Below are 57,671 nucleotides of genomic sequence, written 5' to 3'. Positions count from 1 at the left end.
CGTGGCCGATCCGTACGGAGCCGAGGGTCCAGAACGGATCTTGAACAGGATGTACACCAAGGCCAGCACGACGAGCACGTTCACGAGGCTGTCGCGTGCCGAGCCGAAGAGGCCGGTGTTCTCGGGGGGCAGGAACACGCGGATCGCGACGATCAGGGTCATCGACTGCGCGACTTGGATCGCCAACAGTCCAGCGAAGGTCTTCCACCACCAGCGGGCCACGCCCTCTGAAAGCACACGTGGCCCCGGGCGCGTGGTCACCGGGTACCGGTACGCGGCGTGAGGTGTGGCGACGCGTATTCGAGCCCACGACTTTCCGCCTTTGCGATGCACCGCATCTGACGCCGCGAGCTGATACTCAAAGATCACCCGGACAGGGCCGGGGTTCGGGAGAAGCCCCGTTCATGACTCCGTGCTGTTGGCCTCTCTCAGCACGCGCATCGCATTGGCGAGTTCTTTGGCTCGCTTCTCCCCCAGGGGCGCCAGAACGCGTTCCCTCAGGATGTCGGCACAGGCTGCGCGGGCACGTTCGGCAAGCCTGCGCCCCTTGGCGGTCAGGGTGACATAGGTCACCCTCCGATCGGTCTCGCACGGCTCACGTTTGATCAGCCCGGCCGCTACGAGCCGATCGGCGACTTTGGTGAACCCCCCACTGGACAGCGCTACCTCCCGGGCCAGCTGGGTCATCGGCTTCCGGCACCCTTGGGTGCGGACTAGGCGCAGGAGGATGTCGAAGGACGCGGGCGTAAGAGCGAAACGTTCGGCGATTTCATTCATGAGCTTGCCATTGGTCACAAGGTAGCCCTCGATGACCAACCCCCACCACGTCACTATCTCGTCGTCGTCCACCGCCGCGCGTGCGGCCTCCGGATCGTGCTGGACGTTGCTGGACATCCTCGCTCGCTCTCCGCTGACTGTGCCTTGCCGGGTTCAGCGTACCCAATGTCTCACGCGAGAGTATTTAGCTAGCGAAACCAAAACGTGGTCGTCGTTGCGTATGGGCACTTCCGGTCGCGACAGCCACTCGCGGGAGCGGCCGTGCACCAGCCGTCGGCTGCGCCATCACGCTGAGACCGGCCTCGATGCCTCGTCTCGCATGGGGCGCCGACACGTTGGGGCTGGGCACGATGCACACTTCCCTTTCGGATCATCCAGGGCACGAGAGAAGTGCGGATTGGGTTCTTCTGCAGCGAGTTGGGAGTGCCGGTCGCGTTGGGTATCCCGACGAAGGCCTTCCTGTGGTCTTTGTCGCAGGTGGTCGGTGCCGCCTCCCAGTCGCGGGCCTCGGACGTCGATCACGCTCGGCGTGCGGTTCAAGGGCTGCGATTACTTTGATGCCTGGGTGACCGGACAGGTCAGCGGCATCGTCCACGTGTACTCCCTGCTCCACCGCGACCAAGCATCTGAGATCGAGGTCCGCGAACGGCTGGGCAATTCGGGCCCTTGGGTGTAGGGCCGCACCAGGCGCGGCCCTGCGGCGGAGAGCGTTCGGGGTCAATGGGGTCAATGTCCGGGCACCCCGTGCGGCGCCAAGCACCCCTGGGGGCGGTCGGGCCTCCTCGTGGCATCCGTGTTCGGCGTCGGAATCCATGTCGGCAGGTACCTCTCACCTCGATCCATGATCGTCAAAAATTAAATCTCTTGTGTGGAAATATCTCGCTCGCAAGAGGTATTGATGATGTGCACAGGCCGGGTCGGAACCAACCGCCCGGCAGCGTCAAGGGAGGTCGTCATGTCAGCGGCCACCAATCGACTGTGGGGTCTGTTCGACAAGGCCCGGAACGCGTTCGGGCATCCCCCGGCCGAGCACCGTGCCACCGAACCCCCACATGCACATGAACACAGAGAGGAAGCCATCATGGTCAATATTTCTGAGGTCACCGCCGCTCCGAGCCCGGACCTGCTGACGCCGGACAACTCGGTGATGCTGTTCGTGGACCACCAGCCGCAGATGTTCTTCGGCACCGGAAGCGGCGACCGCGGCGCGATCATCAACGCCACCGTGGGTCTGGCCAAGGCCGCCAAGGCCTTCAACGTCCCCACCGTGCTGACCACGGTCGCCGCCGAGTCGTTCTCCGGCCCGCTGCTGCCGCAGCTCGCCGAGGTCTTCCCCGGCCAGGAGATCATCGACCGCACCACCATGAACGCGTGGGAGGACAGCGCGCTCGTAGAGGCCATCAAGGCCACGGGCCGCACGAAGATCATCCTGTCGGGTCTGTGGACCGAGGTGTGCCTGGTTCTCCCGGCGCTGTCCGCGCTCGGCCAGGGCTACGAGGTCTACGTCGTGACCGACGCCTCCGGCGGTGTCAGCCCGCTGGCCCACGAGCACGCCATCCAGCGCATGATCCAGGCCGGTGCTGTCCCGGTCACCTGGATCCAGGTCCTGCTCGAGCTGCAGCGTGACTGGGCCCGCGGCGAGACCTACGGCGCGGTCATGGAGATCGTCAAGGAGCACGGCGGCGCCTACGGCCTCGGCGTCGTCTACGCCCAGTCGGTCATCGGCGCCCACGCTGCCGGCTGACCCCTGTCTCACTGCCCCAACGGGTACAGCGGGGCGGCTGCCAGGCCTCCACCCAAGCAGGAGGAACCGCCGCCCCGCCCACCGATCGAACCGGGCAACCATTCCAAGGAGTCACCGTGAACAGTGGCGAACCAACAAGCCACAGCTCCCGGAACCGGCACGGCCGCAGTGATGTTCTGCCGGTTGTGCTGACCGTGCTGACTGTTGTAAGCGGCCTGATCGATGCCATCAGTTATCTAGGCCTCGGACACGTCTTCACCGCGAACATGACCGGCAACGTCGTCATCCTGGGCTTCGCCGCGGTCGGAGCCCCTGGCTTCTCCGTGGCCGGGTCCCTGGTGTCACTGGGGGCGTTCATGGCCGGAGCCGTAGGCGCCGGCCGCCTCGAACTCGCGATGCGTCAACGACCGCGCCACCACTGGGTCCGCACCGTCCTCGTCCTGGAGGCGCTGCTGCTGGCCATAGCCACCGTGATCGCCTTCACTGCTCCCGCAGGCAGGCTGTACGAGCTGATCGCGCTCATCGCGCTGGCCATGGGCATGCGCAACGGCACAGTGCGCAAGCTCGCGGTGCCGGACATGACTACCACGGTGCTGACCTTGACCATCACCGGCCTGGCCTTCGACTCCTCGCTCGCGGGGGGCACCAACCCGCGCGTCGGCCGCCGGATCACCGCTGTCCTGGCCATGCTGGCCGGCGCGCTGGCCGGCGCCTGGCTCGTCCTGCACCACGGCCTCGGATGGCCTCTCCTCGCCAGCACGACTGCCGTCGCCGCCACCGCACTTGCCGTGCGGCCCGCTCCCGCCGCGGAGCCGGACGCGGCCTGAACAAGCCGTAAGCCGACCGGCTCACCGGACGCCAACCGCCCGATCCTGCCCGGCCGGACCCGATTGCTGCCCATGAGCAGCAGAACTCGACATACAACGATGGAGGTGGGCTGGATGCCTACAATGCCTGTTGCTGGTCTGACACCCGAGGCCGTCGCCAGTGCGGCCGACGTGGTAGTGCGTAACGCCAAGGTCTACACCGGTGATCCGGGTCGACCGCAGGCGAGCGCGGTGGCGATCAAGGACGGCAGGGTCACCGTCGTCGGTGACGATGCCGAGATGGTACCCCTGGTCGGCGCGCATACCCGGGTCGTGGACGCGTTGGGCCGGCGCGTGGTGCCGGGCCTGAACGACTCCCATCTGCACGTCATCCGCGGCGGCCTGAACTACGTGCTGGAGCTGCGCTGGGACGGTGTGCCCACCCTGCGTCAGGGCCTGGCGATGCTGCGCGAGCAGGCCGCCCGCACGCCCAAGGGCCAGTGGGTCCGCGTGGTCGGCGGCTGGTCGGCGGACCAGTTCGCCGAGCGGCGTCTGCCCACCGTCGCGGAACTGAACGCCGCCGCCCCCGACACCCCTGTCTTCGTCCTGCACCTGTACCAGTCGGCCATCATGAACCGGGCCGCCCTGCAGGCGGCGGGCTTCACCAAGGACACCCCCGACCCCCGCGGCGGGCAGATAGTCCGCGGTCACGACGGCGAACCCACCGGCATGCTGCTGGCCGCCCCCAGCGCCCTGATCCTGTACTCCACCCTCGCCAAAGCTCCGACTCTGCAGGGTGAGGACCTCAAGACCTCCACCCGCCACTACCTGCGCGAACTCAACCGGTTCGGCCTCACCTCCGCCATCGACGCGGCCGGCGGCTTCCAGAACTTTCCCGACAACTACGGCACCGTCATCGACCTGGCCAAGGCCGGCCAACTCTCGCTGCGCATCGCCTATCACCTGTTCCCGCAGACCGCTGGACAGGAGATCGCCGACCTGCAGCGATGGATCGAGATGGTGCGCCCCGGCGACGGCGACGAGTGGCTGCGGCTCAATGGCGCGGGCGAGAACCTGATCTGGTCGGCCGCGGACTTCGAGAACTTCTCCGAACCCCGCCCGCAGCTGGGCGAGTACGAGGCCGAGTTCGAAAAGGCCGTACGGCTGCTGATGGAGAACGGCTGGGGCTTCCGCCTGCACGCCACCTACGACGAGACCATCCGCCGCAATCTGTCGGTCTTCGAGAAGCTGGCCGCCGAAGGCCTGTTCCCGGCCGACACACGGTGGCTGTTCGACCACGCCGAGACCGTCTCGCGCGAGAGCCTGGACCGGATTGCGGCACTGGGCGGCGCGATGTCGGTACAGAACCGGATGTCCTTCCAGGGTGAGGCGTTCGTACGCCGCTACGGCGCAGGCGCCGCCGCAGAAGCCCCTCCGATCCGCGCCATGCTCGACCGGGGCCTGACGGTCGGCGCCGGCACGGACGCCACCCGGGTGTCCTCCTACAACCCGTGGGTGGCGCTGCACTGGCTGGTGGCCGGCCGCACCGTCGGCGACCTGACGCTCTACCCGCCGCAGAACCGGGTCAGCCGGGAGACCGCGCTGGCGATGTACACCCAAAACGGAGCACGGCTGACCGGCGAGGAGAACGTCAAGGGCATCCTGGCGCCAGGCTTCTTCGGCGACCTGGCGATCCTGTCCGACGACTTCTTCTCCGTCCCCGAGCAGGACATTCCGCACATCGAGTCGCTGCTGACCGTGGTCGGCGGACGGATCGTGTACGCCACGGGCGAGTACGAGGGCTTGGACGAGCCGATCCCGACGATCAGCCCATTGTGGAGCCCGGTGGCGCACTTCGGCGGCTACCAGGCCACCGTCAAGCCCAGCATCTCCGGCGCCCGTCAGGCCGAACTCCTCGGTCAGGCCGTCGCAGAATCCGAGCAGCACCGTCAGTGGCGTGTGCAGCGAGGCTTCACCCCCGAAGCCAGCCCGGAGATCTTCGACGCCTGCTTCGTCCTCTGACCCACCCCACCCACCCGTTCATATCGTTAGAAGTCAGGAGGCTCGCCGTGGATGCCGGACTGCTCATCCTTCGACTGGCCATCGGCCTGCTGATCGCAGGGCACGGAGTCCAGAAAGTCAGCTTCCGCCTCAACGGCGGCGGGATTGCAGGCAGCATCGAGGAGTTCCGTCACGACGGTTTCCGCGGTGGGCGCCTGACCGCACTGGCCGCCGGCGGCGGCCAGATCGTCGGCGGCCTGCTGCTGGCCGCCGGGGCGCTTACCCCGCTAGCGGCTGTCACCGCCATCGGCGTGATGACCGTCGCGATCACCGTCAAGTGGCACAACGGCCTGTGGGTCCAGAACGACGGCTACGAATACCCCCTCGTCCTCGTGGTCACCCCCGCAGCCCTCACCCTGACCGGACCGGGCCGCTGGTCCGTCGACCACGCCATGGGCCTCACCCCCTGGGCCTGGTGGTGGGCCCTCGCCGCCACCGCCCTCGGGATCGCCAGCGGACTCCTCACCCGAGCACTCCTCGCACAACCCGCCGACCAGCGGCAGTAACGCGACATGGCCGGCCCGAGAAGCGTAAATACCATCCGGCCAGGGTGGTTGTGGCCGCACACCGATCCGGCCGCTGAGCTCGGCCTCGATCAGCGCCTGCAGCATCCGCACGGCGTAACGGCGTACGGTCTTGCGGTCCAGCCCGGTGCGGTCGCTGATCGCGGAGATCCTCATGCCATTCTCGTTCCAGCGGGCACGGACCTGCTGCTGAGCGCGCGTTTCCTCGGGTGGCGCGGCGGTACTGTCCGGCTCAGATTCGGGTTGCTTGAGGCAGGTGCGGTGGCGTCTGAGGTCTTCTCTACGGCGGTGGCGAGGTTGTGGAGCAGATGCCAGCGGTCCGCCATTCGTGGGATCCCGGACATCGCGCGGTTGGCGCCGTCGGCGAATGCGCCACCTCGGTCCCGGCAGACCATCTTCACGTGCCGATGATCTTGGAGCCAGGCGGCGAAGGTGTTCGCGGTGTGATCGGGCAGCACATCTACGGGGCCGGCGGAAAGCCATGTCCAGCAGGATGGCGCCGAATCTCCGGCCGCGGCGGAACGCGAACTCATCCACCCCCAGGACCTCCGTCCGGAATCGGCGGGACGTAAAGGCGGTGGATCAGCCGTAACGGCGTTGACCTGCTGACCGGGGCCGCCAGGTGGGCGGCAAGGCGTTCGCCGGCCCGGCCGCCGAGCGCCAAGGCGACTTGCTCCAGCAGGCGTTGCAGGCCGATAGGCAGCCGTCCGTACCGGAAGGTCAGCCGCTCGTCTTGGTCATCGCCGTCCGCGCCGCACTGGTGTGCTGCGCCCGGACGCTGACACTCGGACTGGGGGCGGGCCGACCCGTTCGCCCCTGTTGCACGGCGCAGCCCGTCAGCTGCCGACAGGATGCGGCCGGTGCGGCGTGCTTCGGGTCGCCTCGATGCACCCCCAGGGCAGGGCGGCGAGGACTCCATGAAACAGCCCACCGGCAAGTATGAGTTCGCGCGAATGTGCCAGGCGATCACAGCGCGACCGGCCCTTCATGGCAGCGAGTTCCGTCGCGGCGCCAGGCGGACGGTCGGCCCGGTGACGTACGCGCAGACGATGACGACGAGGGACGCGCAGCCAAGGGGAGGTGATCCAACGGTGCTGCCGATGAACATGGACGCCGCGCATACCCTGCGACCTCCGGGTCCCCGCAGTCCTAACAGACGCAAACTCTGGCTGTACCCACCCTCCTCATGGTTCAATATTCAATTACATGTTGGGTTTATCGAGTGGGGTCGCGGCATGACAGAACTCGGCGCGGCCGACGCGGACTCTGCGACAGTCCGGCGTGCGGGGGCTCGGGCCAGAGCAGCTCTGTCTACCGGCGCAGGAGGAAACACCTCCTACCGGGCAGAGTTCGCTTTGGCCCCACTCGTCTGGCTGGTCCCTCGCCTCAGTGGGCCAGGCGCCCCAACGCCATCGCGAAGCTGGCTTGCTGTACCGGAACCGAAGGTCACCCGCAAGGGCCGGGACGCGCAGCCGGGCGTCCGCAGTGGGGCTCCGACTCTGCATGTCGGTCAGGATGCGCCTGCGCCTGGCCATCGAGTGCACGCGTTGCATGCGCAAGGATCCTGCACGATCAGCGCACCTGCTGCACAAATGACGCATCCGTTGCCGGGACAGCAAGGAAAGCTTCGACTGGTTGGCTTTGCTGAGCGAATGGGTCGCTATTGCGGGCCGTTGGCGCCGAGCGTCGCAGCGTCACCAAATTCAGGGAGCCCCTGTGGAGAGAATCGAACCGACCATATTTGACGCGCAGCAGTCTCTGCGTTCTTTCAACAGTGCGGCGCGCTGGCTCAGCGAGCGGGTCGGGCAGGAATTTCGACGCGAGAGCGGCATGTGGCAGATCCACTACGAGATGCTTTCTTGGCTGTCGGAAGCTCCTGAGGGGCAACTGGGCTTGACCAAGCTGGCTCGGCGGATGGGGATATCAACAAGCCGACTATCCCACCTGGTGGACCGCGCACAGGAGCACGGCTGGGTGGAGCGTGCACCGGATCCTGTCGACCTTCGTATCGTCCTCGCCAGGCTGACCGACGCAGGAAAAGATGCCCTGCGCGCGGCAACTCCCCTCCAACTCGCATGTGTGCGCTCTCGCCTCATCGAGCGTCTCACCCCTGCCCAGGTGGAGCAGCTGCGCGAGATCAGTGAGGCACTGATCGGCCGGTCGGCCAACAGCACGAAGGCGGACAGTGCAGAGTCGGGACACGCGGGCATTTCGTTGCTTCCCTTTGCCGCACCCCAGTGAGCCTCTTTCATCCTGTGCCGTGGGGGTGAAATGGGCTGGTCAGATGTGGTGATGTGGCGAAGCCCCTCGTCGTTGGTGTGGTGATCTCACTCAACACGCCGACGGCCGGGGGGCTTCGTTGGGACTTCGTCATCGTCGACGGCACGCTCATCCCTACCGACCGTATCGCCGCGGACCAGCCGTACTACTCGCAGAAGCACAAGCAGCACGGCATGAATGTCCAGGTCGTCGCACGCCCGGACGGCACCCCGCTGTGGTTCTCCCGCGCGACACCGGGCCGCACGCACGACCTGACCGCGGCCCACGCGCACGGCATCGTCCAAGCCTGCCTCACCCGGCAGATCCTGGTCCTGGCCGACCGGGCCTACCAGGGTGCCGGCGCCACCTTCCGCACCCCCTACTACCACCACAACGAACAGCCCAAGCACTACCAGCAGTTCAACCGTGACCATGCCCGGCTGCGAGCTCCGGGAGAACGCGCCTTCGCACAGCTGAAGTCCTGGCGGCTGTTACGGCGAGCCCAATGTTCAACCCGGCGTATCGGCACCATCGTCCGAGCCATCCACACACTCATGACCTGCGACCATTCAGGATGAAAGAGGTTCACTGAGACCACCACACCCTCCCGAACGTGTGCCACGGCCGCCCTGCCGCGCACACCATCCGTGAACTCCTCGCCCGCGCAACCGACCTGGACTCGGCACACATGGTGAATGTCCACCTCACAGCAATGCCAACGGCACCCACGACGCATGCGCCACCGTCGGCCGACTCCAGGACCCACGCGCCCGACGACCCGGCCGAGTCCGACAAGCCCTCCTCCGGCACACGCCCAGGCAACCCGTGGTCCCCCGCTGTCGGCTGACACATGGTCAACCCCCGTATCGACCCGCAGTGGAACATCCGTGCACCCCCGCCGACGGAGCCGGTCCGTGTCTGACGGGGGTATCCGACGGGCCGATGCGTTACGCGCCCAACAGGGGCAGCGGAGCGAAGGTGTGTCCCTCCCAGAGTCGACGGGCGGCCTCCTCCGGGTACGCGGCGACCGCCGGTTCGGTGTCGAGGACTCGGACGAGACGCTGCTCGGGGTCGTACGCGGGCCAGCCCGGGTCTCCCGTGGCGGCGAAGGCCGTCCAGGCGGACCGGAACCGGGCGGAGAGGGCCTCGGTCTCCGGCGACGGAACGGGCCCGGTGAGCATGGCACCGAGGCCTCCGTAGACGCCGAAGGTCAGCGGCACGTCCAGACCGTGACAGGCTCCGAGAGCCCCGCCGCCGGCGGGGGCCGGGAACGTCAGCTCGTACACGTGCGCCCGGCCTCCGCCCGCCACCTGAGCCTCCGCCAGGTGCAGCGACGGCATCCGGAACAGCCAGTCGGACTGCACCAGTTCGAACAGGTACTCCGCCGAGGCGTCCGGGAACGCGGCACGATAGGCCCGCTCGCTCTCCGGCACCGGCCCGAACAGGCCCAGCGCCAGCGACGCCAATCCCTCGTCCACCTGGCCGATGAGACCACCGAGCATGAGGAAGAGGCGGAATTCGTCCCGGTTGTGACCGACGATCAGCTCCACGTCCTGTGCGGCTCCACCGGCGAGAGCCTGCCACGGTGCGGCAGGCAGGACTTCGCCGTCGACCACGGGCGAGAACGGGGTCGGGGTGAGAGCGACCGCTCCCCAGCGCTCCACGTAGCCCCTCATCCGGGAACCGAGTGCGGCTCCCGCCTCGGGCAGTTTGCGCGGGTCCACACCGGACAGGTCCTCGACCGTCGGCCGCAGCCCCAGCCCGCCGGCCAGCTCCTCGGCAATGTCCGCGGCCAGCGCGCCGGAGAAGAACGTGCCTGGGACGCTCTGGGCGATCGCCCGCCGGAACAGACCCCGGGCTCGCGGCATGACCATCAGCGCGGCGATGGACCCCGCACCGGCCGACTCGCCGAAAACGGTGACCTGGTCGGGGTCACCACCGAAGGCGGCGATGTTCTCGCGCACCCACTCCAGTGCCGCCACCTGGTCGAGCAGCCCGCGGTTCGCGGGAGCACCCTCGATCAGGGCGAACCCCTCGATGCCGACTCGGTAGTTGAGGGTCACCACGACCACCTGACCGTCACGGGAGAGACGGCTGCCGTCGTAGGCCGGGTCGTCGGCGGAGCCGAACTTGTACGCGCCGCCATAGATCCACACCATGACCGGCCGTCGTGCGCCCGGATCCGCTTCCGGCGTCCACACATTGACCGTCAGCCAGTCGTCACCGGCCGGCACGCCACCGGGCGGAGCCGCCTCGGGGCCCATCGTTTCCTGGGGAGGCGGCGGCCCGAACGCGAACGCCTCTCGCACACCGTCCCATCCGCCCACCGGTCGCGGCTCGGCGAAGCGCGCCTCGCCCATCGGCGGCAGCGCGTACGGGATGCCGCGGAAGACGTCCAGGTCACCCTCACGACGGCCACGGACCGCGCCCGCAGCGGTCGCGACCTCACAGAACTGGTTCTCGCTCATACCGGCCCATCCTGCATCGACATTATTGAACTATCAAACATCCATGAGCGGGAATGCACCGGAAGCGTGGCGCAGCACCATTGACACTCACCCCGTCCGACCCGAGACTCATGGCCAGCCCATAGTGAAGCATGTTTCACCAGGCGAACAGCTCTCCTGTTTCAGAGCGCCCCACATCTCCAAGGACGAAGATGAACTCCTCCCCCGCGCCGACCGCGTCCTGCCCCCCACGGCACACGTTCCGCACGGTCTTCCCGGTCCTGGCCCTGTGCTGGCTGGCCGTGTTCTTCGACGGCATGGACGTCAACATCTACGGCGCCGTCATGCCGCACATGCTCGACGACCCCTCGCTCGGGCTGACCCCCGCCACCGCCGGCACCATCGGCAGCTGGACCACGTTCGGCATGCTCATCGGCGCGCTCACCGCCGGAAACCTCACCGACTGGCTGGGCCGGCGGATGATGCTGGTGGCGAGCGTGTCGCTGTTCTCCGCCGGCTCGGCGATCTGCGCCGTGGCCCCGGGCATCGGGCTGTTCGGAGCGGGCCGGTTCGTCGCCGGTCTCGGCCTCGGCGGGCTCATGCCGCTGTGCCTGGCGATGGTGATGGAGTTCGCGCCGCCTCGCAAGGTCGCCCTCACCACCGGCCTGCTCATGACGTCGTACCACTTCGGAGGCATGGCGGCCACCGGCCTCGGCCTGAGCCTGGCTCCGGCGGCCGGCTGGCGCTGGGTGTTCTGGGCGGGTGTGCTCCCCGCCGTGATCGCCGTACCGCTGCTGCTCAAGCTGCTGCCCGAGTCGCCCGGTGTCCTGCTGGCGCGCGGCGAGCGTGAGAAGGCGGATGCGGTCGCGGATCGGTACGGTCTCGTCCGCCCCACCCCGGTCGAGGCTCCTGCCTCCGGTGCGGCCGGTCGCCTCGCCGCCGTGCGCGCACTGTTCCACCCGCGGTCGCGCTGGGCGACCCCGCTGCTGTGGCTCGCGTCTTTCAGCGGACTGCTGCTGGTGTACGGCGTGAGCACCTGGCTGCCGCAGATGATGCGCGCCGAAGGCTACGGCCTGAACTCCTCCGTCAGCTTCCTCATGGTCATCAACGCGGGCGGCATCGTCGGCCTGCTCATCGCCGGCCGCACCGCCGACAAGTTCGGCGCGGTGCGCGTGTCTGCGATCTGGTTCGTCCTGACCGCCGCCGGAGCCCTGCTGCTCAAGTCCCACCTGCCGCTCGGCGTCACCTACGTCGTGGTCGCCATCACCGGGGTGTGGCTGTTCAGCGCCCAGGTCATGGTCTACGCGGCCACCGACACCGTCTACCGCGACAGCGAGCGGGCGGCGGGGCTCGGCTGGGTCACCGGAGTCGGCCGCACCGGTGCGGTCGTCGGCCCCTGGCTGATCGGCCACCTGGCCACCAGCGGCAACCAGAGCTGGGGGTTCACCACCTTCGCCCTGGCCGGACTCGTGGGCGCCGTCGCCATCTCCCTGGTGCCGCTCGCCCAGCGGATCACCCGGAGCAACAGCCCCACCCCTGCACCCCTCGCGGCGGCCACGGCCGACGCCGCGGACAGCTGACGCACCGTTCCCCCTCTCAGGCACGCACTCACTCCAACCCCCACACGAAATGGAGTCAGCATGTTCCTGCGTACCCGGTCCCCCCTGGGACGTCTCCCCCGCGCCCTGGCGGTGGCAACCGCGGCCCTGGCTCTGATCACCACCGCCGGGGCGGCCGCCCCTTCCCCCGCACGGGCGGCCGCCACTGACGTGGAGGTCACCAAGGACCTCGCCTACGCCCCGGCCCAACCGCCCGGCACCCAGGGCCATCTGCTGGACCTCTACATCCCCCGCTCCGACCGACCGCTCCCGCTGGTGATCTTCACCAGCGGTTCGGGCTGGCTCGCCGACAGCGGACGGCAGGGTGCCGACAAGGTCGCCGCTCAGCTCAACCCGCACGGATACGCCGTCGCGGGGGTGGCGATCCGCTCCAGCGGACAGGCGCAGTTCCCGGCCCAGTTGTACGACATCAAGGGCGCCATCCGCTGGCTGCGCGCGAACGCGGGGACCTATCACCTCGACCCGACCAGGTTCGTGATCATGGGCGACTCGTCCGGTGGCTGGACCACGGCGATGGCCGCCGTCACCGGAGACATCCCGGCGCTGGAAGGCGATGTCGGACCGCAGGGCCCGTCCAGCTCCGTCCAGGCGGCCGTCCCCTTCTACCCGCCGACCGACTTCCTGCAGATGGACGCGCACATGCCGGACAACTGCCGTGAGTTCAACTCGGCGTTCGGCCTGACGGACTGCCATTCCGACGCCCGGTCCCCGGAATCCCGGTTGCTCGGCTGTACCATCACCGCCTGCCCCGGTACAGTCGCCGCCGCGAACCCGCTCAGCTACATAGGCAAGCGGCACACTCCGCCGTTCCTCATCCTTCACGGAAAGCGGGACTCCATCGTCCCGTACCACCAGAGCAGCATCCTGTACGACAAGCTCGCGGCCTCGGGCGACGACGCACGTCTGCTCTCCTTCCCCGCGGCCGGACACGGCACGGACTTCGCGATGCTCAGCGACGACGCCACCCGGGAGGGCGCCTACGAGCAGACCGCCAAGGGCGGACGGACCACGCCACCGCGTCCCGTCACACCGACCTGGCAGACCGTCATCACGTTTCTGGAGCAGAGCACCGCGGCCAAGTCCCACTGAAGCAACCAGAGTTCAGAGCACCAGACACCCGCACAGAACCGGGAGACATGGATGCGTCACTACTGGAAGCGATTACTGGCGGCCGGTGCCGTCACCTCACTGGTCGTGGTGGGAGGGCCGGTGGCCAGTCAGCCGGCGGCCCTCGCCGCGGCGAACACCACGGCGTGGCAGAACGGCGGGTTCGTCGTCGACACCCCCAACGTGGTCCGCCGGTCGAACATCGTGCTCGCGCGCGCGAACACCGCCGCGAGCGAGTTCGTCCCCCTGGGCAACGGCACGCTCGGCGTCGCCGCCTGGGCGGCGAACGGTTTCACCGCCCAGCTCAACCGCAACGACACCTTCCCCAACCGCAGATCGCCCGGCTGGGTCACCGTCCCCGGCCTCAGCAGACTCACCTCCGCCTCCGACTTCACCAGCCGACTGGACCTGTACGACGGGACGCTGTACCAATCCGGCGGCGGTATGACCTTGCGGGCGTACGTGCGGGCGGACACCTCGCAGCTCGTCGTCGACGTCACCGGCGCCGACCCGAGCAGCACGCAGACGGCGCAGGTGCAGCTGTGGAGCAGCCGTTCCCCCAGTGCGCAGGCCTCCGGCTCGGTGGCAACGTTATCGGAGGCATGGACCGACAGCGGTGTGTCCGGCGCCTCCGGACGGACCTTCGGGACGCTGGCCGGGATCAGCGCGGGCGGACGGGACGTCACCGCTTCCACGCCCGACTCCCGTACCGGGCAGGTGAGTTTCCGGCCCAACAGCGACGGGGCGTTCCGCGTCGTCGTGGCGTCCCCGGCCTGGACCGGCGGCGACGCGGTCAGCACCACGACAACCCTGCTCAGCAGCGATCTGACCCGTCCCTCCGCGGACCTCGCCGCAGGTCATCTCGCCTGGTGGCACGCCTACTGGAACTCGGTGGGCCTCATCAAGATCTCGTCCGCCGACGGCTCCGGCGAGTACTTCGAGAACATGCGCACCCTCTACCTGTACAACATCGCGGCCTCCAACCGCGGCGCCCTGCCCGGCAGCCAGGCCGGCGAGGCGAACCTGTTCAACCCGAGCCAGGACAGCCAGCCCTGGTACCCCGCGGGCTACTGGTTCTGGAACCTGCGCATGTACGTCCAGGCCAACATCTCGGCCGGCGCCTTCTCCCTCAACACCCCGGTCTTCGACCTCTACCGCACCAACATCGACGACATCGCCGCCTGGACCAGGGCCCACTTCCCCGGCAGGCAGGGGCTGTGCGTGCCGGAGACGATGCGGTTCAACGGCAACGGCTACTACGCCCCGGGGCAGGCGGAGAGCAACGCCTCCTGTGACTCGCTCATCACCCCGTCCTACAACTCCCAGACGGTCACCACGGGCGCCGAGATCGGCATGTGGATCTGGCAGACGTATCTGACGACCGACGACAGGTCCTTCCTGACGCGGTACTACCCGCTGATGAAGGGCGCCGCGCAGTTCCTGCTGTCGCACGCCACGACCGGGTCGGACGGTCTGCTGCACACCACCTCCAACGCGCACGAGACGCAGTGGGCGGTCAACGACCCGACGACGGACGTGACGGCGATGCGGGCCCTGTTCCCGGTCGTGGTGTCGGCGGCTCAGACGCTGGGCCTCGATGCCGACCTGGTCTCGGCTCTGCTCACCGCCATCCCGAAGATCCGTCCACTGCCCAGGACGGACACCGCGACCAAGACCCAAGTGCTCGGCCCGTCCTCCGACGCCTCCGGCACGAACTTGATCGCCCTGTCCGCCCAGCCGACAGCCACCCAGCACAACGCCGAGAACCTGGGGCTCGAACCGGTCTGGCCGTACGGGCTGATCGGGGACAGCGGCAACGACACCGACCTGGGCAAGAGGACCTTCACATACCGCAGTTACGTCACGCGGAGCGACTGGAGCTTCGACGCGCTGCAGGCCGCCCGGCTCGGTCTGGGAGACGAGATGCGCACCGCGATGACGGCCAACGTCGCCAAGTACCAGGTCTTCCCCAACGGCCTGGCCAGCTGGAACGCCCAGCCGCAGACACCGTATCTGGAGCAACAGGGCGTCAACGCGGCCGCGATCAGCGAGGGACTCGTGCAGAACTACGACGGGCTCCTTCGCATCGCGCCGGGCTGGCCCAGTTCCTGGGATGCCGACGGGACGGTGTACATCCAGCACAAGGGCAAGGCTCATGTGCAGATCCGCGGCGGGACGCTGGTGACGGTGGCGGTGCGGGCCGGCGCGAGCGGCGACATCACCGTACGCAATCCGTGGCCCGGCCAGAACGTCATGGTGGTCAACGGCTCCGGGGGGGACGGTGCTCTCCGGCCAGAACGGCGCCACGCTCACGATTCCCGCCACGTCCGGGACGTCGTACCTGATCCAGCGGCCCTCGGCCCCCACCACGTCTCTCCCCTTCGCCGCAGTGAGCGGAAGCCCCGCCACCACGCCGAAGAGCCTGGGCAGCAGGGTCATCGGCCTGTCCCCCTGAGATTCCATTTCACGGTCCTTCAATTATCACCCCTCGCCAAAATCTCCTCATTTCTCCATCACCACAGCGATCAGCTTTGGGTAAGATTAAAGCAATCGCCGTCGAGGTGATTCCTGCAGGCTTCCCAAACCTGCCGGCGAGAAAGAGAAAAGGACCTCTGAATGAAGCGTCAGGTCGTGAAACCCATCAAGAGAATCTGCATGGCAGGACTTCTCGCCATAGCCGCTCTCGCGCTCACGGGACCGACGGCGTCCGCCGCGGGGTGCGTGTACGACCCGGCGAACGGCGGGCGTTGCTCGATAGTCGAGCCTCCTGCCTAGACAGTGACTCCCGGCCTGCGACGAGAACCGATCTCGTCGCAGGCCGGGAGCCCTGCCGGAAATGCGCGAATTCATGAAAGAAATTGGGGCGAGAGTACGGATCGTGGCATTCCAGCGACAATCAGCACCGATTCGCGACATCGAGGATCGGATCGGCGGCCGTTTCGGAGAACCGATCAAGCCGCGCTTCTCCCCGTCAGCCCTGCACCGTCCTGAACAACCTGCCGGTCTCCTCGCCCGGGTCCTTCGGGACCGTGTATCCGGTCTCGTCCCTGATCTCGTCGAAGTGGTCCCGCACGTCCTCCATCGACAGGGCCGGATTGAAATAGCCGTCCGTTCTACCGACGAAGAACCGCGCGACGTGGCCGGCTCCCACCGTGTACATCTCGCCGGAGACGGGGCAGTCCTCGTGTGCCAGGTAGGCCACGACCGGGGCGACCAGCGCCGGATCGAGCCGGTCGACGAAGGACCTCATGCGTTCCACGGTCATGGCCTGCTCGGCACGATCAGGCTCTGACTCGGGAGCCTTCCCCTGCGCTCCGGTTCGCGTCAGGGACTGGGTGAGCATACGGGTGAGGGCGATCGGGGCCACAGCATTGGCCTTGATGCCGTGTGCGGCCCCTTCGGCGGCCAGGACGCGGGTGAGGCCGATCAGACCCGTCTTGGCGGCGCCGTAGTTGCTCTTGTCCGCCGTGCCCAGCACTCCGGCCGCCGAGATGGTGTTGATCACGCGGCCGTAGCCCTGTTCACGCATCAGGTTCCAGGCCGGCCTGGTGACGAAGAAGGCGCCCTTCAGGTGTACGTCGAGGACGGGATCGAGCAGGTCGGCCGTCATGTCGTGGAAGGGTGCGTCCCGCAGGATGCCGGCGTTGTTGACGACGATGTCCACGGTGCCGTAGGCGTCCTGGGCGGTACGGACGACGGCCTTTCCGCCCTCGGGTGTCGCCACGCTGTGCGTGTCCGCCGTCGCCTCACCTCCCAGATCGCGTATCTCCCGGGCAACGCTCTCGGCGGGGCCCTCGTCAGCGCCTTCGCCCGCCGTCGACCCGCCGGTGTCGTTGACCACGACCCGTGCTCCGCGCGACGCCAGCAGCAGGGCGTACTCCCGGCCCAGTCCGCCGCCCGCGCCGGTGACGACCGCGACCCTGCCGTCGAATCCGAGGTCGGTCATGCGTGGTCCCAGGTGACCGGCATCCGCTCCGGACCGCGCGTGGAGACGCCCGACTTCCACACGACGTCGTCGGCGGAGTCGGCGAACCGCAGACCCGGCAACCGTGTCAGCAGGGTGTGGAGGGTGACCTGGAGTTCCATCCGGGCCAGCGGGGCGCCGAGGCAGTGGTGGGCGCCGTGCCCGAACCCGATGTGGGGGGCTTCCTTGCGCGTCAGATCGAGTTGGTCGGGATCGGTGTAGACGGACTCGTCCCGGTTGGCCGAGGACCTGTCGACCACCACGGGCTCGCCCGCGCGCACGATCACGCCGCCCAACTCGACGTCCTCCAGGGCGTAGCGCGGCTGCGAGCTGCCCGCTCCGGCGGGGATGTAGCGCACCAGTTCCTCCACGGCCCGGGGCACCAAGTCCAGGTCGCCGCGCAGGACCGCGAGCTGGTCGGGGTTGGTGAGCAGCAGGTAGACGAAGTTGGGGATCTGCGTGGCGGTGGTCTCGTGGCCGGCGACGAGGATCGTCTCCGCCATCGTCAGCAGTTCCTCCTCGGAGAGGCGGTCCTCGGCGTCGCGGGCGGCGACGAGGGCGGACAACAGGTCGTCCTGCGGTTCCTTGCGGCGCTCGGCGGTGAGGGCGGAGACGTACTCCCTCAGCTGTGCGCGGGACTCGCCAACCTGCTCCCGGGTGAACTTGCTGGTGGACAGGTAGGCGTCCGCCCATCGCCGGAAGTCGGCCCGGTCCTCGAAGGGCACGCCGAGCAGTTCGCACATCACGGCGATCGGCAACGGCAGCCCGAAGTCCTGCACCAGTTCCGCGGGCGGCCCCTTGACGATCATCGCTTCGACGAGTCCGTCCGCGATCTGCTGGACGCGCGGCCTCAGTTGATCGATGCGCCGCATCGTGAACGCCTTCGCCACCAGCCTGCGCAGCCGGCTGTGCTCGGGCGGGTCTAGGCTGATCATCGCTCCGGCGCCCGCCGGATAGGGGCGTGAGCGGGGCTGGTCGCGGCCGACGGCGGCGGCGCGGCTGAAGCGCGGGTCGCCGAGGACGACCTTCACGTCTTCGTAGCGGGTGGCCAGCCAGGCCGGCTCGCCGTAGGGCAGCTGGACGCGACACATGGGCTCTTCGCGCCGCAGCGCCGTGTACAGCGGGTCGAAGTCCAGCTTCTCGGTGGCGAACGGATAGGACCGGGTGTCTGTGACGGTCATGCGTGCCTCTCGGTACGGTCGCGGTTCACCAGGTGACGGGCAGTTCGTGGACGCCGTAGATGCTCATGTCGCCGCGGAACCTCAGCTCCTCGAAGGGAACCGCGAGTCGCAGGTCCGGAAGCCTGCGCAGGAGGGCGGGCAGCGCGATCTCCAGTTCCGCGCGGGCCAGGATCTGGCCGATGCACTGGTGGGTGCCGTGGCCGAAGGCGACGTGTCCGCGGCAATCGCGGCCGATGTCGAAGGCGTCGGGGTCGGGGAAGAACTCAGGGTCCCGGTTGCCGGCGGGCAGGTTGATGACCAGGCCTTCACCGGCCTTGATCAGCTGTCCGCCGATGGTGACATCCTCGACGGCGATGCGGCCCACCAGGCTGTGCACGATCGTCAGGTGGCGCAGCAGTTCCTCCACCGCGCCCGCGACCACCTTCGGGTCGTCGGTGTCCCGGATCCGCGCGAGGTCGTCGGGATGGCGGAGAAGGAACAGGGTGCTCAGGGCGATCATGTTGGCCGTGGTCTCGTGGCCGGCGTTGAGCATGAGGTACCCGTTCATCGCCACCGTGTCGCGGTCGATGTCGCCCTTCGCGACGTGCTCGCTCAGCAGGCGGCTGATGAGGTCGTCGCCGGGCTCCGCTTCCTTGCGTGCGACCAGTTCCCGCAGGTAACCGAAGAGGGCCGCACTCGCGGCGGTCCGCTCCTCCTGCGGGCGGTGCAAGCTCATCGTGACAGCCGTGTGCCGCTGGAAGAGCTCGTGGTCCGCGTACGGCACTCCGAGCAACAGGGAGATCACAAGGGACGGCACGGGCAGCGCGAAGTCACGCACGATGTCGGCCGGTTGACCCTTGTCGATCATCTGGTCGAGGAAGTCGTCCACCATCTCCTGGATGCGCGGACGCATGGCCTGTACCCGCTTGACGGTGAAGTCCTTGGTCAGCATGCGGCGCAGCCGGGCGTGCTCCGGGTCGTCCATCCGCGGGAAGATCGGCGGGGCACCCTCACCGCGCTCCTCCCCCTGGAGCCGCCCGACGATGTCCGCGCTGACGCGGGGATCGGTCATGGCGGTCTTGATGTCCTCCAGCCGGCTCACCACCCAGACCGTGTGGCCGCCCCACACCACCTTGCGCAGCCCCTCCGCCTCGCGCCACTGCGCGTATTCGGACGGCGGGTCGAAAGGACAGCGGGCTGAACGCTCACCGGGGAAGACGGGAAGTCCAGCCGCTCCGTTGGCGTCGGTCACCGTGCTCATCCATGCTCCTGGGTCGATGGGGAGGGGGTAACGCTGTTCCGGATCTCCATCCGCAGCCCGGCCAGCCAACTGCGTTCCGCGTCGATGCACGCGATCCCGTGGTCGAGCGCGAGGCGGCTCCAGCGCTCCATCCGCACGGACGCCAGCGCGGCGACACGGTCGCGGCTGAGGGCAATCACCCCGTCGCGGGCGTCGAGTACGCGCAGTTGTTCCTCGGTGCTCAGCCAGGCGAAGTTCACCAGCCGCGCATGGAACTCGCGCGACTGGTCCGCTCCGCCTTCGGGGAGCTCGGCCAGCATGTCGTGCAGAACCTCGCGCCCGACGTCGGTGATCGAGTAGACGTGCCGCGGCGGCTTGGCCTCCTGCTCCTGCGAACTGCGCAGCACCGCCCCGCCGTCGACGAACTGACGCAGCCGGGGATAGAGGGAGTTGTTGGACAGCGTGTGTCCCGTCGCCGCCTCCACCTCCCTGCGCAGCTCGTAACCGTGTCGTGGCCCGCGGGCCAGCTCGGCCAAAAGGAGGATGTCGATCCACATAGCGGTTACCGTAACCTAGGTCTTCATAACCTAGCAATCAACACTCGCCCGACTCCGCCGAGAACGAGGACGAAAACCATGCGTGTGGAAGTGGAACTCGACGAGCCCAAATGCGTCGCCGCCGGCCAGTGCGTCCTGGCCGCTCCGGACGTGTTCGACCAGCGCGACGAGGACGGAGTGGCCGTCCTGCTCGACGACCGGCCCGACCCGGCCCTCCTCGACGGCGTGAAGGAAGCCGCGGCTCTCTGCCCCGCGGCGGCGATCCGTCTGGTCGAGCGGTGAGGCGGATCGTTGTCGTCGGCGCCTCGGCCGCGGGCCTCGCGGCGGCCGAGACGCTGCGCCGGGAGGGTTACGACGGGACGCTGACCCTCATCGGCGACGAACTGCTCCTGCCGTACGACCGGCCTCCCCTGTCCAAACAGTTCCTGACCGGACAATGGGAATCCGGGCAACTGGCGCTGCGTGGCACCGCCGACATGCACGCACTCGGCCTCGATCTGCGCCTCGGTACCACCGCGACCGGGCTGGACACCACAGCTCGGGCGGTGCGCCTAGCGAACGGTGCGACAGTGCCCTACGACGGACTGGTCATCGCCACGGGTGTCCGCCCCCGTCGACTGCCGAGCGAGAACACTCACGTGCTGCGGACACTGAACGACGCCCTGTCCCTGAGGGAACGGCTCGGGCACGGACGCCGCCTCCTCGTCGTCGGCGCCGGGTTCCTTGGTGCCGAGGTCGCGGCCACGGCTACGGCGCTCGGCTCCTCCGTCACCCTCTTCGAACCCGCGGCGGTTCCGCTGGCCCAAGTGGTGGGTACGGAGGTCGGCCAGGTCTTCGCCCGAGCCCATCGCGAGCACGGCGTGAACCTGCGCACCGGGGTGACGGTGTCGCGGGTGACCGAGGTAGGTGTGTTCCTCTCCGACGGCGAGTTCATCGAGGGCGACGAGGTCCTGGTAGCCGTGGGGTCGCAGCCCAACACCGAGTGGCTGGCCGGCAGCGGGCTCACCGTGGAGGACGGAGTGGCGTGCGACGCGTACTGCCAGGCCGCGTCCGGCATCTACGCGGCCGGGGACGTGGCCCGCTGGTACAACCCGCTGTTCGCCACCTCCATGCGGATCGAGCACCGCACCAACGCGGCCGAGCAGGGCATGGCCGCCGCCCGCAACCTGCTCGCCGCACCCGAGGCGCGCAAGGAGTTCGCACCGGTGCCGTATTTCTGGTCGGACCAGTACGACATGAAGATCCAGGCGCACGGATACCTGCGCGGCCATGACGAAGTCGCCCTGGTGGAGGGCGACTTGGGTGAGCGCCGCTTCGTGGTGGCCTACCGCAGCGGCGACCGTCTGACCGGCGTCCTGGGCGTGGGCGTCACGCCGAAGGTCCTGCGTGGCTGGCGGCAGGCACTGACCGCGGGCACCCCGTGGCACGAGGTCGCGGCGAACGGGACGGGCACGCCGGCCGCCGTCGAGAGCACCGCGACCGGGACGCCGCGGTGAGTCACGGCAGGAACCTGCTCACCTCCGCGCGACCGCCGATCCCGGTCGTCCACGACGTACGAGCGCCATCGGCTCTTCCGCTCCCCTCCCCCACGCCCCGGAGGCCCGACCCATGTCCTTCCCACCACCCCTGACATCCGAGTCCTCGGACGGCTGGCGTGCGAACGTCCTGGTGGCGGTCCTCGCCTTCACCGGAGTCACCGTCGCACTGGTTCAGACGCTCATCATCCCGATCATCCCCCACCTTCCCGAGTACCTGGACGCCCCCGCCTCCGACGCCGCCTGGGCGCTCACCGCCACCCTGCTGTGCGGCGCCGTCGCCACCCCTGTGATGGGCCGGCTCGGCGACATGTACGGCAAGCGCCGCATGCTGCTGATCGGCGTCGCCATGATGGTGGCGGGATCCGTGATCTGCGCGCTCAGCGAGTCCCTCGCCCCGATGATCGCCGGACGAGCCCTGCAGGGCCTGTCGAACGGGGTCATCCCGCTCGGGGTGAGCATCCTGCGGGACGAGGTGCCCACCGAGCGCCTCCCCGTGTCCACGGCCGTGATGCTCGGCTCCCTCGGCGTCGGCGGTGCTCTGGGCCTGCCCGCGGCCGCGCTGATCGCCGACACGTTCGACTGGCACGTACTGTTCTGGACCTCGGCCGCCCTGGGCGCGCTCGCGCTCCTTCTCGTCCTGCTGTTCGTGTCCGAGTCGAAGGTGCGCCCCGGTGGGCGCGTCGACCTCACGGGCGCCGTGGGCATGGGCATCGGTCTGGCCTGTCTGCTGCTCGCGATCTCCAAGGGCACCGACTGGGGCTGGGGCGACGGCACCACTCTCGGCCTCCTCGCCGTGGCCCTGGTCGTCCTCCCGCTGTGGGGCTGGTTCGAGTTGCGCACCCCCCAGCCCATGGTGGACCTGCGCACCAGCGCACACCCCCGGGTCCTGTTCACCCACCTCGCCGGACTGGCCTTCGGGTTCGCCCTGTTCGCGCTCAACCTGGTCCTGCCCCAAGTACTCCAGTTACCCAAGGCCACGGGCCACGGGCTGGGCGAGTCCCTCACCTCGGCGGGGCTGGCGATGGCCCCGCAGGGTCTGGTCATGATGGCCGTCGCCCCGCTCTCGGCCCGTGTCACCAGGACCCGGGGGCCGAAGACGACCCTGATGATCGGCGCCGTGGTCGTGGGAGTGGGCTACCTCCTCATCATGGTGATGATGTCCGCCACATGGACACTGATCATGGCCTCCTGCGTGGTCGCCATGGGAGTCGGTTTCGGCTATGCCGCGCTGCCGACCCTCGTCATGGAATCCGTTCCCGTATCGGCAACCGCCGCGGCCAACAGCCTCAACGCCCTGATGCGATCCATCGGGACCACCACCTCGAGCGCCCTGGCCGGGGTGCTCCTCGCCCATATGACGATCGATTTCCACGGCGTGGAGGTTCCCTCGGAGAACGGCCTGCGCGCCGTGCTGGCGATCGGCGTCGGTGCCGCTGCCGTCGCTCTGGCCGTCGCCTCCTTCATCCCCCGGCACCTGCCCGATGCCGAGGTGTCACCGGGCGGACGCGATGGTCGAGAAGGTCGGTACGCGGACTATGACCGACGGCGACTGATCCGTGGCGGATCGATGACCGGCGGGCATTGGTCGCCGGCGCCGGAGTCGTACACGGTTCCGGGGCGGGGCACCGCTCCGGCCCGATCCGCCGTCCCACAGGCATCTCGGTCTTCCGGCACGAACCCGCGCGCCCGCTGGGGACGGCGGGCCGACCATCGCACGCGCTGCCCGAAGCACGCGGCCCACCCTCGGCTCTGAGCGTGTGGCGGTGAAACCCCGGTTGAGCAGTCGGTCGGCCCGATCCCGGACGTCGTCCTACGGCGGGAGTCACGCCTCCCCCTCGCACACGCCGTAGCCTGCGGCGCGACTCTGACCGACGTCCGCGTACCGAACGGACGGCCGACCGACCGGCATTGGCGCGTGGCCCTGCCTGGCCGCGGCCTCGAATGGTTCCTGCAGGAACCGCTGTGCGAGGACACTGATCGACTTGACTCCGTCCCCCGTGCGCAGTGGCTCCATCAGGCGGAGCAAGTCAGACCGGGACAAAGCCATCACGTCACCTCTCGTTTCAACGAGCCTCACTGTTCGGAGAGTTGCGCGAGAGCCGCCCTATGAGCAGGGGCTGTGCCTGAGCAGCTCTGCGTCGGCGAGAGGGACACTCCTTTCCGGCGCACCTCGTTTGGTCGGAAGCGGCGGCGGGCCCGCCCTTTCGTCGACCGACCGTGTCCCGCCGCGGGATACGGAAGCGACCACCTCCCAGGTCGCGCCCGCACCAGCCCCGCCCCGGTCCACGCGACGCGGAGCTCAACAGGGACAACCAGTCACTGCGCGACCTTGTCCCGGGTGTCGGCCGACAAGAAGGGGCCCGGGGCCCAAGGCCGATCCGGCGACCGGCCCCGGAGCCCCGGAGCGCTCTCCGGCCTGCTCACGCGACACGACACGATCCGGCCGCCATCAAGGGCCGGCATCGTGACGGCCCGCGGTCGGCTACTTGGCGACGTACGCGTCGGCCTCGCACTTCTTGACCCACTTCTCCTGGCTCGACGTCGGCAAACGACCACCGGTCAGGGCGAAGTAGCCGGGAGAGTCCCACGAGGGTTCCGCGGCGATGCCGTGGGACTGCATGCAGCTGATCCACTGCCGGTACTTGTCCTTCCAGTTGGGATCCTCCTTGGCAACACGGTCAGGCAGAGTTTGGGGCTGTTTGGACGCGCATGCCTTCAGCGCGGCGTTGTACAGCTTGTCGTTTCCGCCCTTGTACCCCTTCCAGCTGCCGTCCTCGTTCTTGATCATGTAGTTCGCCAGGTCATGCTGGGCCTGGCAGTCCAGGTACACCTGCCACAGCCGCCATTCCTCCTCCTTCGTCGTGTCGGGCCGTATGAGGGGCCGTTCGACCTGCACCGCTGACGGAGAGGGCGCGCTGCTGGGCGTGGCCACACTCGCGACGCCGGTGTCCGCGGCGTCCTCGGCGGGCTCGGATCCTCCGCCGCAGGCCGTGAGCAGCCCCAGTGAGGCCAGAGCGGTGGCCGTGGTGAGACAGCGGACGAAACGCGCCGGGCGGGGCGCGACGAATGTACGCATGGGAACGATCATCTCCTCTGATGTGCCGGTGTGTTCAGGTGGTGGACAGCGCCGCCGTCGGGGACAGCCTGGAAGCCCGGACGGCCGGGTACACGCCCGCGATGACGCCGATGAGTACGGCGCCGCCCAGCCCGCCGGTCACGGCGTTGAGCGGGATCACCGGCGGCCAGTCCTTGTAGGCGGCGTAGCCCAGGGTCGCGAGGACCCCGACGGTGATCCCGGTGAGACCACCGAGGCCGGACAGCGCGATCGATTCGGTGAGGAACTGGCCGCGGATCTGCCCCCGGTTGGCGCCCAGCGCGCGGCGCAGTCCGATCTCGCGGCGGCGTTCGAGCACGGAGATCACCATGGTGTTGGCGACGCCGATGCCGCCGACCAGCAACGCGAGGCCGGCCAGGCCGACGAACAGCCCCGAGAACGTGGCCTCGGCGGACCGCTTCGCGGCCAGGGCGTCCGACGGCCGGCTGACCAGCACCATGCTCGGGGACTGCGGGCTGATGGTGGCGGGAAGCACCGCGTCCACGTCCTCGATCGCCGCCTCATCCGCCTGTATGAACAGCTGTGTCGGCCTGCGGTCGAATCCGAGCTGGCTGTGCGCGGCCTCCCAGCCGACCAGGACGGACCGGTCGATGTCCGGAGTCAGCGGTGTGGTGCGCAGGATCCCGATGACGCTGAACCACCGGTCGCCGATCAACAGGAGGGGCGGCGGTTCGCCGGGGCGCAGGTCGGGGTAGCCCAGGCGGGCCGCCGCGACCGAGCCGAGGACGGCGGTGGGGAACCGGTCGGTGGCCGCGGTCAGGTACCGGCCCGAGCGGATCTTCGCGTTGATCACGTCGAGCAGGTTCGGCCGGGCGGCCAGTACCGTCAGGCCGGACAGGTCGAGCTCACCGATCCGGTCGGAACGCCGGACCACCCTATGGGTGTTGGCCACCGCGGTCACGGCCCGCACCGGACCGACACGGGCGACCATCGCGACCGACTCGGGCGGGAACGAGGCCGGCTCCCCCGGCTCGGCGGCATGCGCGTCCGCCATCGCCTGGAGCCGGTCGGTCCCCAGCGCGGTCAGTTCGGCGTTGAGCGCCCGCTGGCTGGAGGCCGGTATCCCGGTGACCACGATCATCGTGGCGATGCCGATGGAGATGCCGAGCGCGGACAGCGCCGCCCGCATCCGCCGGGTTCGGATGCCGACCAGGCCGAGGCGGAGCAGGTCGGACGGCGAGAGCCGGACAGGCCGGTGCCACGGCGTCGCGGACCCGTGCCGTGCACCCCTCGGCCGGTGCCACAGGGCTGCCCTCATGTCGCGACCCTGTGGCCTGCGCCCCTGTCCGCAGCGGAGTTGTCGGCGACGATGAGCCCGTCCTGGATCTCCACTTGTCGCGGCAGCCGGGCGGCGATGTCGCGGTCGTGGGTGATGATCGCGATGGTGGTTCCCTCCTCGTTGAGCCGGGTGAGCAGTTCGAGCACGGCGCGCCCGTTCGCGGTGTCCAGCGCACCGGTGGGCTCGTCGGCGAGGACCAGCGCGGGTTCGTGGACGAGAGCCCGTGCGATGGCCACCCGCTGCCGTTCGCCGCCGGAGAGCTGGTGCGGCTGGTGGTCGGCGCGGTGGGCCAGGCCGACCCGTTGCAGCGCCGCGACGGCGAGGGGGCCCCGGCGGTTCCTCGGCACTCCGGCGTAGAGCAGGCCGGTGGCCACGTTCTCGGTGGCGGTCAGGCCGTCGGAGAGGTGGAACTGCTGGAAGACGAAGCCGAGCCAGCGCCCGCGCAGCGCGGACAGCTGCCGGTCCGGCAGGGTGGTGACGTCGTGACCGGCGATCACGACGCTGCCGCTGGTCGGCCGGTCCAGGGTGCCCATGACGTGCAGCAGGGTGGACTTGCCCGAACCCGACGGTCCGACGATGGCCAGGAGTTCGCCGTCCCGGATGTCCAGGGACACCCCGGCGAGTGCCTTGACCCCGCCGGGATACTCGACCACCGCGTCCCGGACCGACAGCACTGCCGTCATGATGCGGTCACCACTCGGACGCCCTCGGTGATCCCGGCACCGCTGACCTCGACCATCCCTCTGGAGAACAGGCCGGTTTCCACGGCGACGAACCGGCCGTCGGTGAGCTGCAGCCCGTAGCCGCCTCCGCGCAGTCCGAGCAGTGCGGTGATCGGTACCGCGAGCACCCCGGTGTGGGTCTCGGAGGCGAACGCGACCGAGACCTGCGCCGAGTCGAATTTCTTCACCTTCCCGGGGTCGGTGAACGTGACCGTGATGGTCACCTTCTGTGCCGTGCCGTCGTCCTGGTCGTCCGTTGTCTCGACCGCGGTGCCGATACGGGTCACCTTGCCGGCGGCCGTGGTGTCATCCGGGAGCCGTACCGTCACCGGGGCTCCGCGCTTGACGGCGCCGACCTGGGTGGCGTCCACCTGGACGGTCACGGCCTTGGCGGTGGTGGTGACGCGCAGCAGGGACCCGGCGACAGGGTCGCCGACCTGGACGGTGGCGCCTTCCACCCGGACCGCTCCGCCGAGCACCGCCACGTCGCCGGTCTCGATCACACCGGTGACGGGCACGCCTCGGGCAGCCTGCCAGCGCTTGATCGCGCTGATCAGGTCAGCGGTGAGCACGCCGTCGCCGGACCGCACCTGTACATGGCTGGTCGTGGGAGCCGACTGCGAGGATGCGGATGCCGACGGGGACGGGCTGGACGAGGACGCGGCCTGTTTGCCCTCGCCGGATGTGCTCGCGTCAGCGTCCGACCTCGGCGTGTCGGTCGTCGAAGCCGTGACGGTGACAGTCTGCCCTGGCGCGGGCTGGCTGCCGATGTCGTAGCCGAGAGCCCGCAGGTTGTCGGCGATCACGCGGACATCGCGGCCCACCGTGTTCGGGGTCGCGAGCCGCCGGTACAGCGGGACGCTGCCGTAGAAGACCGGCACGGGCAGGTCGTCGACGCGGTACAGCGGCTTGCCCCGGGAGACCGTGCTGCCGCTCGGCGCCAGCCACGTCACCGTGCCTTCGCCGGTCCCCTTGACCGTACGCGGGGTGCCGTAGCCGAGCGTGCCGTCGAGGGACTGGGTGTCGGTCAGGTCGGTACGGACCACCTTGACCGTCCGCGCCGATGGCTCGGACGTGGACCGCGCCGTACCCGCACCGGAGTCCCATGGCACCGCCATGGCGACGCCCGCTCCCGCCAGCGACACCACGCCCACGGCGAGTGCGACCCGGACGCGTCGTCGGCGCCCCCGCGGGACCGCGCCGGCCGCGGTGGGTACGGGTTCCGGGTCACCGCCGGTCATCGGCGGGACTCCGAGGCGGGGCGGGGCAGGTCGACGACGAGAGGTGCGGGGCGCCGCGGGGCGCGCCGGCCAGCAGTCGGCACGGCGCGGGCTGCGGCGGCGTGCCGGGTGACTCGGATCATGGGTGATGACTCCCGATCGATACGGGCCGCCGGGAGCGGGACGCACCCGGCGGCCGGAGGAGGAAGAGGCACTCCTCTGCGAACGGAGCCGACGATGCCGGACCGGAATCAGAGCGGTTTCAGGGAGATGTATCGAGATTGTCAGCAGGGCGGGCCCCGCTGGACGCCCGACCTATAGTCACCGTCATGAGCGCACGGATCCTGGTTGCCGAGGACGACGTCAGACAGGCTCAGGTACTGCGCATGTATCTGGAGTCGGAGGGGCACAGCGCGGTGGTCGTGCACGACGGACGGGCGGCGATCGACGCCGCGCGCCGGCTGCGGCCCGACCTGTTGGTGCTGGACGTGATGCTGCCGAAGGTCGACGGCCTCGACGTGTGCCGGATCCTGCGCGGCGAGTCGGCCGTACCGGTGTTGATGCTGACCGCGCGGTCCGACGAGAACGACCTGCTGCTCGGCCTCGATCTCGGCGCCGACGACTACATGACCAAGCCCTACAGCCCGCGCGAGCTGATGGCCAGGATCCGTACGCTGCTGCGGCGGGTGGAGCGTGTGGAACCGGCGGACGACGGCGTGCTGCGGGTGGGTCCCCTCACGGTGGACCCCCTCCGGCACGAGGTGCTGGACGCCTCCGGCCGCGAGGTCACGTGCACGCGCGGGGAGTTCACGGTCCTGGCGACCATGGCCGCCGAACCCGGGCGGGTCTTCACCCGCAGGCAGCTCCTCGAACGCACCCGTGGCTGGGACACCGCCCCGACGGACCGCACGATCGACATGTACGTGATGAACCTGCGCAAGAAACTCGAGCCCGACCCGCGCCGCCCCGCGTACCTGGTCACCGTCCACGGGGTCGGCTACAAGCTGACCCCGGGACCCGCCGCCGTGGAGGACCGGAGTGAGCGGCGTGACCCGCGCTAGAGTCCCGCTGCGCGGCAGCCTGTTCACCCGCCTGCTCACCGCCTCGCTGCTGGTCGCCGTCTGCGCGGTGGCGGCCACGACCTGGCTCGCCGTCACGACCACGACGCGGGCGATCCGCACACAGCAGGGGGAGTCCCTGGAGGACGACACCGGCATCTACGACGCCCTGATCGGCTACGCGGCGACGCACTCCGACTGGGTCGGAGTGCAGGAGCTGGTCGGCGACCTCGCGGCGCGATCCGGGAGGGCGGTCACGGTGACCACGACCACACAGGCACGCACCCGCATCGCTGGTTCCGAGAAGGCCGTCGAACTGCCGTACCGGCCGACCGCACAGGTCGACCCGCTGCGGCTCGACCCGGTCCTGTCCGATGCCGGCACGATCGATCCGCGCGCCGTGGGCCCATACCTCCTGGAGGCGAAGGACCGCAAGCAGCTGCGGCGAACGGCCGACACGATCGCCCGGTGCCTGCGCGCGAGGGGAATCGACGCCGAGATCACCACGCTGCCCAGCGGACGCCCCGAGATCCGGCCGGCCCGCCCCGCCCCCGACCCCGAGGGGAGAAAGTCATGCGATCCCGTCACTCTGGCGATACCCCTGCCGTCGGAGAGGCTGGCGTTGTCGCAGGTGAGCGACCTCGCCTCGAAGTGCATGAAGCAGCAGGGCAGAGCGGGGCTCGACGTCCTTGCGGACTTCTCCTGGAGCTACACCTACGCGACCGGTCCCGAGAACTCCGACCGTGCGGCCCAGGAGTGCGTCAACGACGCCCGGCGCCAGCAGCTCCGGGCCTACGTCTCGCCCCCTGTGCTGCTGTTCGTCGGTGACCGCAGCAGTCCGGAGAGCTCGGGCCTGCGGCTGTCCGCGGGGAACATCCTGCGGATCGTCGGTGCGGCGGCTCTCGTCCTCGCCGTCGCCGCCACCGTGACCACGCTCGTGGGCAGACGGCTGGTCCGTCCGCTGCGCGCCCTGATCCAGGCGGCCCAGCACCCCGTCAGCGAGGCCGTACGGGTCCCGGTGACAGCCAACGACGAGATCGGCCTGCTCTCCGCGGCGTTCAACGACCTCGCCGAGCGCAGACAGGAACTCGAACAGCAACGCAGGGCGATGGTCAACGACGTGGCGCACGAGCTGCGCACCCCTCTGACCAACATCCGCAGCTGGCTGGAGGCGGCCCAGGACGGGCTCACCCCGGCCGACCCTGAGCTGCTCGCACTCCTCCTGGACGAGGCGGTACTGCTGCAGCACGTCATCGACGATCTGCGTGATCTCGCGGCAGCCGATGCCGGGAACCTCGTGCTGCACCGTGAGTCGCTGCACATCGGTGAGCTGCTCGAACAGGTGACGGCGGCCCACCGCGGCACCGCCGACCTGGCCGGCGTCGGGCTGCGGATCGAGGCCGCCGGGACGGTCGAGGCACATGCCGACCGGGTGCGGCTGCGTCAGGTGATCAGCAACCTCGTGTCCAACGCGGTCAGGCACACGCCGGACGGTGGCTCCGTCGTTCTGCGGTCCCGCGTGGAGGGCGACTACCTGGTCGTGGAGGTCGCCGACTCCGGGACCGGAATCGATCCGGCTGACCTGGACCATGTCTTCGACCGTTTCTGGCGGGCGGACAAGTCACGCAACCGGGAGACCGGCGGAAGCGGCCTCGGGCTGGCCATCGTCCGCAAGCTGACAGAGGCGCACGACGGGTCCGTCTCGGTGGCCAGCGCTCCGGGCCGCGGCTCGGTGTTCACCGTCCGGCTGCCACAACCGTGACGGGACTGTGGGCGTGGATCGCCGGGTAACGACGAGCCGGCCGAGGTGAACCGTGCTCCGGATCCTGTCCGGAGAGTGGACGGCTGGACACATTCCTCGGAGGTGAGTTTCAGCAGGCCCCTGCACCCCACACGGCCGCCACGGGAATCAACACCGTCTCCGGATCGAAATGCCCGGCGGTCCTGGTCAGTTGACCGACCAGGACGACCGTGATCGCTGTCCCTGCCGTCCCACGTGCCGCTCAGGGGCGGCGGAACGATGACGACGAGGACCATCCACAACAAGAGCATGGCCGTGATCCAGATGTGCCGGGCGAGAGGACCGAGCCTGTTCCAGGCCGCCGGACCCACCGCGTGTGCCACGGCCAGCAGCCCGCTGACGGTACGGCGAAGTACACGGCAGGCCCCTGGACGGATTGACTCACACGGCACGGACAGGCGCCGGAGTCCAACCGGCGCCTGTGTGGCTCATGTGAGGAGCGAGGCTGCCGGTCCCGCCGGGGAGTGGGGACCGGCGGCCTCGCCGACCGTCACGCCCCGGGGTGCAGGCCGAGCGAGCCCGGCGTCGGGGCGCCCTGGACCTCGCCGAAGTACAGGGCGAAGGTCTGCTTCCAGCGTTCGACCGCGGCGCGGTCGGCCATGAAGGGGGGAAAGCCGTCGATGTTCGCGTTCGGGTACTCCCAGATGGGCTTCAGACCTGCAGGGAGAACGCTGTCGGTGCGCACCGACCAGCCGTTGAAGGACGCCTGCTGCGTGGCGGAGGACACCGCCCAGTTGAGGTAGAGCTTGGCGGCCGCCAGGTTCTTGGCCTGCTTGAGGATCGCGGCGGGCTGACCCCAGGCCATAAACGGGTGGCCGTCCGGGACGACGAACCTCGCGGGAGACGACGACGGTGCGGCCAGTGAGCCCGCCGTACCGATACCGATCGTCTTCTCCCCGGAGAAGACCGCGTCCCCCGGCGAGTTGGCGCCCCGGGCGAACCGCACGTCCTGGGCGGCGAGCTTCGCCATCCAGTCCCAGCCGTACTTCTGCGCGTACAGCGTGTAGAGGTAGAGGACCGCGTCGTCGTCGTGCGGGTACGACGACGCGATCTTCCCCTGCCACTTCGAGTCGATGAGGTCGAGCGGGGTGCGCGGAGCATCCGAACCGGCCGCGGCGACGCCGTACATGAAGCTGAACGCGACCGCCTGGATGCCGACCCATGCGCCCTGCGGATCCTTGAAGGCGTCGTACACCTTGGAGAACCCGGCCGGCTTGTAAGTGAGCAGGCGGCCCTGCTTCTTCCAGCGGTCGTAGTCCTGCAGGGTCTGCAGCTGTACGACGTCGGGGACGAGCGTGTCGGTCGCGAACTGGTTGTCGACGCGGACGTCGTGGTACTTGCTGTAGTCGACGATCAGCGTCAGATCGATGTCCGGGAAGCGCTTGAGGAAGCCCGCCTTGGTGCCGTCCTGCTGGTCGGGCGTGTCGCCGCCGGCATAGATGACGAGCTTGCCGCCCTCGGCGAGAGCGGCCTGGTACAGCTCGTCGAGCGTCCTGGTCTCCTCTGGCCCGCCGGTCCGCCGGGAGGCGGTGGAAGAGGCGGAGGCCGGGACCGCGGTGGCACCGAGCGCACCGAGCCCGAGGGCCGCACCGGCCCCGGTGGCGAGGACACGTCGTCTGCTGAGGAAGTTCGACATGTTGGGGGCCTCTCTGATCGGGGATGGTGTCGCGGGGCCCGGCGCCAGGGCCGTGATCATTCTGTTTGCGCCGATCGGGTCTTCGCGTCGCCTGTCCGGAGCGGTGTGCGTGCTGGAGGTGGACACCGCGTTCAACCGAACGGTTGAACGCCCCTGAGGCCACCGTCATGGCTTCTCCCGCCGGCCACTTCCAGGCCACGCGGTCCAGGACCGGCGCAGGCCCTCGATGCGGGCGGCCCCACCCGGGACAAGGCGCCGCCGACCGCCGCATCGCACCGGGATGCCGCGTTCCGGCGCATCGGCGCGATGCCGTCCATGTGGCTCGCGAGCCGCGACCCGGAGTGCATGAAGGCCCCCGGCGCCACGGCACCGCCATCCGCATCTGCCTGCAGGAGGATCCCGAAGCCACCGGCGGCTCGGAGGCGGCGGTCCGTCAGTGCCGCACAACACATCCTCGTTTTTGAGGAGTCAGCACGACCAGGCCGAGCACCGGGGATCCGGGCGCGACCCTCACGTAGGCTCCGTCGGCTCCACCAAAAGGAGGATGCCAGTCCATATGGCGGTTACAGTAACCTACGTTTTCGTGACCTAGTGACGCTCGGGTAAACACAAGCGACCTTCGGACGAGTCGGCGCGACTTGCCCCACGAACAAGAACCCGGAAGACCGAACACCGCGCCGGACGATCACGCATGGGCTGTCCGCAGGGTGTCGAGCCGGGACAGATCCGGCGTAATCCGCCGCACCTCCCGGGATGCGGGGCCCCGCAGATCTCCACGTCCAGTTCCGCCGGTGCCGTCCCGCTGCGCTCACTGCCCTCTGGCCGGAGGAAGCCCCGCATGACAACCCGTATCGCTCTGGATCCACTTGTCCGCGACCTCGAGGGGGAAAGCGCGAAGCTGCGGAAGGCCGGCCCACTCGCTGCCGTGGAGTTGCCCGGCGGCGTCCCCGTATGGGCGGTGACCTATCACGCCGAGGCCCGGGCGCTGCTCACGGACCCGCGACTGGTGAAGGACATCAAGGCCTGGGGTGCCTGGCAGCGCGGCGAGATCCCCTCCGACTGGCCGCTCATCGCTCTGGCCAACCCGTGCCGCTCGATGCTGACCGTGGACGGTGCGGACCACCGGCGGCTGCGGACTCTGACCGCGCAGGCGCTGACTCCTCGCCGGGTGGAAAAGCTGCGCGAGCGCATCACGCAGCTCGCGGAGAGCCTGCTGGACCAGTTACCCACGAACGGCTCCGGCGTAGTCGACCTGAAGGCGGAGTTCGCCTACCCGCTGCCCATGTACGTGATCGCCGACCTGCTGGGCATCGAGGAAGGCCGACTCCCCCGACTGAAGGTCCTCTTCGAGAAGTTCTTCTCCCTGGAGACACCTCCGCAGGAGTTCGTCTCGACCCTCACCGAACTGACCCGGATCATGGTGGAGACGGTGGCGGCCAAACGGGAATCACCGGGCGACGACCTGACGTCCGCCCTGCTCCAGGCGCCAGAGGGGGGCGACCGGCTCACCGACGAGGAAATCCTTTCCACTCTCAAGGTGATGGTGGCGGCCGGCCACGAGACGACGGTCTCCCTGATCATCAACTCCGTCGTGAACCTCTCCACCCACCCCGAACAACGGTCGCTGGTCCTGTCAGGGGAAGCGCAGTGGTCCTCGGTGATCGAGGAGACCCTCCGCTACTCGCCACCCAGCTCCCACGTCCTCATCCGCTTCGCCACGGAGGACGTGCCGGTGGGCGGGGGAATGATCCCTGCGGGCGACGCACTGATCGTTTCGTACGGCGCGATCGGCCGCGACGAGATGGCACACGGTCCGACGGCGGGGGCATTCGACATCGCCCGCACAACGAAGAACCGGCACATCTCCTTCGGCCACGGTCCGCACGTCTGCCCCGGCGCGGCCCTCTCCCGCCTGGAGGCGGGAGTTGCACTCCCGGCCCTGTACAGCCGCTTCCCCGACCTCGCTCTGGCCGTCCCCTCTCGGGAACTCCGCAACAGGCCCGTGGTGACGCAGAACGATCTCCACGAGCTGCCGGTGCGCCTGAGGTAGCTCATCCGGTTCCTCGACTCCGGCCCGAGCGACGCGTTGAACGCGGGCGACGCGACGCCCAGACCTCACCGAGCCATGCGGATCACAGAACGGCCCATACCTGGCGCACTCTTGGCCGCGCGCCGATCTCCGAAATCCACCAAGAGGAGGATTCCGATCCGGATGCGACACGGTTACAGTGACCTAGGTTTCCGTAACCTAAGACACCGTAACCCTTGATGCCCCATGCCTCCCATCAGGAGTATCGATGAGCATTCCGAGCGGAACTCACGACGGTATCGACCTCCCCTCCTTCCCCGGCGGACGCTCGTCCGCCTGCCCGTTCGCCCCCCCGGCCGAGTACACGCAGTGGCGTCTGGACGAGGGGTTATCGCGCGTGCAGACGTCGCACGGCAAGACCGCCTGGGCGGTGAGCCGGTACGAGGACGTCAAAGTGGCGCTGGGCGATCCTCGGATCAGCGCGGACGTCCGTCGGTACCCCGTACTGATGGTCAGCGCCGAGGACCTGCGCATGCCGCCGGTGTTCCCACGTCAGGACGACCCCGAGCACGCCCGTACCCGCCGCATGCTGACCGGCGAGTTCACCGTCAAGCGCATGGAGGCGATGCGGCCGCAGTTGCGGCACATGGTCGACCGCATCCTCGATGAGATGATCGGCGAGGGACGACAGCCGACCGACCTCGTACGCGCCTACGCTCTGCCCGTTCCCTCGATGGCGATCTCGTTGATGCTCGGGGTGCCGTACGAGAACCACGAGTTCTTCCAGGAGCATTCCTCCGCCCTCGCCTGTGTCGACACACCCGAGGACCAAAGGAGGGCCGCACGGCGAGAGCTTTTCGACTTCATCGTCGACCTGGTGAAACACAAGGAGAGCGAACCCGGCGACGACCTCATCAGCCGACTGCTGGCCAACCGGGTCGGCACCGGCGAACTCACCCACGCCGAAGTGGCCATGATCGCCCAGATCCTGCTGCACGCCGGGCACGAGACCACGGCCAACATGATCGGGCTGGGGACGTTGGCCCTGCTTCGCCATCCCGACCAGGCCGCCCGTATCCGCGACACCGACGACCCCGGCGTGATCGCGGGCGCCGTCGAAGAACTCCTGCGCTATCTGACCATCGCCCAGGACATGGTGTGGCGGGTGGCGACCGAGGACCTCACCATCGGGGGCCAACTCGTGCGCGCGGGAGACCTGTTGACCATCAACCTTCCCGCCGCCAACCGGGATCCCTTCTTCCAGGACCCCGACAACCTGGACATCGACCGCAACTCCCGCGGTCACCTCGCCTTCGGCCACGGCATCCACCAGTGCCTCGGTCAGTCCCTGGCCCGTGTCGAACTCCAGGAGGCCCTGCCGGCACTGCTGCGCGCGCTGCCGAACCTCCGCCTGGCGGTACCGCTGGAGGAGGTGAGGTACCGGCACGACATGGCCACCTTCGGAGTCCACGAACTGCCCGTCACCTGGTGACCCCGACGCCGGATGCATCCCAGCACGACTGTTGCCCACCATCGCCCATTCCGTACGGCCGTCGCAGACGGCTCCCCCACACGGAGGCCTGATCCATGTCCCCCACGCACCCCACGCCCGCGGCCGCCGGGAAACCCGCCCACTTACGCGTGAACATCCTGGTGGCGGTTCTCGCCTTCGCCGGGATCACGGACGCCCTGACCCAGGCGTTGGTCTTCCCGATCGTCCCTCACCTCCCGCGGTACCTGAACGCCTCGGCGTCGGACACCGCCTGGACCGTCACCGTCATCCTGCTGTGCGGCGCCGTCGCCACACCGGTGATGGGACGGCTCGGCGACATGTACGGCAAGCGCCGCATGCTCCTGATCAACATGGGACTGCTGGTGGTGGGCTCGGTGATCTGCGCCCTGAGCGACTCACTCGCCCCGATGATCCTCGGCCGTGCGCTCCAGGGCCTGGCGAACGGAATCATCCCCCTCGGCATCAGCATCCTTCGTGAGGAGACGCCCGCCGCTCGGCTCCCCATGGCGACCGCTGTCATGCTCGGCTCCCTCGGGGTGGGCGCCGCCATAGGCCTGCCCACCGCCGCGCTCATCGCCGACAAGGTCGACTGGCACCTGCTGTTCTGGATCGGCGGTGCCCTGGCCGCCGTCGCCACCCTCCTCGTCGCCCGCTTCGTACCCGAATCGAAGGTGCGCGCCGGGGGACGTGTCGACATCACCGGCGCCCTCGGCATGACAGCGGGCCTGGTCTGCCTGCTCCTGGCCATCTCCAAGGGCGAGGACTGGGGCTGGAGCAGCGGCACCACCCTCGCCCTGTTCGCGGTGGCCGCCATCGTCGTACCGCTGTGGGGCTGGTACGAACTGCGCACCCCGCACCCCATGGTGAACCTGCGCACCGCGGCACACCCCCAAGTGCTGTTCGCCAACCTCGCCGCGGTGGCGATCGGATTCACCCTCCTGGCGATGCAGCTGGTTCTGCCGCAGGTTCTCCAGTTGCCGGAGGCCACCGGCTACGGGCTCGGCACCACTCTGGTGGTGACGGGTCTGGTGCTGGCCCCCCAGGGGCTGATGCTCATGGCGGCCTCCCCTCTCTCAGCTCGCGTGACCAGGGCCAGGGGACCGAGGTTCACCCTCATGCTCGGCTCGACGATCATCGCCCTCGGCTACCTCTTCTGCATGGTGATGATGTCCGAGGTCTGGCAGCTCATCCTGGCCTCCTGCATCGTCAGTGTCGGCACCGGACTCGCCTACTCCGCACTGCCCATGATCATCATGGACGCGGTCCCCCTGTCCGAGACGGCGGCCGCCACGAGCCTCAACGCGCTGATGCGGGCCATCGGCAACACGGTCGCCAGTGCGGTGGCGGGCTCGGTCGTCGCCCACATGACCATCGACTTCCATGGTGTGGAACTGCCCTCCGAGAACGCGCTGCGGATGGTGCTGGCGATAGGGGTCGCCGCCGCGGCGGTGGCCTTCGCCGTGGCGATCCGCATCCCCCGCCCGAGGCCGGGGGATGCTGTCCCGGCCTCCCGTCACATCGTGGAGACGGCCGCGAGAGGGCCGGTTTCCGACGTCTGAGGGACGAGAGGGCGGCCTGATCGGTCCAAGGCCAGGTGTCCGCTCGCGCGGCGACACGTCCCGAACGACACGGCGACGTCGTCGCGCGAGCGGACACCTGGCCTCCACGAATCGATCAGCGCAGTACTGATGCCCTGTCAAAGGTGGCTCGGTACCGTCGACAGGACCACGAACCCACCAGCGTGGAGGTCACACCGGTGCCGGTCGGACGGACAGCCGACAGGTCAGGGCCGGGACACCCGCCGGGTCGGTCAAGAACAGGAGTCAGACCGTCGCGGGCGGGCCTGCCACGAGTCCTCGACCGATCCCGTGGGCAACTCGACTCCCCCACGCAAAAGGCGAGTTACGAGCTCGATCGACGTATGTCGACAGCCGCGCCCGGCCTGCTGCACGAGCCTGCTGAGGGCGAGGCCGGTGCCTCACAGCCAGTTCGGTGCGGGTGCTGGGAGTCGACGTGTCCGTCCCGTCTTGGGCCCAGGTGGGGCCGCTGCGGGCTCCACCCCGGCAATCGGCCACCAGGTCAAGTGGAAACGTGAATCCCGGTATCGGTCTTCTCGTCATGTGCGGGAGGGTCGGCGGTGTGCAGTCGGCTGAGTGCCTCGCCCTCCACATCGACGTGGGGCAGGATTCTGTCCAGCCAGCGCGGGAGCCACGAGACCTTGTCGCCGAGCAGGGCGAGGACGGCGGGCACGAAGGCCAGGCGGACGACGAAGGCGTCGAACAGGACGGCGACCGCGAGGCCGAATCCGATCATCTTGACCATGGACTCGTCCGCGGTGATGAACCCGGCGAAGACGGCGATCATGATGAGCGCGGCCGCGACCACGATGCGGGCGCTGTACTGGAAGCCGGTGGTGATCGCGGGACCTGATGCCTGCCCGTGGACGTAGGCCTCACGGATGCGTGAGACCAGGAAGACCTCGTAGTCCATGGCGAGGCCGAAGACGATGCCGACCAGGAAGATCGGCGTCAGGCTCATGATGGGACCCGTCGTCTCGACTCCGAACAGACTGGCGCCCCAGCCCCACTGGAAGACCGCGACGATACAGCCGAGGGCCGCCAGTACGGAGAGCAGGAAGCCGAAAGCGGCCTTGAGGGGGATGACGATGGACCGGAAGACCACCAGCAGAAGCAGGATGGCCAGGCCCACCACGACCACGAGATACGGGATGAGGGCACCGCGGACCTTTCCCGCGACGTCGATGTTCAGCGCGGTGGTGCCGGTGACCTCGAAGGTCGCCCCGGTGCCGGCCTCGGTCTCCGGACGCTGGTCACGGATGGTGTGGACGAGGTCTTCGGTCTTCTCACTGGTGGGCGCGTTGGCGGAGACGGCGGAGAACACCGCGGTGTCGCCCGCTTCGTTGAACCGGGGGGTGGAGACGGACACGACACCAGGGGTGGCCTTGATGCGCTGCTCGATCGTCCCTACCGCGCCCTGCGGATCATCGGCACCCTGCGCGTCCACGACGATGGTCAGCGGCCCGTTGAAGCCCGGACCGAAGCCTTGGGCGAGGTCGTCGTAGGCGCGGCGTTCGGTGGTGGACGTGGGCTTGGCCTCTGCGCCCGGCATGCCCAACTGGAGGCTCAGCGCGGGAATGGCGAGCACCACCAGACCGGCGACCGCGGCGAGGCGGACGGGGATGGGGTGGCGCTGGACGAACTCGGCCCACCGGGACCCGCGGTTTCCGACCACTCCCTGGATGCGCCGTCCGGTCAGGCGGTAGCGGCGTGAGAGGACGGCGCGCGGCCAGAAGCCGATCAGGGCCGGGACCAGGGTCAGTGCGACGAGGACGGCGATGACGACCGCGCCGGCGGCGGAGAGGCCCATCTTCGTGAGCATCGGGATGCCTACCACGGAGAGCCCGGCGAGCGCGATGACCACGGTGAGTCCAGCGAAGACGACCGCGGACCCGGCCGTGCCGACCGCCAGCCCGGTCGCCTCCTCGGGGCCGTGCCCGTTGGCCCGTTCTTCTCGGTAGCGGGAGACGACGAACAGGCCGTAGTCGATGCCGCAGGCGAGCCCCAGCATGGTGGCCAGTGTTCCGGTCGTCGAGGACAGCCCGAACGCGTCGGCCAGAACCGCGATCGTGAACATGCTGAGAGCGACACCGACGATCGCCGTCAGCAGGGGCAGGCCGGCGGCGACGAGCGAGCCGAAGGTGACCAGCAGCACCACGGCGGCGACCATGACGCCGATCACCTCTCCCACCTCGCCCGACGATCCCTCGCTCGCCAGGGCGGTGCCGCCGATCTCCACGGTGAGGCCGGCGGACCGGGCCTGCCGTGCGGCATCGAGAAGGGTGTCCTTGGCCGCGTCGCTCAAGTCGGCGGCCCCCACGGTGTAGGTGATGGACGCGTAGGCCGTCGAAGCGTCCTCGCTCACCGCCTGAGCCTGGAAGGGGTTCACCGCGGAGGAGACTTCGGGCCCGTCCGCCACCTTGGCCACGGCCTTGTCGATGGCCGCCCGGTTGTCGGCCGCGGTGACCTTCTGCCCGTCAGGGGCGACGAACACCAAGCGGGCGCTCGCCCCGTCGGCCTGAGCACCGGGGAAGCGTTCCTCCATCAGGTCGAACGCCTTCTGCGACTCGACACCCGGTGTGGAGAATTCGGTCTCAGGTGCGGCGGGCGCCTTGGTGGCGGCGAAGCCGACCCCGGCCAGGATCACCGCCCACAGCAGGGTGACGTACCAGCGTCTGCGAGACGCGAGACGGCCAAGCTTGTACAGGTATACGGCCATCGAAGTCCACGCTTCCCTAGATCAACCATCGGGAATCACATTTTGTGGTGATCTTTCGATAGCTGCGCGTCGAGTGCTGTTCCCTTCGCTCATCCATGCACTCCGCGGCGCGCGGAGCGATGCGGGCGGCGTACGTGACCTCGCTCGGGCCGTGGAGAAGGGTGTGACCAGCCACTACTCGTGTTTGCGAGCATGTGTCCGTGATCGAGAAGCTCTCGTTGACCACCACACCCAGGTCACCGCGCTGGACACCGTTCGACGGCTCAGTTCCGCCAGGACATGGCGCGGCAGGCCGACGACATGGCGAATCGACGGTGCGTCAGCGAATGCCCGCCTCCGCACGCAAGGGCGCGTAGGTGACCGGCGGCTTCGCCGCGATCGCGGCAGGACCACTTGCCGGGACACCACCTCCGTGGCCCGCTTTTTGGCCGGGCGCCTTCCCGCATGCCGGGCGTCTCCGGGACGATCCCGCGTGAGATCCGCGTGCTCGCAAAGCCACGCGGGTCTCGCACCGGCGGCCGCCGCCACTGTCACCGACAGCGCGACGGCCGCCCCACACCCGCCACTGACGTGGAAGTGCCCGCGCGTTCTCCTGCGCGGACACACGGCCGGCACGCTCCCGCGCGCTCCCGGCCGCAGCCTCAACGGCGCCGACTCCGTCGTGGCCTCCCCCGAGGGACGACCCGCACGACGGCCGAACAGAGAACCGCCATCGCACGTCACCCGCCATCAGCAGCGGCGCGGTTTCATCCTCCCGTCACCGCCCCACACTCGCCTGGGCCACCCAGTCCACACAGCTCAGCCGCTCGGTTCCCACATCCGAGACCAACGGGGGCTTGCCAAGAGGCTCAGCACCCCAGCAGCACTGCGTCCACGTCAGCCTGGCCCCTGCTTCAGGACCTCGATGTTCAAGCACGGGCTTTCACCGGCAACTCCGGCACACCGTCCGCCCCACGCCGCTTTGCGGCACTTCGGGGTCGTCGTCGAGGGGCCGTGAGGTGACTCTCCAGACGGAACGGATCAGGAATGCAGCCTGCGGGTCGCGGCGCTCGTCATCGGTGTTCGTCGTCGCTCTGCGGCTCGGCGGGACCGGCCTTCCGCTGGATTTCCGCCCGCAGTTCGGCCAGCCAGGCGCGGTCGGCGTCGATCCTGACGATCCCGTGGTCGAGCGCGAGACGGCTCCACTGCTCCACCCGCGCGAACGCCAGCGCCGCGACACGGTCGCGGTTGCGCACCAGCACCCGGTCGCGGGCATCGAGCACAGCGAGCTGTTCCTCAGGGCTCAGCCAGGCGAAGTTCACCAGCCGTGCGTGGAACTCACGGGACTGGTCCACCCCTCCCTCGGGAAGCTCGGCCAGCATCTCGTGCAGCAGTTCCCGGCCGACGTCCGTGATCGAGTAGACGTGCCGAGGCGGCTTGGCCTCCTGCTCCTCCGAACCACGCAGCACGGCACCACCGTCGACGAACTGGCGCAGCCGGGGATAGAGCGAGTTGTTCGACAGCGCGTGCCCTGTCGCCGCCTCCACCTCCCTGCGCAGTTCGTATCCGTGACGGGGCCCGCGCGCCAGCTCGGCCAAAAGGAGGATGTCGATCCACATAAGGGTTACTGTAACCTAGGTCACCGTAACCGAGAGACTCTCGCTCGCTCCCCTCATGGGCCATCCCCCCTTCTCGCGGCCCCACTCCGCTACCGAGCCCCGGACGAGGAAGACATCACATGCGTATGGACGTGGAACTCGACGAACCCAAATGCGTTGCCGCCGGTCAGTGTGTCCTCGCCGCTCCCGACGTGTTCGACCAACGCGACGAGGACGGCGTCGCCGTCCTGCTCGACACCCAGCCCGCACCAGAACTCCTCGACGGCGTGAAGGAAGCCGCAGCCCTCTGCCCTGCAGCAGCGATCCGCTTGGTCGAGCGGTGAAGCGCATCTTTGCCGTCGCAGCTTCGGCCGCCGAACACACCGCAGCCGAGGCGTTACGCCGGAGGGGTTACGACGGGACGCCGCCCCTCATCGACTACGAACCACGCCCGCCCTACGACCGGCCGCCGCTTCCCAAGCAGTTCCTGACCGGCCGGTGGGCAATCCGACAGGCCGCCTTGCGCCCCACAGCCGACCTGGACGCACCCCGTCTCGGCCTTCGCCCAGGCACGGCTACCACCGGACTTGCCCCCGTCCCGCACACGGTGCAGCCGACGATCCCATCAGCGGTGCTCCGCACCTCCCTCGCCCTGCGAGACCGGCGCGGTCCGGGGCATCGGCTCCTCGTGGTCGGTGCCGGATTCCTCGGCGCCGAGAACACGGGCATCGAGGTCGGCCGGATCCCCTCTCCGGTCCACCTCCGACGGGAAGCGCGACCGCGTACGGGAGCCGTGCCGTCGGAAGCGGCCGAGGCCAAAGCGGCCCCGGGGAACAGTGCGGTGGTCGAGGTCCGCGAAGTCCTGGTCGCCAACGGCTCACGCCCCGACATCGAATGGCTCGCCGTCCGCGACCGGGGGCGTGTGACGCGTACGCCAGGTCACGCCCGGCGTGCGCGCGGCCCCCGCCGTCCGAGACATCCACACGGATCGAACACCGCACCCACGCCTCCGATCCAGGCATGACCGCCCCCTGCAGCCTGCTCGCCGCGCCGGGGATACGCGAGGGCTTCGCGCCCGTGCCGTACCTCTGGCCGGACCGGTACGGCACGAGGATCCAGGCATACGGGCTCCTGCGCGGCCCCGACGAAGTCGCGGTCATCGAAGGGAACTTGACGGAACACCGGTGCGTGGGCGCGAACCGCGCCGGCGACCGGCTCAACGGCACCCTCGCGACCGGCATACCGCCCAGAGCCGTCCGGCGGTGGCGCCAGGCCAGTACCGTCCGCACCGCCTGGCGCGACGCCCTACCGACCCGACCGTAACCGGCTGCATGTACCCGAGCGCGCCCGCCACGCACGACCGGGCCGGCTCAAGAGCACCCCCAGCCCCACCCCGGCAAGGCCCCTTTCGTCCCCACCGCCGTCCCCACCGGCTCCCCCACACAAAGGCCTTCGTCCATGCCGCGCACGCTTCCCCCCACCCCCGGCGCCGGGGAATCCGGCTCCCGGCGCCCGCGCATCGTCGTGGCGGTCCTGACGTTCTCCGGGATCACCGTCGCGTTCGTGCAGAGCATGGTGTTCCCGATCGTTCCACACCTGCCCACCTATCTGGACGCCTCGCCGGCGGACACCGCCTGGGTGGTGACCGCCACCCTGCTGAGCGGCGCGGTCACCACACCGGTGACAGGACGCCTCGGCGACATGTACGGCAGGCGCCGCATGCTCCTGTTCGGGCTGGCTGTCATGGTGCTGGGCACGGTGATCTCCGCGCTCAGCACCTCCCTCCCCCCGCTGCTCGTCGGGCGGACTCTGCAGGGGCTGGCCAACGGCGTGATCCCCCTGGGCGTCAGCATCATGCGGGACGTACTGCCCGCCGAGAGGCTCCCCGCGTCCACCGCCGTGATGTACGGCTCCCTGGGCGTGGGCGGCTCCTTGGGCCTGCCCGTCGCCGCGTTCCTCGCCGACGACTTCGACTGGCACGTACTGTTCTGGACCGCTGCCGCGCTCGGCTCCGTCGCGGCGCTCCTCGTCGCCCTGCTCGTGCCCCGCTCACCGGCGCGCGCCGGTGGGCGCTTCGACGTCACCGGCGCCGTCGGCATGGCGACCGGCCTGGTGTGCCTGCTGCTCACGGTCTCCAAGGGCGAGGACTGGGGCTGGGGCAGCGGACCCACCCTCGCCCTGGCGGCAGGGGCCGCGATCGTCTGGCCCCTGTGGGGCTGGTTCCAACTGCGCTCCCCGCAGCCCATGGTGGACCTCCGGGCCAACGCCCGACCACAGGTGCTTTTCACCCACCTCACCGGACTGGCACTCGGGTTCGCGGTGTTCGTGACCGGACTGGTCCTGCCGCAGTTGCTCCAGATGCCGGAGGAAACCGGCTACGGGCTGGGCAAGTCCCTGGTCGTCACCGGCCTGTTGATGGCTCCGCAGGGCCTGACGATGATGGCGGTCTCGCCTCTCTCCGCCCGGCTCACCAAGGCCAAGGGTCCCAAGGTGACCCTCGTCGTCGGCTCCGTGATCACGGGCACCGGCTATCTCCTGGCCACGGTACTGATGTCCGAGGTCTGGCAGATCGTCGTCACGTCCTGCCTCGTCGCCGTCGGTGTCGGCTTCGCCCTCGGGACCCTGCCGGCGCTCGTCATCGGCGCCATACCCGCGTCCCAGACCGGCGCCGCCATCAGCCTCAACACCCTCATGCGGTCCATCGGCACCTCCGTGTCCAGTGCCGTGGCCGGTGTGATCCTCGCTCACCTGACCACCCGCTCGGGCAGCGGCACGGTGCCCTCCCAGAACGGCCTGCGCGCCGTTCTGGCGATCGGTGCCGGGGCCGCCGCCGTCGCCCTGGTCTTCGCGTCCTTCATCCCCGGTCGCCGACCGGCCACGGACGCCGCGGAATCTCCCGTGCTCCCCGTCCTGGGGAAGCCGACGGCCGCTGACGCCGAGTAGGCGAAACGCCGCAGCGGTTCCCGATCGATCCCGCACCGCACGCTCGCCTCCTTTCCCGCGAACTCACCCGTTCCGCAACACCCGTTGATGCCGAGATCCCTCCGGAGGAGAAGCATGACGTCTTACCTCGCCCAGGCCACCGGCGAACCGACAGGAGGTCTGGGCGGCTGGGCCGTCGACATGATCGAGGCACTTGGCGGAGCAGGGCTCGCATTACTCACCGCCCTGGACAGCATGCTTTTCGGGGCCCTCCCGGTCGACGTACTGCTGCCGCTCGTCGGATACACCGCCACCCAGGGCGCCATCAACATCGGCACCGCCATCGTCTGCGCCACCGCGGGATCGGTCGCCGGCAGTCTCGCCCAGTACGCGCTCGGCGCGCGGCTCGGCCGGGATCGTGCCCGAGCTCTGCTGCTGAAGTTCCCGGGCATCAAGACGGAGACCGTCGACCGCGCCGAGGCATGGTTCGCCCGGCACGGCGCCAAGGCGGTGCTGCTCGGCCGTGTGCTGCCCGTCATCCGTCCGCTCATCTCCATCCCGGCAGGGGCCGAGCGGATGTCGCTGCCGAAGTTCGTGCTGTTCACCGCGATCGGCACCATGACGTGGACCGCCACCCTGCTCCTCTCCGGATATCTCCTGGGCGAGAACTGGCACCGGGTCACCGACTACGCCGGCATGTTCTCGTACGTCGTTCTCATCACCGTCATCCCGGGCCTCGTCCTCATCGCCGTCAGGCGCCGCAACCGGCGCCGCAGGGAAGCCGCGACCGTGGTCGCCGAGACCGAGCGCACCGAGGTGGGGTGAACGTCCTCGGCCTCGCAGCCTTGGCAGCAGCGACTGCGGCGGCACGATCACCAAGGGCAGAGTCCGACTCACCCCCCGGGGGCGGCGATCTCGACGGCGTCGCTACGACCGAGGGGCAGGGCCGCCGGCCGCCTCAGCGCGACCGGGTGCCGAGCACCGTCAGCCCCTGACCAGCGCATCGCCGGTCACCGGTGACCGCGCCACAAGGACGAGAGGCATTAGTACCGGGGTACTAGCCGCACCCAGACGGTTCGGTCCCACAGGGGGCAGGGAGCGCGAGAAACCGCCCCTAGCTTGAGATCACGGGTCGATCGACCCCCAGCTCACGTAATGATCTCTTCTCCTGTGGGAGTACTCCGTGGCCACCTTCCTGTACCGACTGGGACGGCTCGCCTTTCGGCGACGACGCCTCGTCGTCCTCTTGTGGATCGCCGTCCTGGCCGCCGTAGGCATCGGCGCCATGAGCTCCACCGGCAAGACCTCCGACAGCTTCACGCTGCCGGGCACCCAGTCCCAGAAGGCCATCGACCTGCTGGGCGAGGAGTTCCCGCAGGCATCCGCCGGCGGCGCCTCCGCTCGGGTCGTGTTCGAGGCGGCCGACGGGCAGAAGCTGACCGCCACCGCCCACAAGGCGGCGGTGGAGTCGCTGGTGGCGAAGCTGGAGAAGTCGCCGCAGGTGGCGAGCGTCTCCGACCCCTTCACCAGCGGCCAGGTCAGCGAGGACGGCACCATCGGCTACGCCGGGGTGACCTACAAGGTCGCCCAGGCCGACGTCAGTGACGCCGCGCACGACGTCCAGACCGCTGTCGTGGCGCAGGGCGAGAAGGCCGGCATCACGGTGAGCCTGGGCGGCGACGCCGTCGCGGACCAGGCCGCCAGCAAGGCCGCCGAACTGATCGGTCTGGGCGTCGCCGCCGTCGCCCTGATCATCACCTTCGGATCGCTGATCTCCGCCGGACTGCCCCTGCTCACCGCCATCCTCGGCGTCGGCGCGGCCATCCTGTCGATCACCGTCGCCACCCAGTTCTTCGACATCGCCTCCCAGACGTCCGCGCTGGCGCTGATGCTGGGGCTGGCCGTCGCCATCGACTACGCCCTGTTCATCGTCTCCCGCTACCGCAACGAGATCCGCGACGGCCACGATCCGGAAGAGGCCTGCGGACGTGCCCTGGGCACCGCCGGCTCCGCGGTCGTCTTCGCCGGCCTGACCGTGATCATCGCACTGGCCGGACTGAGCGTCATCGGCATCCAGATGCTCACCTCGATGGGCCTGGGCTCCGCCTTCGCCGTCGCCGTCGCCGTGGTGATCGCGCTGACCCTGCTGCCCGCCCTGCTCGGCTTCGCCGGTATGCGGATCATGAAGAACAAGCTGCTGTCCCGCCGTATGAAGGCGCTGGAGCGCGGCGAGGGCGAGTCGATGGGCGTGCGCTGGGCGAAGTTCGTGACCCGCAACCCCGTCAGGGTCCTCGCCGTCTCGGTGATCGGCCTCGGACTGCTGGCCATCCCCGCCCTGTCGCTGCGCCTGACCCTGCCCGACGACTCCATGAAGCCCCCGGGCAGCACCCAGCGCCTTGCCTACGACACTCTCAGCAAGGGCTTCGGACCGGGCTTCAACGGGCCGCTGACCGTGGTCGTCGACGCCCGCGACAGTGACGACCCCGAGACCGCAGCCGCGGACGCGACCGCGGTGCTCAAGAAGCTGGACGATGTCGCCTCGGTCCGTGACGCGGCCTTCAACGAGGCCGGTGACGTCGCCATCATCGGTGTCGTCCCGGAGAGTTCCCCGACCAGTCAGGCCACCAAGGACCTGGTCGCCGACATCCGCGACCACAGCGCCACCCTGCAGAAGGACACCGGCGCCGACCTCATGGTCACCGGCACCACCGCCGTCAACATCGACGTCTCCACCAAGCTCGCCCAGGCCCTCATCCCCTACCTCGCCATCGTCGTCGGCCTGGCACTGATCCTGCTCCTGCTGGTCTTCCGTTCGATCCTGATCCCGCTCAAGGCCGCCCTCGGCTTCCTGCTCACCATCGCCTCCACCCTCGGCGTCCTGGTCGCCGTCTTCCAGTGGGGCTGGCTCGCGGATGTCTTCGGCGTCGACCAGACCGCGCCCATCGTCAGCGTGCTGCCCATCCTGCTGATCGGTGTCGTCTTCGGCCTCGCCATGGACTACGAGGTCTTCCTCGTCACCCGGATGCGGGAGGAGTACGTCCACGGAGCCACCCCCACGCAGGCCGTCATCGGGGGCTTCCGGCACAGCGGCCGGGTGGTCACCGCCGCCGCCGTCATCATGATCGCCGTCTTCTCCGGGTTCCTCCTCGACGACGCGGCGCTGATCAAGTCGGTCGGCCTGGGACTCGCCTCCGCCGTCCTGTTCGACGCCTTCGTGGTCCGGATGACCATCGTCCCGGCGGTGCTGGCCCTGCTCGGCCACCGCGCCTGGGCGCTGCCCAAGTGGCTCGACCGTGTCATGCCCAACGTGGACGTCGAGGGCGAGAAGCTGCGCCACACGCTGGACGCCGACAGCACGAGCACCGCACCGGAACCCGTCCTCGCCGGCGTGGGCGCCTGGGTCCACACGGACTCGGGCAGCTACAGCGCCCCGCAGGCGTTCACCAGTGGCTCCGGCGCCGATGCCTCGGACACGGCCACGTTCACGTCGCCGCTTCCGCGACACCACAACGGCCGACCCCTTGGGCTCTACGGGAAGCACCGTGCGGACAACCGTGACGCCGAGACCCTCGCGGACCCGGGCGCCGGGAACGACGCGGCCCTGGACGGCGACTCCATCGGCGTCAACGGCCCCGACACCACGGGGACGCCGAACCGTCGCGCGAAGCTCCGCAGCAAGAAACTGGGACTGGTGAAGTTCAAGCAACGTCTCGCACGCACCGGTGACACCACTCCGCCCGCCGACGCGACCGAGTCGAAGGCCAGCACGATGAAGGGGATACGGAAGAAGATGTTCCGCAAGCGCTGACGGGAACGCGCCGCAGCGACAGCTGCCTACCACCGCCCGACCCGCAACCGGAACGGCCGCCTCCCAGCGGCCGCCCCCAACCCCGCCCGCCGGTCCGATCCCCCGAGGCCGGCGGGCGGCTCCCGCCCAGTAAAGGACTCCTCGTGACCGTGCCGAGCGCACCCGCTCCCCGCCCGGGCGAAGACCGGACCCTGGAGACCCTGTCCGGCGATTCCGAGCAGCGCGTGGTCGCCTCGGTCCTCTTCCGCCTGGCCGCATTGCAGCGAGCCAACCGGGCCCACCCCAGGGTCCGGCACTGGGGGGTACCGGCCGTCTGCGCCGCGCTCGGCGCCACCTCTTACCTCAACCCGCACAACACCCGAGACGTCCCGGCGCAGGTGGCCCTCATCGCCGCCTTCGCCGTCCCGCTCCTGTGGCGGGAACGCAGGCCCATGCTGGTCTTCGCGCTCACCACCGCCGCGTCCGTGGCAGCCCTCCCCCTGGGGGTGATGACCGGCTCCGAGTCCGCACGCGTCGTGGCCCTCTTCAACGTCGGCCGCCGCTGCACCCCGCACCAACTGGCCCTCGCCGTCGTGGTCACGACCGCACAACTCGTCGCGTGGGCCGCCGTCTTCTGGAGGGGCCGCCAGCTGGAGCACGCCACCCGGCCGGAAGTCGTGACCATGCTGGCCATGACCGCGATGGCGGCGTTCGCCGCACTCGGTCTGCTCAGCCGACTGGCCAGCGCCTACATCGACACCCTCAGGAAGGAACGCGACCAGCAGGCCCGCCTCGCCACCGCACAGGAACGCGCCCGCGTGTCCCGGGAAATGCACGACATCCTCGGCCACACCCTCTCCGTCATCGTCGGCCTCGCCGACGGCGCCGCCGCCCTCGCCGAGACCAAACCCGAACGCGGCGCCCAGACCCTGCGCATCATCAGCAGCAGCGGCCGCGACGCCCTCGCCGAACTACGCCGCCTCCTCGCCGTCATCGGCGAGGACAACGACGCAACCGACACCGCACCACTCGCCCCACAACCCGGCCTCACGGATCTCAGCTCACTTCTGGACCGCGTCCGCGCGGCGGGCCCCACCGTCACCCTCGACACCCACGGCGACCTCGCACGCCTGCCACCGGGCCTCCAACTGTCCGTCTACCGCATCATCCAAGAGGCCCTCACCAACACCGTCAAATACGCCGCCCCCGACACCTCGGTCCACGTCTCCCTCACCTCCGACCCCAACGCCCTCCACGTCACCGTCGAGGACACCGGACCACCCCAAACTCCTCGAACTCGTCGTCGGCAATCCGGGGGCGGCCGTGGGTTGGTGGGCATGCGCGAACGCGTCGCCCTCTACAAGGGCACCGTCACCGCGGGCCCCAACTCCCGCGGCGGATGGACGGTCCGCGCGTTCCTCGTCCCCAACCCGTCCTCCCCCGACCTCTCGACGTCGCACGAGCAGGCGGTTTCCCCGCCCTCCCCGGAGTACCGCTCATGACCGCCGAACTCCGCCCCGACGTCGTCCTCATGGACGTCCGCATGCCCGGCATGGACGGCATCGAAGCCACCCGCCGCATCATCCAGACCGGCGGCCGCTCCCGCATCCTCGTCCTGACCACCTTCGACCTCGACGAATACGCCTACGACGCCCTACGCGCCGGAGCCAGCGGCTTCCTCCTCAAAGACGCCCAACCCGAAGAACTCGTCGCCGGCGTCCGCGCCGTCGCCGCCGACGACGCCGTCATCTCCCCCGGCCTCACCCCGTAGCAGCAGCGTCGACTCGGCGTCCTCCCCCAACGCGAGTGCCTGCGCCTGACCCACCCCACCCGCCCGATGCCCGGGCCACACCGACACCGCTCCGTGTTCACCGAAACGTCCCCGCAACCCAGCAAACGCACCAAAGAACAGGACACCGTAATGGGACCGTTGACACGAACCGGCATGGGCGTGGCCCTCGCGTGCGGAGTACTCCTCACCGCCGTCAGCATCGGACAGAACTCCGACAACAACGACAGCGACAGCGACAACGCACAAGTGAAGAAGACATCGGCATCGGCACCGCCCAAGGGGCCCTACGTCGCTCTCGGCGATTCCTACACCTCGGGCCCCAAGATCCCTCCCCAGACCGGCGATCCGGCCGGCTGCGACCGGTCCGGCCGCAACTACCCGTCTGTCGTGGCGAAGGAGCTCGGTATCAAGGCGACCGACTTCCGCGACGTCAGCTGCAGCGGCGCCACCATTGCCGACCTCACCACCCCTCAGTCGACCGACCACGGCACCAACCCGGCCCAGCTCTCGGCGCTTTCCGCGTCCACGAGGGTGGTCACCCTCGGCATCGGCGGCAACGACATCGGCTTCAGCTCGATGATGACCAAGTGCGTCGGCACAGGCACGCTGTTCAAGCTGGCCGACAGGCTCACGGACGTCACCGACAACGCTCCCTGCAAGGAGAAGTACACCTCCGGCGACACCGACGAAGTAACCCAGAAGATAAGCGCCACGGGCGACCGCCTCACCCGGGCTCTGACCGAGATCGAACGCCGCGCACCCGAAGCCAGGGTCTACGTCGTCGGCTACCCCGCGATCCTGCCCGCCGAAGGCACCCAGTGCGGTCGCGAACTGCCCCTCGCCCCCGGCGACGTAACGTTCCTGCGCCAGAAGCAGCAGGAACTCAACAGCATGCTCAGCGAACGCGCCCAGGCCTCCGGAGCGACGTACGTCAACACGTACGCCCCGTCCGCCGGCCACGACGCCTGCTCCCCTGCCGGCACGCGCTGGATCGAACCCCTCCGGCCCAGCAGTCCGGCAGCCATCGTCCACCCCAACGAACGCGGCGAACGCGGCATGGCCACCGCCGTCCTGAGCGCCATGAAGAACTGACGACATCCCAGCAGGACGTAAGCCGCGGGTCACCGGAAGGGAGCCCGCCTCATCCACGTCCTTCACGCACCCGCGACTCCGGGCGCGTGTGCTCGAGCGGAGCACGCGCCCGGTACGCACCGGCCGCCCGTGGGGACAGGCACCGGTGCGAGGTAGGGCCCGGCCGCGATCCGGAACATCTCACGATCCGCGGCCGGGCCCCGCATCCTCTGCTCCGCCCCGCTCCGAACATGGCGGCCGAACTCCTCCGGGCCCGGTCCGCCGGGAGACCGCCCGCATGACCACCGTACTCATCGTCAACAACCAGACTCTGCAACGTCTCGGCCTGCGCATGTTCCTGGAGGCTCAGCCCGACCTCACGGTCGTGGGCGAGGCGGCCGACTGCGCCGAAGCGGTCCGAGCCGCCACCGCCCTCCAGCCCGATGTCGTCCTCCTGGACCTGGACGGAACGGACACCGACCGTATTCAGGCCATCCGGCGCATCATCCGAGCCGACTGCCACGCCAAGGCGCCTCGCCCCGAACCGACAGGCGGACTCCCCCCGCGGGTGCTCGTACTGATCGCCTCCGACGGCGACGCGTACCCTCGTGCCACCCTGCGCGCGGGCGCCGACGGAATCCTCCTCAAGGACGCCCTGCCCGAAGAACTCGCCGCAGCCGTGCGCACCGTCGCGCAGGGAGGCTCGGTTCTACCTCCCCGACTCACGCGCGCGCTGATCGAGGCCGTCCGCGAACAGGATTCCAGCGGCGAGCCCGACCGAGGACGGAGACTGTCCCACCTCACCGAACGTGAAACCGAAGTGCTCGCCGCGCTCGCCTCCGGCTGGAGCAACGCGCAGATCGCCGAACGGCTGTCTATAGCACCGACCACACTCAAGACCCACATCAGCAACATCCTGACCAAGATCGGTGCCCATACCCGGGTCCAGGCCGTCGTGTTCGCCTACGAGACAGGTCTGGCCAGACCGGCAGGACAGCGCCCTCGTTCGCACGCATCAGACCTGTCGGATCTTCCAGGAGGAGGGTTCCGCTCCGTCTGACCGAGGAGACCGCCACGGCCTTGCGCCGCCCCAGCCGGTCTTGGACGTGATCGGACGACAGCGCGCCAAGGGCTCGTATCACGCCCGGGACAGCACGCTCTGCGTCACGCGCGGGCTTCCAACCCGAGGGGGCTGCCGATAGCCACTGATGCCACACCGATATGATGTAAACATCGATTCGATGCTTCCGCGGGAAGATGACCTCATGCTGGAACTCGCGATCCTGGGCTTCCTCGCCGGCGGCCCTGTGCCGGGTCATGAGTTGCGCCGCCGGATCTCGCATCTGACCGGCTATACGCGTCCGGTCAGTGACGGCAGCCTCTATCCGGCCGTCAACCGCCTCGCCAAGGCGGGCCTGCTCGAGCGGCGGGCCGACCGCTCGCGGGTGCCGCCCGCTATGTGCTCAGCCTGACCTAGGCCGGCCGTGTCGAGATGCTGGAGTGTCTGCGCAGGCCGGCCGCCCACGAGATCACCGACCAGACCCGGTTCGCCACGATCCTGTCGTTCCTCTCCTTCCTCCCCGACGTCGCCGAGCAGTACGCGGTGCTGCGCCGACGCCTCACCTTCCTGGAGGAGCCGGCGAGCTTCTTCTACGACGGGAACCTGCCCCTGCGCGCCGAGGACGTCGCCGACCCCTACCGACGGGGCCTGCTTCTCACCGCCCGCGCGACCAGCCGCGCCGAACGAACCTGGCTGCACGAGGTCCTGGGCGAGGAACCACCGACCACCTGACAACCCCTGAAAGACATCGGAGGAACGTCCATGTTCGCGTCCTGGTACGACCAGCAGGGCCCCGCCGCCGACGTCCTGCGCGTCGGCGAGCTGCCGGACCCTCACCCCGGCCCCGGCGAGGTCCGCGTCCGTGTCACCGTCTCCGGCGTCAACCCCGGCGACACCAAGAAGCGGCGCGGTTGGCTCAGTTCCTCGATGCCCTACGCCCGTGTGATCCCGCACAGCGACGCCGCCGGCGTCATCGACGAAGTGGGCGACGGAGCCGGCGCCCACCGAGTGGGAGAGCGGGTGTGGCTCTACGGCGCCCAGTCCTACCGGCCGTTCGGCACCGCCGCCCAGTACACCGTCGTACCCGAACAACAGGCCGTAAGGCTCCCCGACCACCTCGGTGACGAGCTCGGCACGAGCCTGGGCATCCCCGGTATCACCGCCCACCGCGCGGTGTTCGCGGACGGCCCGGTCGACGGGCGGATCGTTCTCGTGCACGGGGTGCTGGGCGGTGTCGGCTCCCTGACCGCCCAGCTCGCCCGATGGGGCGGCGCCACCGTCATCGGCACCGTCCGCCGCAGCGGCGACCTGGGCCATGTCGACGCGACAGCCGTCTCTCACGCCGTCGCCCTGGACGCCGAGAACCCGGCGGCGGCGATCCGCGCGTACGCACCCGACGGTGTGCACCGGGTCGTCGAGGTGTCCGTGTCGGCCAACGCCGACCTCGACAACGCGGTCACCGCGCCCGACGCCGTCATCGCCGCCTACGGAACCCACGCCGACCGCACCGAACTCCCTTTCTGGCCCCTGCTCTTCAACAACATCATCCTGCGCCTGCTCGGCAGCGACGACTTCCCCGCCGACGCCAAACGACAGGCCGCCCGCGACCTCACCGCGGCAGCCGCGGTCGGCGCGGTGACCGTCGGCGTCGCAGACAGCTACCCGCTGGAGGACGTCGCCAAGGCCCACGACTGCATCGACGCGGGCGGGCGGGGCAGGGTGGTGGTCACCCTCCCGGAATGACCGGTGCAGCGCCGGGCGCCGCGCCATGAGGACGAGGCGCATTAGTACTGCGGTACTAGTCGCAGCGCGTCGATTCGGTTCCACAGGGGGCAGGGAGCGCGGGAAACCGCGCCTAGCTTGAGATCAAGCATCGATCGGGCCTCAGATCGCGCAATGACCTCTTCTCCTGGTGGGAGTACCCCGTGGCCACCTTCCTCTATCGACTGGGACGGCTCGCCTTCCGGCGACGGCGCCTCTTTCTGTTGATGTGGATCGCCGTCCTGGCCGCCGTCGGTATCGGCGCCATGAGTTCCACCGGCTCCACCTCGGACAGCTTCACGCTGCCCGGCACCCAGTCCCAGAAGGCCATCGACCTGTTGCAGAAGGAGTTCCCTCAGGCCTCCGCCTCCGGCGCCACCGCCCGGGTCGTCTTCGAAGCGCCCGCCGGGGAGAAGCTCACCTCCAGCACCAACAAGGCGCGCATCACCGAGCTGGTGGCCGAGCTGAAGACCTCGCCTCAGGTCGCGAGCGTCTCCGACCCGTTCACCAGTGGCCTGGTCAGCGACTCCGGCACCATCGCCTACACGCAGGTGACGTACAAGGTCGCCAAGTCAGACGTCAGCAGCGCCGCTCACCAGGCCCTCGACAAGGTCGCCGAGGAAGGCACCGAGGCCGGACTGACGGTGAGCATGGGCGGCGACGCCGTCGAGGACAAGGCGGCCAGTAAAGCAGCCGAGCTGATCGGTCTCGCGGTCGCCGCCGTCGTCCTCGTGATCACCTTCGGCTCGCTCATCGCGGCGGGGCTTCCGCTGCTGACCGCGATCCTCGGCGTGGGCGTGGCGGTCATGTGCATCACCATCGCCACCTCGTTCGCCGACATGGCCTCGGCCGCTTCGACCCTGGCGCTGATGCTGGGGCTGGCCGTCGCCATCGACTACGCCCTGTTCATCGTCTCCCGCTACCGCAACGAGATCCGCGACGGACACGACCCCGAAGAGGCCGCCGGACGTGCCCTGGGCACCGCCGGCTCCGCGGTCGTCTTCGCCGGCCTGACCGTGATCATCGCGCTGGCGGGCCTGAGCGTCATCGGCATCAAGATGCTCACCTCGATGGGCCTGGCCTCCGCGTTCGCCGTCGCGGTCGCGGTCCTCATCGCCTTGACCCTGCTGCCCGCGATGCTCGGCTTCACCGGGACGCGGATCATGAAGGCCAAGCTCCTCAGCCGCCGTATGCGCGCTCTGGAGGAGCGCGGCGAGGGTGAGGCACTGGGCGTGCGCTGGGCCCGCTTCGTGACCCGCAACCCGGTCAAGGTCCTCGCGGTCTCGGTGATCGGTCTGGGCCTGCTGACCATCCCGGCCATGTCCCTGCGCCTGGCCCTGCCCGACGACTCCATGAAGTCCCCCGACAGCACCCAGCGCATCGCCTACGACACGCTCAGCGAAGGATTCGGACCCGGCTTCAACGGACCGCTGACCGTGGTCCTCGACGCCCGCGACAGCGACGACCCCGAGGCCGCCGCCGCGGACGCGGTCGCACTGATCAAGAAGCTCCCCGACGTGGCCACGGTGCGCGACGCCGCGTTCAACGAGGGCGGCGACGTGGCCCTGATCGGCGCCATCCCCGAGAGCGCGCCGAGCAGCCAGGCCACCAAGGATCTGGTCAACAGCATCCGTGACCAGAGCAGCGCGCTGCACCAGGACACGGGCGCCGACCTCATGGTCACCGGCACCACCGCCGTCAACATCGACGTCTCCACCAAGCTCGCCCAGGCCCTCATCCCCTACCTGGCGATCGTGGTCGGCCTGGCACTGGTCCTCCTGCTGTTGGTCTTCCGCTCGATCCTGGTCCCGCTCAAGGCCGCGCTCGGCTTCCTGCTCAGTGTCGGCGCCACCCTCGGCGTGGTGGTGGCCGTCTTCCAGTGGGGCTGGCTGAAGGACCTCTTCGGCATCCAGGAGACCGCGCCGATCGTGAGCGTCCTGCCCATCCTGCTGATCGGTGTCGTCTTCGGCCTCGCCATGGACTACGAGGTCTTCCTCGTCACCCGGATGCGGGAGGAGTACGTCCACGGGGCCGAACCCACCGAGGCCATCGTTCAGGGTTTCCGGCACAGCGCCCGTGTGGTCACCGCAGCGGCGATCATCATGATCTCCGTGTTCTCCGGATTCCTCCTCGACGACGTGGCCCTCATCAAGTCCATCGGTCTCGGTCTCGGGTCCGCGGTGTTCTTCGACGCCTTCGTGGTCCGTATGACCATCGTCCCGGCGGTCATGACCCTGCTCGGGCGACGTGCCTGGGCCCTGCCCAAGTGGCTGGACCGCGTCATGCCCGACGTGGACGTCGAGGGCGAGAAGCTGCGCCACGCTCTGGCAGCCGCACAGGCGAGCACCGGACCCGAGCCCGTGCTGGCCGGCGTACCCGCGGGGGGCTGCCCGGGCTCCGACCACCACGGTGCCCCACCCGTACTCACCAGCGGCTCCGGCGCCGATACCTCGGACACTGCTGCATTCACGTCGCCGCTTCCCCAGCACGACCGCGGCCGGGTCGGATTCTCCGGACGCATGCAGCGCCGCGCATTCGACCAGGACGCCGATGCGCACAACGGTACGGACGCCGGGATCACCGACGGTAGCGACCTCACTGGCGGCACGGAAACGCAGGCTCGCGAGACGAGTAACCGCGGCAGGAAGCTAGGACTGCCCAAGCTCAGGCCACGCCGCGCCCGCCAGGTCGAGGCCCCGCCTGCCGACACGGCCCAGCGGAAGGCGACGACAATGAGGGATCTTCGGAACAGACTGTTCCGCAAGCGCTGACGGTGGCGGGCAGCAGCAACCGCTGCCGGCCACCGACCGGAACGGCGACCTCCCCCGGCCGCCTCCAGCCCCGCCCGCCGGTCCAATCCCCCCGGGACCGGCGGGCGGCCTCCCGACCCGCGAAGGACTCCCGTGACCACACCGAGCGCCTCCTCGCACGCCCCCCGCCCGGACGACCGCCGGACCCTGGAGAATCTGTCCGTCGATTCCGAGCAGCGCGTGGTCGCCTCGGTCCTCTTCCGGCTGGCCGCGTGGCGCAGAGCGGACCGGGCTCACCCCAAGGTTCGGCACTGGGGGGTACCGGCCATCTGCGCCGCGCTCGGCGTCACCTCCTATCTCAACCCGCACAACACCGGAGACGTTCCGGCGCAGGTGGCCCTCATCTTCGCCTTCGCCGTCCCGCTCCTGTGGCGGGAACGCAGGCCCATGCTCGTCTTCGCGCTCACCACCGCCGCCTC

At 69.3% G+C, this 57,671-nt stretch carries 40 protein-coding genes and 5 pseudogenes (2 of these 45 cut by a window edge); 31 read left to right on the top strand and 14 right to left on the bottom strand.

Annotation, left to right across the window (positions count from 1 at the left end; all coding sequences use genetic code 11):
• Together ACWD3I_RS22790 and ACWD3I_RS22785 are read right to left on the bottom strand one after the other, a co-directional pair.
• A protein-coding gene (locus ACWD3I_RS22790; protein WP_451084149.1) for a hypothetical protein crosses the window boundary here: on the bottom strand, window positions 1-186 show its 5' portion. It extends 162 nt beyond the left edge of the window; 186 of the gene's 348 nt are visible here — the first part of the coding sequence; the start codon lies at window positions 184-186; its stop codon lies beyond the left edge, outside the window.
• Between the two features lie 216 nt (window positions 187-402).
• On the bottom strand, window positions 403-894 hold the full coding sequence (locus ACWD3I_RS22785; RefSeq protein ID WP_365411274.1) for a MarR family winged helix-turn-helix transcriptional regulator: 492 nt from the start codon (window positions 892-894) through the stop codon (window positions 403-405).
• A 964-nt stretch (window positions 895-1,858) separates the two neighbouring features.
• Here ACWD3I_RS22785 and ACWD3I_RS22780 point away from each other — a divergent pair.
• The 6 genes and pseudogenes from ACWD3I_RS22780 to ACWD3I_RS22755 all read left to right on the top strand — a co-directional run.
• The gene (locus tag ACWD3I_RS22780) at window positions 1,859-2,521 is read left to right on the top strand and encodes a hydrolase (RefSeq protein WP_365411271.1); all 663 of its coding nucleotides are present in this window, start codon (window positions 1,859-1,861) and stop codon (window positions 2,519-2,521) included.
• Window positions 2,522-2,715: 194 nt separating this feature from the next.
• Complete coding sequence (locus ACWD3I_RS22775; RefSeq protein WP_365411268.1) at window positions 2,716-3,348, top strand: YoaK family protein; 633 nt, start codon at window positions 2,716-2,718, stop codon at window positions 3,346-3,348.
• A gap of 114 nt (window positions 3,349-3,462) precedes the next feature.
• Window positions 3,463-5,349 carry an amidohydrolase gene (locus tag ACWD3I_RS22770; protein WP_365411265.1) on the top strand — a complete coding sequence of 629 codons (1,887 nt, stop codon included), beginning with the start codon at window positions 3,463-3,465 and terminating at the stop codon, window positions 5,347-5,349.
• Between the two features lie 47 nt (window positions 5,350-5,396).
• A complete protein-coding gene (locus ACWD3I_RS22765) occupies window positions 5,397-5,894 on the top strand; it encodes a DoxX family protein (RefSeq protein ID WP_365411262.1) in 498 nt (165 codons plus the stop codon).
• Window positions 5,895-7,628: 1,734 nt separating this feature from the next.
• On the top strand, window positions 7,629-8,153 hold the full coding sequence (locus tag ACWD3I_RS22760; RefSeq protein ID WP_365410002.1) for a MarR family winged helix-turn-helix transcriptional regulator: 525 nt from the start codon (window positions 7,629-7,631) through the stop codon (window positions 8,151-8,153).
• Window positions 8,154-8,275: 122 nt separating this feature from the next.
• Window positions 8,276-8,749, top strand: a pseudogene (locus tag ACWD3I_RS22755) (transposase family protein); the annotation flags it as partial.
• A gap of 369 nt (window positions 8,750-9,118) precedes the next feature.
• Here ACWD3I_RS22755 and ACWD3I_RS22750 read toward each other — a convergent pair.
• Window positions 9,119-10,639: a carboxylesterase/lipase family protein gene (locus tag ACWD3I_RS22750; RefSeq protein WP_365409999.1), complete on the bottom strand. Its 1,521-nt coding sequence runs from the start codon at window positions 10,637-10,639 to the stop codon at window positions 9,119-9,121.
• 191 nt (window positions 10,640-10,830) lie between these two features.
• On the opposite strand from ACWD3I_RS22750, the gene ACWD3I_RS22745 reads away from it, so the two are divergent.
• The 3 genes from ACWD3I_RS22745 to ACWD3I_RS22735 are packed head-to-tail and all read left to right on the top strand — an operon-like array spanning window position 10,831 to window position 15,909.
• Window positions 10,831-12,198 (top strand): MFS transporter, encoded by a 1,368-nt coding sequence (locus ACWD3I_RS22745; protein ID WP_365409996.1) that lies wholly within the window; start codon window positions 10,831-10,833, stop codon window positions 12,196-12,198.
• Between the two features lie 60 nt (window positions 12,199-12,258).
• The gene (locus tag ACWD3I_RS22740) at window positions 12,259-13,326 is read left to right on the top strand and encodes an alpha/beta hydrolase (RefSeq protein WP_365409993.1); all 1,068 of its coding nucleotides are present in this window, start codon (window positions 12,259-12,261) and stop codon (window positions 13,324-13,326) included.
• A 51-nt stretch (window positions 13,327-13,377) separates the two neighbouring features.
• Window positions 13,378-15,909 carry a glycosyl hydrolase family 95 catalytic domain-containing protein gene (locus ACWD3I_RS22735; protein ID WP_365409990.1) on the top strand — a complete coding sequence of 844 codons (2,532 nt, stop codon included), beginning with the start codon at window positions 13,378-13,380 and terminating at the stop codon, window positions 15,907-15,909.
• A 406-nt stretch (window positions 15,910-16,315) separates the two neighbouring features.
• On the opposite strand, the gene ACWD3I_RS22730 is transcribed toward ACWD3I_RS22735, so the two are convergent.
• From ACWD3I_RS22730 to ACWD3I_RS22715, 4 genes are read right to left on the bottom strand one after another with little or no spacing between them, the layout of a single operon-like run.
• Entirely contained in the window at window positions 16,316-17,290 is a 975-nt protein-coding gene (locus ACWD3I_RS22730; protein WP_365409987.1) for an SDR family NAD(P)-dependent oxidoreductase, read from the bottom strand.
• Window positions 17,287-18,489: a cytochrome P450 gene (locus tag ACWD3I_RS22725; RefSeq protein WP_365409984.1), complete on the bottom strand. Its 1,203-nt coding sequence runs from the start codon at window positions 18,487-18,489 to the stop codon at window positions 17,287-17,289. Before ACWD3I_RS22725 ends, ACWD3I_RS22730 begins: the two co-directional genes overlap by 4 nt.
• Window positions 18,490-18,514: 25 nt before the next feature.
• Window positions 18,515-19,729 carry a cytochrome P450 gene (locus tag ACWD3I_RS22720; RefSeq protein ID WP_365409981.1) on the bottom strand — a complete coding sequence of 405 codons (1,215 nt, stop codon included), beginning with the start codon at window positions 19,727-19,729 and terminating at the stop codon, window positions 18,515-18,517.
• Window positions 19,726-20,265, bottom strand: coding sequence for a PadR family transcriptional regulator (locus ACWD3I_RS22715; RefSeq protein WP_365409978.1), 540 nt, complete (start codon window positions 20,263-20,265; stop codon window positions 19,726-19,728). The genes ACWD3I_RS22720 and ACWD3I_RS22715 overlap by 4 nt, the downstream gene beginning before the upstream one ends.
• Window positions 20,266-20,349: 84 nt before the next feature.
• Between ACWD3I_RS22715 and ACWD3I_RS22710 the strand changes: the two genes are divergently transcribed.
• The 3 genes from ACWD3I_RS22710 (at window position 20,350) to ACWD3I_RS22700 (ending at window position 23,556) form a co-directional block, all read left to right on the top strand.
• Complete coding sequence (locus tag ACWD3I_RS22710; protein ID WP_362304676.1) at window positions 20,350-20,547, top strand: ferredoxin; 198 nt, start codon at window positions 20,350-20,352, stop codon at window positions 20,545-20,547.
• On the top strand, window positions 20,544-21,761 hold the full coding sequence (locus tag ACWD3I_RS22705) for an NAD(P)/FAD-dependent oxidoreductase (protein WP_365409975.1): 1,218 nt from the start codon (window positions 20,544-20,546) through the stop codon (window positions 21,759-21,761). The genes ACWD3I_RS22710 and ACWD3I_RS22705 overlap by 4 nt, the downstream gene beginning before the upstream one ends.
• A gap of 112 nt (window positions 21,762-21,873) precedes the next feature.
• Complete coding sequence (locus ACWD3I_RS22700; RefSeq protein WP_365409972.1) at window positions 21,874-23,556, top strand: MFS transporter; 1,683 nt, start codon at window positions 21,874-21,876, stop codon at window positions 23,554-23,556.
• A gap of 729 nt (window positions 23,557-24,285) precedes the next feature.
• Here the strand turns inward: ACWD3I_RS22700 and ACWD3I_RS22695 are convergent.
• Genes ACWD3I_RS22695 through ACWD3I_RS22680 form a run of 4 tightly spaced genes read right to left on the bottom strand, consistent with a single transcriptional unit; the run spans window position 24,286 to window position 28,160 of the window.
• Window positions 24,286-24,879 carry a hypothetical protein gene (locus ACWD3I_RS22695; protein ID WP_365409969.1) on the bottom strand — a complete coding sequence of 198 codons (594 nt, stop codon included), beginning with the start codon at window positions 24,877-24,879 and terminating at the stop codon, window positions 24,286-24,288.
• A 34-nt stretch (window positions 24,880-24,913) separates the two neighbouring features.
• Window positions 24,914-26,176, bottom strand: a complete 1,263-nt coding sequence (locus ACWD3I_RS22690) for an ABC transporter permease (protein WP_365409966.1) — start codon at window positions 26,174-26,176, stop codon at window positions 24,914-24,916.
• Window positions 26,173-26,880, bottom strand: a complete 708-nt coding sequence (locus ACWD3I_RS22685; RefSeq protein WP_365409963.1) for an ABC transporter ATP-binding protein — start codon at window positions 26,878-26,880, stop codon at window positions 26,173-26,175. Before ACWD3I_RS22685 ends, ACWD3I_RS22690 begins: the two co-directional genes overlap by 4 nt.
• Window positions 26,877-28,160 (bottom strand): efflux RND transporter periplasmic adaptor subunit, encoded by a 1,284-nt coding sequence (locus ACWD3I_RS22680; RefSeq protein ID WP_365409960.1) that lies wholly within the window; start codon window positions 28,158-28,160, stop codon window positions 26,877-26,879. Before ACWD3I_RS22680 ends, ACWD3I_RS22685 begins: the two co-directional genes overlap by 4 nt.
• A 308-nt stretch (window positions 28,161-28,468) precedes the next feature.
• Between ACWD3I_RS22680 and ACWD3I_RS22675 the strand changes: the two genes are divergently transcribed.
• Both ACWD3I_RS22675 and ACWD3I_RS22670 read left to right on the top strand, forming a co-directional pair.
• Window positions 28,469-29,200 (top strand): response regulator transcription factor, encoded by a 732-nt coding sequence (locus tag ACWD3I_RS22675; protein WP_365409957.1) that lies wholly within the window; start codon window positions 28,469-28,471, stop codon window positions 29,198-29,200.
• Window positions 29,187-30,959 (top strand): HAMP domain-containing sensor histidine kinase, encoded by a 1,773-nt coding sequence (locus ACWD3I_RS22670; protein ID WP_365409954.1) that lies wholly within the window; start codon window positions 29,187-29,189, stop codon window positions 30,957-30,959. Before ACWD3I_RS22675 ends, ACWD3I_RS22670 begins: the two co-directional genes overlap by 14 nt.
• 529 nt (window positions 30,960-31,488) lie before the next feature.
• Here ACWD3I_RS22670 and ACWD3I_RS22665 read toward each other — a convergent pair.
• Window positions 31,489-32,634, bottom strand: coding sequence for an ABC transporter substrate-binding protein (locus ACWD3I_RS22665; protein ID WP_365409951.1), 1,146 nt, complete (start codon window positions 32,632-32,634; stop codon window positions 31,489-31,491).
• Window positions 32,635-33,472: 838 nt separating this feature from the next.
• Here ACWD3I_RS22665 and ACWD3I_RS22660 point away from each other — a divergent pair.
• The 3 genes from ACWD3I_RS22660 to ACWD3I_RS22650 all read left to right on the top strand — a co-directional run bounded on the left by ACWD3I_RS22660 (window position 33,473) and on the right by ACWD3I_RS22650 (window position 37,735).
• Window positions 33,473-34,684, top strand: a complete 1,212-nt coding sequence (locus tag ACWD3I_RS22660) for a cytochrome P450 family protein (RefSeq protein WP_365409947.1) — start codon at window positions 33,473-33,475, stop codon at window positions 34,682-34,684.
• A gap of 247 nt (window positions 34,685-34,931) precedes the next feature.
• Window positions 34,932-36,155: a cytochrome P450 gene (locus ACWD3I_RS22655; RefSeq protein WP_365409944.1), complete on the top strand. Its 1,224-nt coding sequence runs from the start codon at window positions 34,932-34,934 to the stop codon at window positions 36,153-36,155.
• A 95-nt stretch (window positions 36,156-36,250) separates the two neighbouring features.
• Window positions 36,251-37,735, top strand: a complete 1,485-nt coding sequence (locus ACWD3I_RS22650; protein ID WP_451084148.1) for an MFS transporter — start codon at window positions 36,251-36,253, stop codon at window positions 37,733-37,735.
• A 520-nt stretch (window positions 37,736-38,255) separates the two neighbouring features.
• Here ACWD3I_RS22650 and ACWD3I_RS22645 read toward each other — a convergent pair.
• Window positions 38,256-40,472 (bottom strand): MMPL family transporter, encoded by a 2,217-nt coding sequence (locus ACWD3I_RS22645; protein WP_365413103.1) that lies wholly within the window; start codon window positions 40,470-40,472, stop codon window positions 38,256-38,258.
• Window positions 40,473-41,524: 1,052 nt separating this feature from the next.
• On the bottom strand, window positions 41,525-42,070 hold the full coding sequence (locus tag ACWD3I_RS22640) for a PadR family transcriptional regulator (RefSeq protein ID WP_365413101.1): 546 nt from the start codon (window positions 42,068-42,070) through the stop codon (window positions 41,525-41,527).
• 125 nt (window positions 42,071-42,195) lie between these two features.
• On the opposite strand from ACWD3I_RS22640, the gene ACWD3I_RS22635 reads away from it, so the two are divergent.
• From ACWD3I_RS22635 to ACWD3I_RS22570, 14 genes and pseudogenes are all read left to right on the top strand, one after another.
• Window positions 42,196-42,393 (top strand): ferredoxin, encoded by a 198-nt coding sequence (locus ACWD3I_RS22635; protein WP_365413105.1) that lies wholly within the window; start codon window positions 42,196-42,198, stop codon window positions 42,391-42,393.
• Window positions 42,394-42,680: 287 nt separating this feature from the next.
• Complete coding sequence (locus ACWD3I_RS22630) at window positions 42,681-43,073, top strand: hypothetical protein (protein WP_451084147.1); 393 nt, start codon at window positions 42,681-42,683, stop codon at window positions 43,071-43,073.
• Window positions 43,070-43,372, top strand: a complete 303-nt coding sequence (locus ACWD3I_RS22625) for a ferredoxin reductase (RefSeq protein WP_365413097.1) — start codon at window positions 43,070-43,072, stop codon at window positions 43,370-43,372. Before ACWD3I_RS22630 ends, ACWD3I_RS22625 begins: the two co-directional genes overlap by 4 nt.
• Before the next feature lie 135 nt (window positions 43,373-43,507).
• Entirely contained in the window at window positions 43,508-44,992 is a 1,485-nt protein-coding gene (locus ACWD3I_RS22620) for an MFS transporter (RefSeq protein WP_365413095.1), read from the top strand.
• Between the two features lie 114 nt (window positions 44,993-45,106).
• Window positions 45,107-45,796 (top strand): DedA family protein, encoded by a 690-nt coding sequence (locus ACWD3I_RS22615; protein ID WP_365413093.1) that lies wholly within the window; start codon window positions 45,107-45,109, stop codon window positions 45,794-45,796.
• 358 nt (window positions 45,797-46,154) lie between these two features.
• A pseudogene (locus ACWD3I_RS22610) lies at window positions 46,155-48,350 on the top strand (MMPL family transporter); the annotation flags it as partial.
• 572 nt (window positions 48,351-48,922) lie between these two features.
• A complete protein-coding gene (locus ACWD3I_RS22605; protein WP_451084146.1) occupies window positions 48,923-50,260 on the top strand; it encodes a sensor histidine kinase in 1,338 nt (445 codons plus the stop codon).
• A pseudogene (locus ACWD3I_RS22600) lies at window positions 50,158-50,523 on the top strand (response regulator); the annotation flags it as partial. The gene ACWD3I_RS22605 and the pseudogene ACWD3I_RS22600, both read left to right, overlap by 103 nt.
• 156 nt (window positions 50,524-50,679) lie before the next feature.
• Window positions 50,680-51,642 (top strand): SGNH/GDSL hydrolase family protein, encoded by a 963-nt coding sequence (locus tag ACWD3I_RS22595; protein WP_365413981.1) that lies wholly within the window; start codon window positions 50,680-50,682, stop codon window positions 51,640-51,642.
• 277 nt (window positions 51,643-51,919) lie between these two features.
• Window positions 51,920-52,681, top strand: coding sequence for a response regulator transcription factor (locus ACWD3I_RS22590; RefSeq protein ID WP_365413979.1), 762 nt, complete (start codon window positions 51,920-51,922; stop codon window positions 52,679-52,681).
• A gap of 205 nt (window positions 52,682-52,886) precedes the next feature.
• Window positions 52,887-53,413: pseudogene (locus tag ACWD3I_RS22585) on the top strand (PadR family transcriptional regulator).
• A gap of 30 nt (window positions 53,414-53,443) precedes the next feature.
• Window positions 53,444-54,424: an NADPH:quinone reductase gene (locus ACWD3I_RS22580; RefSeq protein ID WP_365413977.1), complete on the top strand. Its 981-nt coding sequence runs from the start codon at window positions 53,444-53,446 to the stop codon at window positions 54,422-54,424.
• A gap of 182 nt (window positions 54,425-54,606) precedes the next feature.
• Window positions 54,607-56,826, top strand: a pseudogene (locus ACWD3I_RS22575) (MMPL family transporter); the annotation flags it as partial.
• Between the two features lie 519 nt (window positions 56,827-57,345).
• Window positions 57,346-57,671, top strand: partial view of a sensor histidine kinase gene (locus ACWD3I_RS22570; RefSeq protein ID WP_365414254.1) — the start only. 982 nt of this gene lie beyond the right edge of the window; 326 of the gene's 1,308 nt are visible here — the first part of the coding sequence; the start codon lies at window positions 57,346-57,348; its stop codon lies beyond the right edge, outside the window.

Source organism: Streptomyces sp. NPDC002817, from assembly GCF_053592055.1.
The sequence above is the reverse complement of the archived record's forward strand: the minus strand, read 5'-3'. Positions and strand labels throughout refer to the sequence as shown.

Bases quoted from the DNA above. Each gene is read 5' to 3' on its own strand.
- ACWD3I_RS22785 (WP_365411274.1), bottom strand. From the start codon at position 894: ATGTCCAGCAACGTCCAGCACGATCCGGAGGCCGCACGCGCGGCGGTG.
- ACWD3I_RS22780 (WP_365411271.1), top strand. From the start codon at position 1,859: ATGGTCAATATTTCTGAGGTCACCGCCGCTCCGAGCCCGGACCTGCTG.
- ACWD3I_RS22770 (WP_365411265.1), top strand. From the start codon at position 3,463: ATGCCTACAATGCCTGTTGCTGGTCTGACACCCGAGGCCGTCGCCAGT.
- ACWD3I_RS22750 (WP_365409999.1), bottom strand. From the start codon at position 10,639: ATGAGCGAGAACCAGTTCTGTGAGGTCGCGACCGCTGCGGGCGCGGTC.
- ACWD3I_RS22745 (WP_365409996.1), top strand. From the start codon at position 10,831: ATGAACTCCTCCCCCGCGCCGACCGCGTCCTGCCCCCCACGGCACACG.
- ACWD3I_RS22740 (WP_365409993.1), top strand. From the start codon at position 12,259: ATGTTCCTGCGTACCCGGTCCCCCCTGGGACGTCTCCCCCGCGCCCTG.
- ACWD3I_RS22735 (WP_365409990.1), top strand. From the start codon at position 13,378: ATGCGTCACTACTGGAAGCGATTACTGGCGGCCGGTGCCGTCACCTCA.
- ACWD3I_RS22730 (WP_365409987.1), bottom strand. From the start codon at position 17,290: ATGACCGACCTCGGATTCGACGGCAGGGTCGCGGTCGTCACCGGCGCG.
- ACWD3I_RS22725 (WP_365409984.1), bottom strand. From the start codon at position 18,489: ATGACCGTCACAGACACCCGGTCCTATCCGTTCGCCACCGAGAAGCTG.
- ACWD3I_RS22720 (WP_365409981.1), bottom strand. From the start codon at position 19,729: ATGAGCACGGTGACCGACGCCAACGGAGCGGCTGGACTTCCCGTCTTC.
- ACWD3I_RS22715 (WP_365409978.1), bottom strand. From the start codon at position 20,265: ATGTGGATCGACATCCTCCTTTTGGCCGAGCTGGCCCGCGGGCCACGA.
- ACWD3I_RS22700 (WP_365409972.1), top strand. From the start codon at position 21,874: ATGTCCTTCCCACCACCCCTGACATCCGAGTCCTCGGACGGCTGGCGT.
- ACWD3I_RS22695 (WP_365409969.1), bottom strand. From the start codon at position 24,879: ATGCGTACATTCGTCGCGCCCCGCCCGGCGCGTTTCGTCCGCTGTCTC.
- ACWD3I_RS22690 (WP_365409966.1), bottom strand. From the start codon at position 26,176: ATGAGGGCAGCCCTGTGGCACCGGCCGAGGGGTGCACGGCACGGGTCC.
- ACWD3I_RS22685 (WP_365409963.1), bottom strand. From the start codon at position 26,880: ATGACGGCAGTGCTGTCGGTCCGGGACGCGGTGGTCGAGTATCCCGGC.
- ACWD3I_RS22680 (WP_365409960.1), bottom strand. From the start codon at position 28,160: ATGACCGGCGGTGACCCGGAACCCGTACCCACCGCGGCCGGCGCGGTC.
- ACWD3I_RS22675 (WP_365409957.1), top strand. From the start codon at position 28,469: ATGAGCGCACGGATCCTGGTTGCCGAGGACGACGTCAGACAGGCTCAG.
- ACWD3I_RS22665 (WP_365409951.1), bottom strand. From the start codon at position 32,634: ATGTCGAACTTCCTCAGCAGACGACGTGTCCTCGCCACCGGGGCCGGT.
- ACWD3I_RS22660 (WP_365409947.1), top strand. From the start codon at position 33,473: ATGACAACCCGTATCGCTCTGGATCCACTTGTCCGCGACCTCGAGGGG.
- ACWD3I_RS22655 (WP_365409944.1), top strand. From the start codon at position 34,932: ATGAGCATTCCGAGCGGAACTCACGACGGTATCGACCTCCCCTCCTTC.
- ACWD3I_RS22650 (WP_451084148.1), top strand. From the start codon at position 36,251: ATGTCCCCCACGCACCCCACGCCCGCGGCCGCCGGGAAACCCGCCCAC.
- ACWD3I_RS22645 (WP_365413103.1), bottom strand. From the start codon at position 40,472: ATGGCCGTATACCTGTACAAGCTTGGCCGTCTCGCGTCTCGCAGACGC.
- ACWD3I_RS22640 (WP_365413101.1), bottom strand. From the start codon at position 42,070: ATGTGGATCGACATCCTCCTTTTGGCCGAGCTGGCGCGCGGGCCCCGT.
- ACWD3I_RS22635 (WP_365413105.1), top strand. From the start codon at position 42,196: ATGGACGTGGAACTCGACGAACCCAAATGCGTTGCCGCCGGTCAGTGT.
- ACWD3I_RS22625 (WP_365413097.1), top strand. From the start codon at position 43,070: ATGACCGCCCCCTGCAGCCTGCTCGCCGCGCCGGGGATACGCGAGGGC.
- ACWD3I_RS22620 (WP_365413095.1), top strand. From the start codon at position 43,508: ATGCCGCGCACGCTTCCCCCCACCCCCGGCGCCGGGGAATCCGGCTCC.
- ACWD3I_RS22615 (WP_365413093.1), top strand. From the start codon at position 45,107: ATGACGTCTTACCTCGCCCAGGCCACCGGCGAACCGACAGGAGGTCTG.
- ACWD3I_RS22595 (WP_365413981.1), top strand. From the start codon at position 50,680: ATGGGACCGTTGACACGAACCGGCATGGGCGTGGCCCTCGCGTGCGGA.
- ACWD3I_RS22590 (WP_365413979.1), top strand. From the start codon at position 51,920: ATGACCACCGTACTCATCGTCAACAACCAGACTCTGCAACGTCTCGGC.
- ACWD3I_RS22580 (WP_365413977.1), top strand. From the start codon at position 53,444: ATGTTCGCGTCCTGGTACGACCAGCAGGGCCCCGCCGCCGACGTCCTG.